A 54407-nucleotide genomic window follows, 5' to 3' on the forward strand; every position below is an offset into this window, starting at 1 on the left:
GCAATATCTTGGGGCTCATTGAATTTTTTGTAAATATCATTAATTTTCTGAATAGTTTCAGTAACTTCTTCAGCTTTCGTCTGTTTAGTCGATAGCCTGACTAAGACCTTAGCATACCGCAACGCAATGTCTTCTAATTTAGGGTATTGCTCATAAATAATTCTTGCCTTTTCAGCTAGATCTTCGCAGGTATCTTTATCTATTTCCTTAGCTGATAAGTCAAGAAACTTATCTAATTCTGCTATGCTCTGTTCAAAATTGTTTTTCTGTTCATCCATACTATGTCCCTCGCTTTAACAGTAAATATTGGTAGTTAAACTAATATATCTTTTCATAATTAGTTTCTATATATTTTATTATATCAAAAACTACATTTTTCTCCTAGTATATGTATGATGCTTTTTAAATATATACTCATACAAAAAAACCAGACTCAGTCTGGCTTTCAAAGTGTATTTATTTGTAGTAAATTCTAAAAACCTTTTTAGAGGATTTTCTCAGTTTTATCCACCATAAAGAGGGAGATTGTCATGATGATATCAATTACTAGAAGAATCAGTACCGCTGGAACCCAAGACTGGAACATGTTAAAACTGTAACCAAAGAGAGTTGGTCCAAAGGCCGCTAGAATGTAACCACCGGTCTGGGCAAGTCCAGATAATTGAGCCGTCTTTTCAGGAGAGCTGGTTTTGATGGAGAAGCAAACCATGAGATAAGGGAAAAGAGCGCTACAGGCAGTACCAATCAAGAGATGCGCTACTAACCAGTAAAGGAAACTCTTGCTCGGGTATAGGAGCATAGCAATTCCAAGCATTCCAGCGAGAGAGATGACTGTCAGCATGATTTGACGGTGACGATTGGACAAACGAGTTGTTAAACTTGGAATTGTCATCGAGAAGGGGATACTAATCAGTGAAAAGATAGAAGCCAGAAGACCAGCGTCCGTATGAGATAGTCCAGCACTGATGGCCATGGTTGGTAACCAGGTCATACTGGTATAAAAGAGTAGGGATTGGAGTCCACCGAATACAATAATAGCCCAAACTTTCTTGTCTTTTAGAATGTTCTCTTTCTTTTGTTTTTTCTCATGTCCTTCTAGAAAATGATTGTGACGATGATTGGGGAACCAGACAGCTAAAGTGAGTAGGCAGACAAAGGATAGGCAGAGGATTAAGCCTTTCCAAGATGTCGCCTGAGTAATGGGAACAGAGAGATAGGAAGCAAGAGCTGTTGCGATTCCCATGGAAGTCACATAAACCGTCGTCAGGAGACTAATCTTTTGTGGATAGTTGGCCTGAATGGCGCTAGGAAGAAGTACGTTAAAAATAGCGACACTTGCTCCGATGAGTAGGGTTCCCAGATAAAGCAATGGGAGATTGAAGATACGAATCACTGAACCTATGGTCAATACGATAAGGCTGTAGGTAAAAAGGTGCTCGAGTCCAATCTTTTGAGCTAAACGGGTCGCAAAAGAGGAAAAGAGGGCAAACATCAAAAGAGGGAGACTGGTCAAAACACCAAGTGAGCTGACCTCAACTCCTAAACCTTGAGCAATATCTCCTAAAATAGTCGGTAAGGCTGTAAAAGGAGCTCTTAAGACCGCTCCGATTAAGACAATTCCTAGAATAAAAAAGAGTGATCGTTTTTTCATGTGAACCTCAATAAACTGATTTTGATAACAGCTTATTTTAAGTTTTTTTCCAAGAGATGTCAAGATAGAGAGAATCCGTTACTTAGCTCAGCGAAATCATGGGAAAAAGAAGGATAGATTTACTAGTTTTTTTCTGGGATTCAAATAAAAATAGGAAAGTCTGGAAATTTGTGATAAAATAGTGGAAGAAAATCTATACATTGGAGAAAAACTGTGTCTGAAAATCGGAAATTTAGTGTCTTGATGTCAGTCTATATCAAAGAAAATCCTACCTTTCTAGAAGAAGCAGTAGAGAGCATCTTACATCAAACACTCAAACCTAGCGAAGTGGTAATCGTCGAAGATGGTCCGCTGACACCTGAACTCTATCAAGTTTTGGAAAAATTGGAAGCACAGTCAAGTATTCCAATCAAACGTTGCCCACTTGAGCAAAATCGTGGCTTAGGGTTAGCGCTTCAGTACGGCGTCTTACAGTGCCAGTATGACGTTATTGCTCGTATGGATACAGATGATATTGCTGTCGAAGACCGTTTCGAACAACAGTTTGTCTTGATGGAAAAGGAAAATTTGGACTTGCTGGGAGGTCATATCGCAGAATTTATTGACCAACCAGACGAGATTGTGTCTTACCGTCGTGTGCCGATTAAGCATGAGGATATCGTTGCCTACCAACGTATGAGAAGTGCCTTCAATCACATGACGGTTATGTTCAAAAAAGAGATGGTGTTAAAGGCAGGCAACTATGAAGATGGCCTTTATATGGAAGATGATCTGCTTTGGCTCAATATGATTAGCGCTGGTGCTCGGACTGGAAATGTGGACCAGATTCTTTGTAAGGTGCGCGTGGGAGCGGGGATGTTTGAACGCCGCGGTGGTCTTCGCTATCTCAAACTCTATCGCCAAGCACGTCAAAGAATGCACGCGCGTGGACAGATTTCTTATGGCGAATATCTAAAAAGTGTTTTAATTCAAGTTGTCGTTGCCCTATGTCCAGGCTTTGTACGACAGTTTATATTTTTAAAACTATTGAGAAAAAGCAAATAGCTCATCAGTTTTAAAAAAATGTCTTGTAATAACTAGAAAATGTGATTTTGTGTAGGAGGATACCATTCACATGAATAAAAAAATGACAGATTATGTAATTGATCTGGTTGAAGTGTTAAATAAACAACAAAAACAAGTCTTTTGGGGGATTTTTGATGCTGCCAGCATGATTTCCTCAATCATTGTTTCTTACATCTTGTTTTATGGATTGATCAATCCAGCTCCTGTGGACTATGTCATCTATACTAGCTTGACCTTCCTGTTCTATCAAATCATGATTGGATTCTGGGGGCTCAATGCTAGCATTAGTCGTTATAGCAAAATCACAGACTTTATGAAGATATTCATTGGAGTAAGTATCAGCAGTGTCTTGTCCTATCTCCTATGCTATGCCTTCTTGCCGCTTTTTTCTGTGCGTTTTATCGTTCTCTTTATCCTACTCAGCACCTTCTTGATCTTGTTCCCTCGTATTACTTGGCAGCTGATCTATTCTAGACGTAAAAAAGGTGATGGAGAAGGGGAACATCGTCGTACCTTCTTGATTGGTGCGGGAGACGGTGGAGCTCTCTTTATGAATAGCTACCAACACCCTACGAGTGACCTTGAGTTAGTGGGTATTTTGGACAATGATGAAAAGAAAAAAGGTCAAAAACTAGGAGGAATCCCAGTCTTAGGATCTTATGAACAGTTACCAGAACTTTCTAAACGTCATCAGATTGAAAAAGTTATCGTTGCGATTCCTTCCCTTGATCCGTCAGAATATGAGCGCATCTTGAAAATGTGTAACCAACTTGGCTTGAAGTGTTATAAGATGCCCAAGATTGAGTCGGTTGTGCAAGGGTTGCATCCTCAGGTAGGTGGTTTCCAAAAAATTGACATTACTGACCTTTTGGGACGTAAAGAAATTCAACTAGATGAATCACGCTTAGGCTCAGAAATTACTGGAAAAACCATCTTGGTGACAGGTGCGGGAGGTTCTATCGGTTCTGAAATTTGCCGTCAGGTTAGTCGCTTTAATCCAGAGCGCGTGGTTCTCTTGGGGCATGGGGAAAACTCCATTTATCTGATCTATCATGAATTGATTCGTAGCTTCCAAGGAATTGACTATGTTCCTGTGATTGCAGACATCCAAGACTATGATCGCTTGCTTCAAGTATTTGAGCAGTACCAACCAGCCATTGTTTACCACGCTGCTGCCCATAAGCACGTGCCGATGATGGAACGTAATCCAAAAGAAGCCTTTAAAAATAATATCCTCGGAACTTACAATGTTGCCAAGGCAGTTGACGCCGCTAAGGTACCGAAGATGGTTATGATTTCGACCGATAAGGCCGTTAATCCACCAAACGTAATGGGAGCTACCAAACGTGTGGCAGAGTTGATTGTTACAGGATTCAACCAACGTAGTCAGTCTACCTATTGTGCGGTTCGTTTTGGAAATGTTCTTGGTAGCCGTGGTAGTGTGATTCCAGTATTTGAGCGTCAGATTGCAGAGGGTGGTCCAGTGACTGTGACAGACTTCCGTATGACTCGTTACTTTATGACCATTCCAGAAGCTAGCCGTTTGGTGATCCATGCAGGAGCTTATGCTAAAGATGGAGAGGTCTTTATCCTTGATATGGGCAAACCAGTTAAGATTTATGATTTGGCCAAGAAAATGGTTCTTCTCAGCGGACGTACTGAAAATGAAATCCCGATTGTAGAAGTGGGGATTCGTCCAGGTGAGAAACTCTATGAGGAGTTGTTGGTATCTACTGAATTAGTTGATAATCAAGTCATGGATAAGATTTTTGTTGGTAAGGTTAATGTCATGCCACTTGAAGTTATCAATCAAAAGATTGAAGAATTCCGTGCCTTGCAAGGTTCAGAGTTGAAGCAAGCTATTATCGGTTTTGCTAACGAAACAACTCACATTCATTAAAAAAGTAAAAAGGTATGATTCCTAGCTTCATGTTAGAGGTGAGTGGAATTATACCTTTTCTTGATAACTGCTACTCCTTTACCAATTTTTGAACAAACTTGTCATTGTTGAACATTTATGGTAAACTAAATTTATACTATTTGAAAATCAAAGTAAATGAGGTCTGCATCGTTTGACTGTACTTAGATATGGTTTATAACGAACTTTCTAATTTGCTCTTTCATTTTCATTTCGTATGAATTAAAAAAATAGGGAGTAACTTATGATTAACGCATATAAGAATTTCTTTAAAGGTTATGTAGATTTTACAGGCCGTTCAACACGCTCAGAGTATTGGTGGATTTGGTTAACAAATATGATCCTCCTTGTCCCTTTTTACTCAGCATATTTTAAGGTGCTCGCAAATCCAAGAAATGAGGCTGCTCTAGTGGCCTTGGGTGGAATTGCTATTATCTACATGATTTTCGGGCTAGCCCTAATATTACCTATGTTAGCTTTGACAGTTCGTCGACTACGTGATGCTGGTTTCCACTGGGCTCTAATCTTTATCATTTTTATTCCCATGGTTGGACCTCTTGCTCTTTTAGTTTTGTTAGCTATGCCAACGAAACAAGTAGAAGTAGTGACCATCAATGAAACTGAAGAAGTTGTAGAAGTTTCACCATTCGAAGAATCAGACAAAAACTAAGAAGTTTAGGTTTTGCAAGTGAAACTGTTTTAGAGTTTTCTTTATATTGTTAAGCAAATATCTAACACTCCCATATCTAAAATAGATTTGGGAGTGTTTTAGAACAATGAGGCTGCTTTATAGTATACAGTTGTTAAAAGGAGAAATATCTTGTTTAGGGCTTATATAAATTTTTTAAAAGGTTATGTAGATTTTGTAGGACGCTCAACACGTCCAGAGTATTGGTGGGTTTGGCTGATGAATCATATCTTGTTCCTCCCCCTGTATATCCTTATCTTCAATAAAGAAATAAACCAAGGTCCTTCTCTGAACTTTACTTTAGTTATATTGGTTGTCAGTATTTATGCCATTTTGGCTCTACTCCTTTTGTTGCCTACTTTAGCGTTAAAGATTCGACGTTTGCGTGATGGAGGTTTCCACTGGGCCTTTATCTTCCTTCACTTTGTTCCAATGGTCGGACGTTTTGCTCTATTAGTTCTGCTAGCCATGCCAAGTAAGGAAGTAGAAATAGTAACAATCAATAGACCTAAAGAAGTTGAAAGCGAAGAAGTTTCCCCTTTTGAATAATTGGACGAGTACGGGGAATGTCATTCTCCTCATTAAAATCAGACAAAAAGCTCCCAAACCTAACTTTTAGGCTGGGAGTCTTTTGTTTAACGTTTTAATTGTAGATGCTGTAAAATGTCTGTTGGCTGGTGAGCAATCCAATCAGGATGATAGGTCATGAGCTCCTTTTCATCGCCAAATCCCCAAGTAACCGCTAATTTTTTAATGCCAGTTTCTTGGGCACCAATCATATCAAACTTGGTATCTCCGATAATAACGACTGTTTCGGGCGCTAGATGATGAGTTTCCAGAGCCTGACGAATGACATCAGCCTTGTGTAGGGCTTGAGGGCTTGAACCATAAATGCCATCAAAGAAGTGGTCAATCCCAAAATTGCTAGTCATGTCAACTGCGGTTGGTGTATTCTTCGTAGTAGTGATATAAAGAGGATAATGTTCAGCTAGTTCTACGAGTAAATCTTTGATATGTGGAAAGAGTTGGGCTTCGTAAACACCCTTTTCCTTATAATAAGAACGATAGAGCTGGATGGCCTGCTCTATCTGCTTAGCTGGTAAACAACTAGCAAAGCTGGTTTCTAGTGGAGGCCCCATAAAACCTCGAATGGTTTTGGCACCAGGACTAGAAACTCCAAGTTGGTCAAAGGTATAGGTGAAACCATTATGGATACCGATAGAACTATCAACTAGCGTTCCATCTAAGTCAAAAAAGATAGCAGATATAGATGACATTGATTCTCCTCAAAATGATGAAATTATTCGCCGAAGATTTCTTTTTGAAGGCGACGACCTGTAGGTGTGGCAGCGAGCCCCCCTTCAGCAGTTTCACGAAAGGCAGTTGGTAAGCTAGATCCTACTTGATACATGGCATCGATGACCTCATCAACTGGAATTTTCGATTCGATACCAGCTAAAGCCATGTCGGCCGCGATGAAGGCAAAGCTTGCTCCCATGGCATTCCGCTTGACACAAGGAACTTCAACCAAACCTGCAACTGGGTCGCAAATGAGACCGAGCATGTTTTTGATAACGAAGGCGATAGCCTGGCTCGCTTGATAAGGCGTTCCGCCTGCAGCTAGAGTTAGGGCAGCGGCACTCATGGCTGAAGCTGAACCGACTTCGGCCTGGCAGCCACCTTCGGCTCCCGAGATAGAAGCGTTGTTAGCAATTACGAGTCCAAAAGCACCTGCAGCGAATAAGAAGTCTAGTTGTTGTTCATGAGTTAGATTGAGTTTTTGAATAGCAGATGTGAGAACTGCGGGAAGACAACCTGCGCTACCTGCGGTCGGTGTCGCACAAACAAGACCCATCTTAGCATTGTGCTCATTAACGGCAATGGCGTTACGGGCGGCAGACAAGACAGTGAAGTCTGATAGGGTCTTTCCTTTTTTGATGTAGTGGTCAAGCTTGGCAGCATCTCCACCTGTCAAACCGCTACGAGATTTTTTTTCACTAAGACCAAGCTCAACGGAAGCTTTCATGACTTCAAGGTTGCGCTCCATGAGAAGGAGAACTTCTTCACGTTCACGACCGGTTAGCTCAAACTCAGTTCTAATCATGAGTTCAGCAACATTGCCTTGAAAATCAAGTTCGGCTTGTTGGACTAATTCTTTGATAGAGTAAAACATATTTTCTCCTATTGAAAGAAATTGACATTATGCAAATGAGGAATTTTACGAATCTCTTTGATAGATTCATCACAGTTGCGACTATCAACTTCGATAATCATAATGGCTTTTTCGCCAGCCTTTTCTCGGGTTACATTCATCTGAGCGATATTGATGTCAAAGCGAGAGAGGGCCTCTGTTACGTGAGCAATCATACCTGGAACATCCTGATGAACGATGATGATGGTAGGAGTGTTCATGTTGAGGGATACCGCAAAACCATTGAGCTCTGTCACTTGGATATTACCACCCCCGATTGAAATTCCTGTTACACTGATGGTCTTGTGCTCATTCTTAACCGTTATTTTCGTAGTGTTTGGGTGAGGGGCGTTACTGTCTTTCTGGATAGTCCAGACAATTTTGATGCCACGCTTGTGAGCAATTTCTAAACTATTTGGAATTTCTGGATCATCTGTGTCCATTCCCAGAATTCCAGCGACAAGGGCTAAATCGGTTCCATGCCCGCGATAGGTTTTTGCAAAAGAATTAAAAAGCTGGAACTCAACCTCGGTTGGAGTATCGTCAAAGATAGAAGAGACGATTTTACCGATACGAACAGCTCCTGCCGTGTGACTACTAGATGGACCAATCATGACTGGTCCAATGATATCAAAGACAGATTGAAAACGAAGTGATTGCATCTGTTTCCCCTTAAAAAGATTCTTACCTCTATTATATCAAAGATTAGATGCAAGCGCTCAATTCCATGATAAAATATCTAAAATCCCCATAAAGCCTCTAAAACAAGCCTTTTGTAACAAAAAGAGGCTATTTAAGTGAAATAAAACATAGTCTTGTAACATTTCTACATAAAACCGTCAAGAAACAGTAATAATAGTAGGGTATGATGGAAATATAAGAAAGAAGGAGAATCTTTTAATATGAAATCAACAACTAACAAAATTAAAACAGGACTTGTAGGAGTAGCAGCAGCGCTTGCTTTTCTTGCACCATCACTTGCTTTTGCACAAGAAACAACAACTTACACAGTAAAATCAGGTGACACTCTATCAGGAATCGCTGAAAAATACAATACAACTGTTGAAAAATTGGCAGAAAAAAATAAGATTAAAGATATTCATTTGATCTATGTAGACCAAGTATTGGTTATTGATGGTGAAGCACCAGCAACTTCAACTACTTCAGCTGCGACAGCAGAAGCTCCAGTAGCAGCACCTGCAGCTACTGAAACAACAACTTATGAAGCGCCAGCAGCAAGCGTAACTGTAGCAGAAGAAACTTCAGCATCAACTTCAACCGTCAGCGGATCTGAAGCAGAAGCTAAAGAATGGATCGCTCAAAAAGAATCAGGCGGTAGCTACACAGCTACAAACGGACGTTACATCGGACGTTACCAATTGACAGATTCATACTTGAACGGTGACTACTCAGCAGAAAACCAAGAACGTGTAGCAGATGCTTACGTTGCAGGACGTTACGGTTCATGGACAGCTGCTAAGAACTTCTGGCTTAACAACGGTTGGTACTAAGAACTAACTAGCAGAATAAGATGCAAAAGTCGAGGGATTTCCTCGGCTTTTTTATATTTCCTTTGCTTGATAACAGGTCTCTACTTCCTTTTTGAGGTGAGATAGCATGGAGGTTTCATCAGTTAACTCCAGAAGGGAGAAGCCCTTTTGAAGCAGATGATCATTACTAGTACAAATACCTATTCGAACATAGGCAATAGCCAAAATATCGTATCTTTTCTTTTTCTTAGCATCCTCTAGTAAGGTGTAGCAGATTTGTTGACAGGTATTTTTATCTTGATTGTACAAGTAAATGGTGGACAGATTGAGTAGGATTGCCATTCGTAATTCATATAAATGCCGATAGTTTTTATATTCTTCCAAGCGCTGCAAGATTTGTTCAGTGATCAGATGGAGGTGTTCAATGGGAAAGCTGAAAAGGATGGTGTTGAGGATTTTTAGGTCACTTTCATACCATGTATCTTGTTTTTCAATTTTTTCCCAAAGCTTTTTGACCGTTTGTTCCACTTGGATTGAAAGTTGTCCTGTTCCATGTTGACGGATATAAATGACAACTTCCAACATATCTCTGATTTCCTCTATAGGGAGATCGTGATGGACCTTGAGATAGTCTTGGCATGTTTCAAATAAATTGACTAGACTACTGGTACCAAAGATGGAACTTGTATTGAGATAGGTTTGCATGATTTCTGTTCGCTGGCTCGGTCTATAGAGATGGCAGATGTATTCAAACTCTTCAAAACTCATATTGATTTGACGGAGAAGAAACTCCATGTTTTCATATTTGGGAGTTGCCTTGCCACTTTCAAACTTGGAAAGGCTGGTTCTTGAAAGGACATTTCCACAGACCTCTTCTTGTGTCAATCCTTTTGACTCACGTATTTCTTTATATACTTTCCCGAAATCATAGCGCATGATTTTCTCCTTTTCGTGAAAAAAGTTAACAATAAATAGAATTCTATTAAACATATTGTATCATAAGAAATAGAAATTAAAGTGGATATCATGAGAAGAAAATAAGAAAGGTGATTTTATCTATAGTAGGTAGAATCTAAAAAATAAATTATGACTCATTTAAAATTTTATATCAAATCCGTTCTTTGTTCATTGGTATTTTTTATCCTTTTAATTCTTTTTATTAAAAATATATATTACCCTGTTTTAAAGATAACTATTGAAGTTATTCTGACATTTTCGATAGGTAGTCTTTGTTATTCTATTTTTTGTAAAACAAATCGTGCTGCTTTTCTGCCAATTTCGGTTGTTTTATTTTTGCTGACACTCTATTTACTGGGAGTATAGTATTTTAGCAGAAACTTTGTCAGTTTATATTTTTCTCTTGGAGAAATTATGACGATTGAAATTTTAGTGGCATTAAGTGGAGTAAATTTGCTATCAAGATTTTTCAAAAAAAAGAGAAGTCAATAGAGTTGTTAGTGGATTATTAAGACGAAAGGTAAAATTGGGATATTTAAAATGAAACATTTTTTTGCAGGATTTGGTGAAATAAACTTTATAAATTATCTATTGTATATATGTGTAGGACTAGTCCCTCTTTTTCATATCTATGTAATAGACTCTGAAATGAATTTTGTGAAAATAGTATTATCTATTTTGGGAGTCATATTTGTATGTATTTTAACTATTGCTCGAATTTATAGGAATTTTTTCTATAAAGAATAGTTTGGAATGAAAAAGTGTCTTATGCAAGAGGTTGCCAGATTTGTCAGCCTCTTCCTTGTCTTCTCCAACCAAGCATGTTATAATGAAAACTGCTCAAACGACCTTCAATCGTGAAGCACACACGACCTTCAATCGTGAATAAACGAATAGATGGGAGAACTACCATGAGTGATAACTCTAAAACACGTGTTGTCGTGGGGATGAGTGGTGGTGTTGATTCGTCGGTGACGGCTCTCTTGCTCAAGGAGCAGGGCTACGATGTGATCGGTATCTTCATGAAGAACTGGGACGACACAGATGAAAACGGCGTCTGTACGGCGACCGAAGACTACAAGGATGTGGCTGCGGTAGCAGACCAACTTGGCATTCCTTACTACTCTGTCAACTTTGAAAAAGAGTACTGGGACCGCGTTTTTGAGTATTTCCTAGCGGAATACAGAGCAGGACGCACGCCCAATCCAGACGTTATGTGTAACAAGGAAATCAAGTTTAAGGCCTTTTTGGACTATGCGATGACCTTGGGAGCAGACTATGTAGCGACTGGGCATTATGCCCGAGTGGCGCGTGATGAGGATGGCATCGTTCACATGCTTCGTGGCGTGGACAATGGCAAGGATCAGACTTATTTCCTCAGCCAACTTTCACAAGAACAACTCCAAAAGACTATGTTCCCTTTGGGACATTTGGAAAAACCTGAAGTTCGCAGACTAGCAGAAGAAGCAGGCCTTGCGACTGCTAAGAAGAAAGACTCGACAGGAATTTGCTTTATCGGAGAAAAGAACTTTAAAGAATTTCTCAGCAACTACCTACCAGCCCAGCCTGGTCGCATGATGACTGTGGATGGTCGCGATATGGGCGAGCATGCTGGTCTTATGTATTATACGATTGGTCAGCGTGGGGGACTCGGTATCGGTGGGCAACACGGTGGTGACAATGCACCTTGGTTTGTTGTTGGAAAGGATTTGAGCCAAAATATCCTCTATGTGGGCCAAGGATTCTACCATGATTCGCTCATGTCAACAAGCTTAGAGGCTAGTCAAGTCCACTTTACTCGTGATATGCCAGAGGAATTTACGCTAGAATGCACGGCTAAATTCCGCTACCGTCAGCCTGATTCTAAGGTGACCGTCCATGTCAAAGGAGACAAGGCAGAGGTCATCTTTGCAGAACCTCAGCGCGCCATTACACCAGGACAGGCAGTTGTCTTTTACGACGGTGAAGAGTGTCTCGGTGGTGGCTTGATTGACAATGCCTACCGTGATGGCAAGGTTTGTCAGTACATTTAGATTGACAAATTTTCTCAATTTGCTACAATAATAAAAGCAATAGAAATGATGGTCAAAGCTCATGGATGTTGCAGGCTTTTTTGTCCTGCACTTCTTACGAGTTTTGACTGTTTTTGTGTCGTTTAAGGGAAAGGACAAAAATGACTCAACAAGACTTTCGGACAAAAGTGGGTAGTACGGTTTTTGGTGTTCGGGCGACAGCTTTGATTCTCCAAAATCGCAAACTTCTAGTTACTAAAGACAAGGACAAGTATTACACCATCGGCGGTGCTATTCAAGTCAATGAAAGCACGGAAGAAGCGGTAGTCCGCGAAGTGAGGGAAGAATTGGGCGTCAAAGCTCAAGCTGGGCAGCTAGCTTTCGTGGTTGAAAATCGTTTTAAAGAAGACGGCGTTTATTATCACAACATCGAGTTCCATTATTTAGTGGACTTGCTGGAAGATGCACCGTTAACCATGCAAGAAGATGAGAAAACGCAACCCTGTGAGTGGATTGACTTGGATAAACTTGAGGATTTCCAGCTAGTTCCAGCCTTTTTGAAAACAGCCCTGCCAAATTGGGACGGACAATTACGGCACATCCATCTTAACGAATAGGAGAGAAAATGATGGTTAAGCTTATTGCCCATGTACTTGTTCATAGTGGTGGTGATTATTTACTCATTCAGCGTTCGGAAATTAAAAGAGGACAACCCAACGTTTATCCGACTTACTGGGATATTCCTGGTGGTGGGGTTGAAAAGGGTGAACTTCCGCGAGATGGAGCTCTTAGAGAATGTATTGAAGAAGCGGGAGTTAGGCTAGACAGCAGTTCGCTCAAACTTCTTCACGAAGATAGTCAACTGGATACCTCTAAGGATACTGTCTTTACTCGCTTAGTTTATAAAGCAGAGTGGGTTGGGGAGAAGCCAATTATCAGATTAGATCCTGAAGAGCATACACACTTTAAATGGGTTACCATGGATCAAGCTCTAGAGGAGGAGAAGTTAGTTCCTTATTTGCGAGAAATTTTTGAAAGGTTAAGAAATGACTTATAATTTTACGGAAGAATACGATATTATTGTAATCGGTGCTGGGCATGCCGGGGTGGAAGCTTCCCTAGCTGCTAGCCGTATGGGTTGCAAGGTCTTGCTTGCGACTATTAACATTGAAATGTTGGCTTTCATGCCATGTAATCCCTCTATCGGTGGCTCTGCCAAGGGGATTGTCGTGCGCGAAGTGGATGCCCTCGGTGGAGAAATGGCTAAGACCATTGACAAGACTTACATCCAGATGAAGATGCTTAACACTGGGAAAGGTCCAGCAGTTCGAGCTCTTCGTGCGCAGGCTGACAAGGAGCTTTACTCTAAGGAAATGCGCAAAACGGTTGAAAATCAAGAAAATCTCACCCTTCGTCAGACAATGATTGATGAGATTCTGGTAGAAGATGGCAAGGTAGTTGGTGTGCGTACTGCGACTCATCAAGAGTATGCTGCAAAGGCTGTTATTGTAACTACAGGAACGGCTCTCCGTGGGGAAATCATCATCGGAGACCTTAAGTACTCGTCAGGTCCTAACCACAGCCTGGCTTCTATTAACCTTGCTGATAATCTCAAGGAACTGGGACTTGAAATCGGTCGTTTCAAGACAGGAACGCCTCCACGTGTCAAGGCTTCTTCTATCAACTATGATGTGACAGAGATCCAGCCAGGAGATGAAACACCAAATCACTTCTCTTACACTTCACGTGATGAAGATTATGTCAAAGACCAAGTACCGTGCTGGTTGACCTATACCAATGGTACCAGCCATGAGATTATTCAGAATAACCTCCACCGCGCGCCTATGTTTACAGGCGTGGTCAAGGGAGTGGGACCTCGCTATTGTCCGTCGATTGAGGACAAGATTGTGCGTTTTGCGGACAAGGAACGCCACCAACTCTTCCTTGAGCCAGAAGGGCGCAATACAGAAGAAGTATATGTTCAAGGTCTCTCAACCAGCCTTCCTGAGGATGTACAACGTGACTTGGTACATTCCATCAAAGGTTTGGAAAATGCAGAGATGATGCGAACTGGTTATGCTATCGAGTACGACATGGTCTTGCCTCATCAATTGCGTGCGACTCTGGAAACCAAGAAAATCTCAGGACTTTTCACAGCTGGTCAGACCAATGGTACATCTGGATATGAGGAGGCTGCTGGTCAAGGGATTATCGCGGGTATCAATGCGGCTCTGAAAATCCAAGGCAAGCCTGAGTTGATTCTGAAACGAAGCGACGGTTATATCGGAGTGATGATTGACGACTTGGTAACAAAGGGTACCATTGAACCCTACCGTCTCTTGACCAGTCGTGCTGAGTACCGTCTCATCCTCCGTCATGACAATGCCGATATGCGTTTGACGGAGATGGGACGCGAGATTGGACTTGTAGATGATGAACGTTGGGCTCGTTTTGAAATCAAGAAAAATCAATTTGAAAATGAAATGAAGCGTTTAGACAGCATCAAACTCAAGCCAGTCAAGGAAACAAATGCTAAGGTTGAAGCAATGGGATTCAAACCATTGACAGATGCAGTCACTGCCAAGGAGTTCCTCCGTCGTCCAGAAGTCTCTTACCAAGATGTGGTTGCCTTCATCGGACCTGCCGCTGAGGAGTTAGATGACAAGATTATTGAATTGATTGAAACAGAAATCAAGTACGAAGGCTACATCTCAAAAGCCATGGATCAGGTTGCCAAGATGAAACGCATGGAAGAAAAACGCATTCCAGCTAACATCGACTGGGATGATATTGATTCTATCGCGACAGAAGCTCGCCAGAAGTTCAAGCTCATTAATCCAGAAACCATCGGCCAAGCCAGCCGTATTTCGGGAGTAAACCCAGCAGATATCTCCATTTTGATGGTGTATCTAGAAGGTAAAAATCGAAGCATCTCAAAAAATTTAGAAAAGAAAGCTGACTAAAAACAAAATGCTGAATTCTCTTTTAGGGAATTCAGTTTTTTTGATAGATTGCTTCTATTTTTTCGAATAAAGAGAAAAGGAGAAGAGATGATAACAGTAGAAGAAAAAAATTTTTTAGACGCCTATAAAAAGGTGTCTTATCACCGTTTTTATGAGATTGAACGCTTCGCTAATCTCTGTAAAAAGCTGAACAAATGCCCTCAGCAGGCTGACAAGAACTAGACTTTTTGATATACTAGAACAAATCAAAAACTAGGAGAGAATGAATGAACGTATATGGCAGATTAGACGATGAACCAACTCCAACTTGGACTGGAAATCAAGAAAATTCAGCTGGAGGAGAGGAGCGAGAAGAGTTTGAAACACGACAATCTGCTCGCTTACCATTGTTTAAAATCCTAATTTGGAGCACTTTAGCGGTACTTGTATCTGTAGTTCTTCCTTTTATGCTAGGATTGACCAATCCAGAGCAGGCTCAGGATTTCTATATTGGATGGGCTATGCACCAAGGAGGAGAAATCTACACAGACTATTTTGGAACGAGTGGTCTCCTCTATTATTTCCTACAGTATCTAGCTAAAGGTAGCCTTTTATTTGCGGCCTTTAATTGGCTTGCTTTGGTGGGCGCTGGAATTTTTCTTTTCCGTTCAACCTATGACTTGACGAAAGAGGATGAGCAGTCGCGACAAGTATTGACGATTTTTTACCTTCTTGCGGGAGGTCTTAGCTTTGGTGGTGGCTATGCCACAATTCTTGCCCTTCCATTTTTATTCTACGCCCTAAACTTCGTCACAACCTATTTGGCAGAATCTAATCATGATAAAGGTTTCTTGCGTATCGGGATGAGTTTGGCGCTTGCCTTCTTCTTGGCGCCTCTAGTCACAGTTCTATATACTCTTGTCTTGTTTTTAGCCTTACTAGCCTTTAATATCGGACGCGGTTACTGGGCTCGCGGCTTTTATCAATTTCTTGCGATTTGTCTAGGATTTTCACTCTTCTTTTATCCAATCGGTTACTACACAGTTTATAAAGGGAGCTTCGGGAGTGCTATTAGTCAAATTCTCTATCCAATTGATAGTTTGAATTTTATGTCCAACCCAGGTCTGCTAGATAATCTCCTCTTTTATGGATTATTAGCAATCGGTCTCGGAGGATTGACCCTTGTGTTTGCAGGCTTTTTCCAGTCTAAACCAAGCAAGCAATACGTCCTATCTATATTTGCTGCGCTTGCTCTTGTACTATCACTAGGCTTGGAAATTTTCTCTACTGAACCGATCCATGGAAGTCGTCTAGCTGAGTTGCTTCCTTTCATGTCCATTTTGTTATTGACTCGAATTCGTGCCAATAATGCAGAGGGAGTGAGTCGTAGTAGAAGATATAGCGAAGCCCCTTCGGTATGGGCAATCTTCCTCAAAGGAAATGTTTACCTGCCTATCTTGGCCCTTGCTTACCTATTCTTGGCCCCTCTAGTAGCGCGCTATGTCCTTCACTCGGAACAATATCAAGAACGCGCTCGTATCGAAACTATTGTCAAGGGGCAAACGCAAGCAACAGACAGCATTTATGTATGGGACAATTCGGCTAGTGCTTATCAGGCCAGCGAACGATTAGCAGCTAGTCAGTTACTAACACCGAAATTACATACAGTTTTATCTGAAAATCATACCAAACTGGTAAATGATCTACGTGATAACCAGCCTAAAGTGATTGTGGTCAATACAAAAACAGCCCTCTGGACGGAAGTAGAACAGCTTCTAGCAGAAAGATATCAACCAGTTCAAAGTGAATTCAAAGACTTTAAACTTTACAAATTAAAATAAAACAATCAATATCTTGTGTAATTTTAAAAAAATTTTATTTTTTAACACAAGATATTGATTTTTCTTTTTAGAGTGGTATAATACTTTTTAGAAAGAACATTTTAGAAAAGAGCATGCATATGATTGCACTAGAAGAAAAAATTACAATTTTGCCAACTCTCTTCGTCGAGAAACGAGATGGGAGACGTGTTGTATTTGATGTGGACAAGATTGACAAGGCTCTCCACAAGGCGGCAGACAAGGTTATGGATGTGACACCCTTAGTCGAAAAGCGCCTTAATGCTCTGACTGAGCGTATTGTCAAAGAAATTCATAGTCGCTTTCCACAGGGAGTTAAGATTTACGAAATCCAAAACATCGTAGAGCACGAATTGTTGGAAGCTAAAGAATATGCTCTGGCTGAGGAGTATATCACCTATCGGACTCAAAGGGATTTTGAGCGCTCAAAAGCAACAGATATCAACTTCAGTATCCATAAACTTCTCAACAAAGACCAGGCAGTTGTCAATGAGAATGCTAATAAAGATAGTGATGTTTTTAATACCCAGCGTGATTTGACAGCGGGGATTGTTGGGAAATCAATCGGTCTTCAAATGCTTCCTAAGCATGTGGCTAATGCCCACCAAAAAGGGGATATCCACTATCACGATTTGGATTACAGCCCCTACACGCCTATGACCAACTGCTGTCTGATTGATTTCAAGGGCATGTTGGAAAATGGTTTTAAGATTGGGAATGCTGAGGTAGAGAGTCCTAAGTCTATTCAGACTGCGACTGCTCAGATATCGCAAATCATCGCCAACGTTGCATCAAGTCAGTATGGAGGCTGTTCAGCAGACCGTATCGATGAAGTCTTGGCTCCTTATGCAGAAAAAAATTACCAAAAACACCTCAAAGATGCAGAGGAATGGGTACTACCTGACAAGCGTGAGGAGTACGCCTGGAAGAAAACCCAAAAAGATATCTATGATGCCATGCAATCTCTAGAGTATGAAATCAATACTCTCTTCACTTCAAATGGGCAAACACCCTTTACTTCTCTTGGTTTCGGATTAGGAACCAGTCGTTTTGAACGTGAAATTCAAAAGGCTATCTTGAACATTCGAATCAAGGGGTTGGGATCAGAACACCGTACAGCTATCTTCCCTAAATTGATCTTCACTCTTAAAAGAGGACTTAACTTGGAGGAAGGTTCACCTAACTACGACATCAAGCAGTTGGCGCTCGAATGCGCAACTAAACGCATGTACCCAGATGTCTTGTCTTACGATAAGATTATCGAATTGACAGGTTCCTTCAAGGTTCCGATGGGATGTCGTTCATTCCTTCAAGGATGGAAGGATGAAAATGGAGTTGAAGTTAACTCTGGCCGTATGAATCTAGGGGTCGTGACGGTAAATCTGCCTCGTATTGCCCTCGAGTCTGAAGGCGACCTGAACAAGTTCTGGGAAATCTTCAACGAGCGCATGAATATTGCTGAAGATGCTCTAGTTTATCGTGTGGAAAGAACCAAGGAAGCCACTCCAGCTAATGCACCAATTCTTTATCAATACGGTGCCTTCGGACGTCGTCTTGGGAAGGAAGAAAGTGTTGACGTTCTCTTTAAGAACCGTCGTGCTACTGTTTCGCTTGGCTACATTGGACTTTATGAAGTAGCGACAGTCTTCTTTGGTAACAATTGGGAAACCAATCCAGAAGCTAAAGAATTCACCCTTGATATCATTCGAGACATGAAACATCGAGTAGAAGAGTGGTCAGACCAATATGGCTATCACTTCTCTATTTATTCAACACCATCTGAAAGTCTGACAGACCGCTTCTGTCGTTTGGATACAGAGAAGTTTGGCTCTATTCCAGACATTACTGATAAAGAATACTACACAAATTCCTTCCATTATGATGTGCGTAAAAATCCAACTCCTTTTGAAAAACTAGATTTTGAAAAGGTTTATCCAGAAACGGGTGCATCAGGTGGCTTCATCCACTACTGTGAGTATCCAGTTCTTCAACAAAATCCAAAGGCCTTGGAAGCTGTTTGGGATTATGCTTATGACCGTGTAGGTTATCTCGGAACCAATACTCCAATTGACCGCTGTTACAAGTGTGATTTTGAAGGAGATTTTGAGCCGACAGAGAGAGGATTTGCTTGTCCTAACTGTGGAAATAACGATCCTAAAACAGTAGATGTTGTTAAACGGACCTGTGGTTATCTTGGTAATCCACAAGCGCGTCCGATGGTTAATGGACGCCACAAGGAAATTGCTGCGCGTGTCAAACACATGAACGGTTCTACCATCAAAACAGCAGGACATGAAGTAAGAAGTTAGAAAGAAATAGAATGGGAAAATATCAATTAGACGATAAGGGCAAGGCCTTGGTTCAACGGTTCCACGAGAAACATTCAAAAGGTGGAAGCAGCAAAAAAGACCGAGTGGCTAGCCTTAGAGAGCAGTTTTTAAATAAGAATAAGAAAAAGTGAGAGTCCGCTCTCGCTTTTCTCTTAGTTGGAGGTAAAGATGATACTACGCAGACCGACATTGGCAGATAAAGAAGCTGTATTAAACATGATGGCAGAGTTTGAACAGACTCAATCAGCCCACGATGGAGGATTTTGGGATATTGAGAATTTCTCTTACGAGGACTGGCTAGAAACTGGCCGAAATAAAGAAATGGGAATAGGATTGCTGGAAAATCGCGTTCCATCAATTCAGTTCGTTTTGTTTGATGAATCAGGCCGTGCTTTAGGTTTTTTGAATCTACGGCTGAGACTAAATGAGGGCTTGCTGAATCATGCTGGCCATATTGGCTATTCTATCCGCCCTTCCGAAAGAGGCAAGGGCTACGCCAAGGAAGCTCTCCATCAAGGTCTAAAAATTGCTAAAGAAAAGAATATCAAACGAGCGCTTGTGACTTGTAGCACAGAAAATCCTGCCAGCCGAGCTGTTATCTTAGCTAATGGAGGGCAGTTAGAGGATGTTCGAAATGGAACGGAGCGCTATTGGATAGAGTTGGAGTAGAAAGCATGACATGGAATACACCAAAACCAGGCGAGTGGAAGAGTGAGGAGCTTAGTCAAGGGCGTATCATTGACTATAAGGCTTTTAACTTTGTGGATGGAGAAGGGGTGCGCAATTCTCTCTATGTAGCCGGCTGCATGTTTCACTGTGAGGGCTGTTACAATGTAGCGACCTGGTCCTTTAATGCAGGAATTCCTTATACGCCAGAGTTGGAAGAACAGATTATGGCAGACTTAGCACAGCCCTATGTTCAAGGATTGACCTTGCTAGGAGGAGAGCCATTCCTCAATACAGGTATTCTTTTGCCCCTTGTAAAACGCATTCGAAAGGAATTGCCAGAAAAAGACATCTGGTCTTGGACAGGCTACACTTGGGAAGAAATGATGTTGGAAACTCCTGACAAACTCGAACTTTTATCCCTGATTGATATCCTGGTAGATGGTCGCTATGATAAAAGCAAGCGTAATCTCATGCTTCAGTTCCGTGGCTCTTCCAACCAACGGATTATCGATGTGCAAAAGTCTCTCCAAAGTGGAAAAGTAGTCATTTGGGACAAGCTTAACGATGGAAAAGAAAGCTATGAACAGGTGAAGAGAGAATGAAGAAAAAAGACTTAATAGAACAACTGGTCTCAGAGATAGAAACGGGAAAAGTAAAAACACTGGGTATCTACGGCCATGGAGCTTCAGGAAAATCAACTTTTGCTCAAGAATTGTACCAAGAACTTGATTCCCAAAAGGTAAATTTACTAGAGACAGATCCCTACATTACTTCGGGACGACACTTAGTGGTACCTAAAGAGACACCAGACCAAAAGGTGACAGCATGTTTACCGGTAGCACATGAGCTGGCAAGTTTACAAAGAGATATTCTTGCTCTGCAGGCGGGTATGGATGTCTTGACAATAGAAGAAGCTTGGAAGGCTAGTGAGATCTTATCTGGAGAAAAACCAATTCTGATAGTCGAAGGGATGTCTGTGGGTTTTTTACCCAAGGAACTTTTTGACAAAACCATTTGTTTCTACACAGATGAGGAGACCGAATTAAAGAGGCGACTAGCTCGAGATACGACTGTGAGAAATCGTGATGCATCCTTTATATTGGCTAGTCAGCAGATGAGACGAGAGCAGTATCTACAATACTATAAAGAAACCGAGACAAGAGCTGATATCTTGGTAGATCAATCAGATGATAAATTTCAAATTAAAACTAACATTATATAGAAGAAAAGACAGATAATCTAGCACTTAAATATGAAAATTTATTAAAATGGAATAAGAAAACAGTTTCATCTAAAAAATTTAAAAAAACCTGTCAAATCCCTTGCAATCGCAGGGGCTTTGTGTTATTCTATTATGGTGCTGTAAATTACAGCTTTAGCTTTGATGCAAGAGGTTGCGACACGCTCGGTTGCATTGCCACGCAACGCGCGTCGGTTTTCTTGTGGAGCTAGCCTATTATCTTAAATAGACGAAAAGGAGAAAAAGATGGCAAACAAAAAAATCCGTATCCGTTTGAAAGCTTACGAACACCGTACGCTTGACACAGCGGCTGCAAAAATCGTAGAATCAGCTACTCGTACAGGTGCACAAGTTGCGGGTCCAATCCCACTTCCAACTGAGCGTAGCCTCTACACAATCATTCGTGCGACTCACAAATACAAAGACTCTCGCGAACAATTTGAAATGCGTACACACAAACGTTTGATCGATATCGTTAACCCAACTCAAAAAACAGTTGACGCTTTGATGAAATTGGATCTTCCAAGTGGTGTAAACGTAGAAATCAAACTTTAATTTAAAGCTTGATAACTTGAGCATAAAAAACGCTCGTTAAAAACTTTTTGAATAAAAAATATAGAAAAGGAACTATTTTCTCATGACAAAAGGAATCTTAGGGAAAAAAGTGGGAATGACTCAAATCTTCACTGAAGCTGGCGAATTGATCCCTGTAACAGTTATTGAAGCAACTCCAAACGTTGTTCTTCAAGTTAAAACTGTTGAAACAGACGGATACAACGCTATCCAAGTTGGTTTCGATGACAAACGCGAAGTATTGAGCAACAAACCTGCTAAAGGACATGTAGCAAAAGCTAACACGGCTCCTAAGCGCTTCATTCGTGAATTCAAAAACGTTGAAGGCTTGGAAGTTGGTGCTGAAATCACAGTTGAAACTTTCGCAGCTGGAGATGTTGTTGACGTAACTGGTACTTCTAAAGGTAAAGGTTTCCAAGGTGTTATCAAACGCCACGGACAATCACGTGGACCTATGGCTCACGGTTCTCGTTACCACCGTCGTCCAGGTTCTATGGGACCTGTTGCACCTAACCGCGTATTCAAAGGTAAAAACCTTGCAGGACGTATGGGTGGCGACCGTGTAACAATTCAAAACCTTGAAGTTGTACAAGTTGTTCCAGAAAAGAACGTTATCCTTATCAAAGGTAACGTACCAGGTGCTAAGAAATCTCTTATCACTATCAAATCAGCAGTTAAAGCTGGTAAATAATAAGGAAAGGGGAATACAGTCAAAATGGCAAATGTAACATTATTCGACCAAACTGGTAAACAAGCGGGCGAAGTTGTTCTTAACGATGCAATCTTTGGTATCGAACCAAACCAATCTGTTGTGTTTGATGTCATCATCAGCCAACGTGCTAGCCTTCGTCAAGGAACTCACGCTATTAAAAACCGTTCAGCCGTTTCAGGTGGCGGACGCAAACCATGGCGTCAAAAAGGAACTGGACGTGCTCGTCAAGGTTCTATCCGCTCTCCACAATGGCGTGGTGGTGGAATCGTCTTCGGACCAACTCCACGTAGCTATGCGTACAAACTTCCTCAAAAAGTTCGTCGCCTTGCACTAAAATCTGTTTACTCAGAAAAAGTTGCTGAAAACAAATTTGTAGCCGTTGATTCTCTTGAATTTACAGCTCCAAAAACTGCTGAATTTGCAAAAGTTCTTGCAGCTTTGAGCATCGATTCTAAAGTCCTTGTTATTCTTGAAGAAGGAAACGAATTCGCAGCTCTTTCAGCTCGTAACCTTCCAAACGTGAAAGTTGCGACTGCTACAACTGCAAGTGTTCTTGACATCGCAAATAGTGACAAACTTCTTGTTACTCAAGCAGCTATCTCTAAAATCGAGGAGGTTCTTGCATAATGAATTTGTATGATGTTATCAAAAAACCTGTTATCACTGAAAACTCAATGGCTCAACTTGAAGCAGGCAAATATGTATTTGAAGTTGACACTCGTGCGCACAAACTTTTGATCAAGCAAGCTGTTGAAGCTGCTTTCGAAGGTGTTAAAGTTGCAAATGTTAACACAATCAACGTAAAACCTAAAGCTAAACGTGTTGGACGTTACACTGGTTTTACTAACAAAACTAAAAAAGCTATCATCACACTTACAGCTGATTCAAAAGCAATCGAGTTGTTTGCTGCTGAAGCTGAATAATCTAAGGAGGAAATATCGTGGGAATTCGTGTTTATAAACCAACAACAAACGGTCGCCGTAATATGACTTCTTTGGATTTCGCTGAAATCACAACAAGCACACCTGAAAAAACTTTGCTTGTTGCTTTGAAGAACAAGGCTGGTCGTAACAACAACGGTCGTATCACAGTTCGTCACCAAGGTGGTGGACACAAACGTTTCTACCGTTTGGTTGACTTTAAACGTAACAAAGATAACGTTGAAGCAGTTGTTAAAACTATCGAGTACGATCCAAACCGTTCTGCAAACATCGCTCTTGTACACTACACTGACGGTGTGAAAGCATACATCATCGCTCCAAAAGGTCTTGAAGTTGGTCAACGTATCGTTTCAGGTCCTGAAGCAGATATCAAAGTAGGTAACGCTCTTCCACTTGCTAACATCCCAGTTGGTACTTTGGTCCACAACATTGAGTTGAAACCAGGCCGTGGTGGTGAATTGGTTCGTGCTGCTGGAGCTTCTGCTCAAGTATTGGGACAAGAAGGTAAATACGTTCTTGTTCGTCTTCAATCAGGCGAAGTTCGTATGATTCTTGGAACTTGTCGTGCTACAGTTGGTGTTGTCGGAAACGAACAACATGGACTTGTAAACCTTGGTAAAGCAGGACGTAGCCGTTGGAAAGGTATCCGCCCAACAGTTCGTGGTTCTGTAATGAACCCTAACGATCACCCACACGGTGGTGGTGAAGGTAAAGCACCAGTTGGTCGTAAAGCCCCATCTACTCCATGGGGCAAACCTGCTCTTGGTCTTAAAACTCGTAACAAGAAAGCGAAATCTGACAAACTTATCGTTCGTCGTCGCAACGAGAAATAATTTAAAACTAGTCGCTTAAGCAACTAGGAAATTCCGCCAGCTCGGTAGCGCTCCTTGTGAGCGCAAGCCGCTGTGGTACAAAATTTAAAGGAGAAAATATAAAAATGGGACGCAGTCTTAAAAAAGGACCTTTCGTCGATGAGCATTTGATGAAAAAAGTTGAAGCTCAAGCTAACGACGAAAAGAAAAAAGTTATCAAAACTTGGTCACGTCGTTCAACGATCTTCCCAAGTTTCATTGGTTACACTATCGCAGTTTATGATGGACGTAAACACGTACCTGTTTACATCCAAGAAGACATGGTAGGTCACAAACTTGGTGAATTTGCACCAACTCGTACTTACAAAGGTCACGCCGCAGACGACAAGAAGACACGTAGAAAATAAGGAGAACATAAATGGCAGAAATTACTTCAGCTAAAGCAATGGCTCGCACAGTACGTGTTTCACCTCGTAAATCACGTCTTGTTCTTGACAACATCCGTGGTAAAAGCGTAGCCGATGCAATCGCAATTTTGACATTCACTCCAAACAAAGCTGCTGAAATCATCTTGAAAGTTTTGAACTCAGCTGTAGCTAACGCTGAAAACAACTTTGGTTTGGATAAAGCTAACTTGGTAGTATCTGAAGCATTCGCAAACGAAGGACCAACTATGAAACGTTTCCGTCCACGTGCGAAAGGTTCAGCTTCACCAATCAACAAACGTACAGCTCACATCACTGTAGCTGTTGCAGAAAAATAAGGAGGTAAAATCGTGGGTCAAAAAGTACATCCAATTGGTATGCGTGTCGGCATCATCCGTGATTGGGATGCCAAATGGTATGCTGAAAAAGAATACGCGGATTACCTTCATGAAGATCTTGCAATCCGTAAATTCGTTCAAAAAGAACTTGCTGACGCAGCTGTTTCAACTATTGAAATTGAACGCGCAGTAAACAAAGTTAACGTTTCACTTCACACTGCTAAACCAGGTATGGTTATCGGTAAAGGTGGTGCTAACGTTGATGCACTCCGTGCTAAACTTAACAAATTGACTGGAAAACAAGTACACATCAACATCATCGAAATCAAACAACCTGATTTGGATGCTCACCTTGTTGGTGAAGGAATTGCTCGTCAATTGGAGCAACGTGTTGCTTTCCGTCGTGCACAAAAACAAGCAATCCAACGTGCTATGCGTGCTGGAGCTAAAGGAATCAAAACTCAAGTATCAGGTCGTTTGAACGGTGCAGATATCGCCCGTGCTGAAGGATACTCTGAAGGAACTGTTCCACTTCACACACTTCGTGCAGATATCGATTACGCTTGGGAAGAAGCAGACACTACATACGGTAAACTTGGTGTTAAAGTATGGATCTACCGTGGTGAAGTTCTTCCAGCTCGTAAAAACACTAAAGGAGGTAAATAACCAATGTTAGTACCTAAACGTGTTAAACACCGTCGTGAATTCCGTGGTAAAATGCGCGGTGAAGCTAAAGGTGGAAAAGAAGTAGCATTCGGTGAATACGGTCTTCAAGCTACAACTAGCCATTGGATCACTAACCGCCAAATCGAAGCTGCTCGTATCGCCATGACTCGTTACATGAAACGTGGTGGTAAAGTTTGGATTAAAATCTTCCCACACAAATCATACACAGCTAAAGCTATCGGGGTTCGTATGGGATCTGGTAAAGGGGCGCCTGAAGGTTGGGTAGCACCAGTTAAACGTGGTAAAGTAATGTTTGAAGTTGCTGGTGTATCTGAAGAGATCGCTCGCGAAGCGCTTCGTCTTGCAAGCCACAAATTGCCAGTTAAATGTAAATTCGTAAAACGTGAAGCAGAATAAGGAGAAGGCATGAAACTTAATGAAGTAAAAGAATTTGTTAAAGAACTTCGTGGTCTTTCTCAAGAAGAACTCGCGAAGCGCGAAAACGAATTGAAAAAAGAATTGTTTGAACTTCGTTTCCAAGCTGCTACTGGTCAATTAGAACAAACAGCTCGCTTGAAAGAAGTTAAAAAACAAATCGCTCGTATCAAAACAGTTCAATCTGAAGCGAAATAATAGACTAGGGAAGGAGAAATTTCAATGGAACGCAATAATCGTAAAGTTCTTGTTGGACGTGTTGTATCTGACAAAATGGACAAGACAATCACAGTTGTAGTTGAAACAAAACGTAACCACCCAGTCTATGGTAAACGTATTAACTACTCTAAAAAATACAAAGCACATGATGAAAACAATGTTGCCAAAGAAGGCGATATCGTACGTATCATGGAAACTCGTCCGCTTTCAGCTACAAAACGTTTCCGTCTTGTAGAAGTCGTTGAAGAAGCGGTTATCATCTAATCAAACCTGAAAGGAGAAAACTGAAATGATTCAAACTGAAACTCGTTTGAAAGTCGCAGACAACAGCGGTGCACGCGAAATCTTGACTATCAAAGTTCTTGGTGGTTCTAAACGTAAATTTGCGAACATCGGTGATGTTATTGTGGCATCTGTAAAACAAGCTACTCCTGGTGGTGCGGTTAAAAAAGGTGACGTTGTTAAAGCAGTTATCGTTCGTACTAAATCAGGTGCTCGTCGTGCTGATGGTTCATACATCAAATTTGACGAAAATGCAGCAGTTATCATCCGTGAAGATAAAACTCCTCGCGGAACACGTATCTTTGGCCCAGTTGCACGTGAATTGCGTGAAGGTGGCTTCATGAAGATCGTGTCACTTGCTCCAGAAGTACTTTAATTTTCACAGAGCAAAAACAAACAAACACAGTCCCCTGGCTAAGCCAGGGTGCCCATTGGGCGTAAGAATAAAAGGAGAAAAAAATGTTTGTAAAAAAAGGCGACAAAGTTCGCGTAATCGCTGGTAAAGATAAGGGAACAGAAGCTGTTGTCCTTACTGCCCTTCCAAAAGTAAACAAAGTTATCGTTGAAGGTGTTAACATCGTTAAGAAACACCAACGTCCAACTAACGAACTTCCTCAAGGTGGTATCATCGAGAAGGAAGCAGCTATCCACGTATCAAACGTTCAAGTTTTGGACAAAAACGGTGTAGCTGGTCGTGTTGGTTACAAATTTGTAGACGGTAAAAAAGTTCGCTACAACAAAAAATCAGGCGAAGTGCTTGATTAATCACGAAGGAAAGGAGAAGTATAATGGCAAATCGTTTAAAAGAAAAATATCTTAATGAAGTAGTTCCTGCTTTGACAGAACAATTCAACTACTCATCAGTGATGGCTGTGCCTAAAGTAGATAAGATCGTTTTGAACATGGGTGTTGGTGAAGCTGTATCAAACGCTAAAAGCCTTGAAAAAGCTGCTGAAGAATTGGCGCTTATCTCAGGTCAAAAACCACTTATCACTAAAGCTAAAAAATCAATCGCCGGCTTCCGTCTTCGTGAAGGTGTTGCGATCGGTGCAAAAGTTACCCTTCGTGGTGAACGTATGTACGAATTCTTGGACAAATTGGTTTCAGTTTCACTTCCACGTGTACGTGACTTCCACGGTGTTCCTACAAAATCATTTGATGGACGCGGAAACTACACACTTGGTGTGAAAGAACAATTGATCTTCCCAGAAATCAACTTTGATGACGTTGACAAAACTCGTGGTCTTGACATCGTTATCGTAACTACTGCTAACACTGACGAAGAGTCACGTGCATTGCTTACAGGCCTTGGAATGCCTTTTGCAAAATAATATAGGAGGTATAACTAATGGCTAAAAAATCTATGATTGCTAAGAACAAACGCCCAGCGAAGTTCTCTACTCAAGCATACACTCGCTGTGAACGTTGTGGACGTCCACACTCAGTTTACCGCAAGTTTAAACTTTGCCGTGTTTGCTTCCGTGAATTGGCATATAAAGGTCAAATCCCTGGTGTAACAAAAGCATCTTGGTAATATCATGATACAAAGAGCGTAACAACCATAGCAAAAATAGGAGATTTGGTGCAGGAGCGATGCTCCAAGACAAATCTATCTTTTTTGCCCAGGTTGTAGCTCGTGTTCAAATGAGAGTTATCTTGTTTGAATGTGTCAATACTATCTGAGCCCAGCTCAATCATTAACTAGCAAGTGCAACTTGCAAACTACTAGTAAGAGGAGAAAAATAAAATGGTTATGACTGACCCAATCGCAGACTTCCTAACTCGTATTCGTAACGCTAACCAAGCAAAACACGAAGTACTTGAAGTACCTGCATCAAACATCAAAAAAGGGATTGCAGAAATCCTTAAACGCGAAGGTTTTGTTAAGAACGTAGAAATCATCGAAGATGACAAACAAGGCATCATCCGTGTATTCCTTAAATACGGACCAAACGGTGAAAAAGTTATCACAAACTTGAAACGTGTTTCTAAACCAGGACTTCGTGTCTACAAAAAACGTGAAGACCTTCCAAAAGTACTTAACGGTCTTGGAATTGCTATCCTTTCAACTTCTGAAGGTTTGCTTACTGATAAAGAAGCACGCCAAAAGAACGTTGGTGGAGAAGTTATCGCTTACGTTTGGTAATATTTAGCTCCCAATTTCTTTGTGACTCTTCGTTATCGTCTCTAGCCTAACCCAAAGTTATGCCTGCGAGACGATGCTTAGATTCACTTTGAAATTGAAACCTAAATGTTCCTTTAAATCGAGAAATCGATTTAACCCCGTGAAAACTGGCCGTTCTGGCCTGACAATTTAACAGGAGAATAAAAACATGTCACGTATTGGTAATAAAGTTATCGTGTTGCCTGCTGGTGTTGAAATCACTAACAATGACAACGTTGTAACTGTAAAAGGACCTAAAGGAGAACTTACTCGTGAGTTCTCAAAAGATATTGAAATTCGTGTGGAAGGTACTGAAGTAACTCTTCACCGTCCAAACGATTCAAAAGAAATGAAAACTATCCACGGAACTACTCGTGCTCTTTTGAACAACATGGTTATTGGTGTATCAGAAGGATTCAAGAAACAACTTGAAATGCGTGGGGTTGGTTACCGTGCACAACTTCAAGGATCAAAACTTGTTTTGGCTGTTGGTAAATCACATCCAGACGAAGTTGAAGCTCCAGAAGGAATTACTTTTGAACTTCCAAACCCAACAACAATCGTTGTTAGCGGAATTTCAAAAGAAGTAGTTGGTCAAACAGCTGCTTACGTACGTAGCCTTCGTTCACCAGAACCTTACAAAGGTAAAGGTATCCGTTACGTTGGCGAATATGTTCGTCTTAAAGAAGGTAAAACAGGTAAATAATATTGAGTGGTTGATTTTCAGCCACCAATATCATTTCCAACTTTGTGCATAGCACACGATTTAAAACTAAAGAGGTGAAAACTGTGATTTCTAAACCAGATAAAAACAAACTCCGCCAAAAACGCCACCGTCGCGTTCGCGGAAAACTCTCTGGAACTGCTGATCGCCCACGTTTGAACGTATTCCGTTCTAATACAGGCATCTACGCTCAAGTTATTGATGACGTAGCGGGTGTAACGCTCGCAAGTGCTTCAACTCTTGACAAAGAAGTTTCAAAAGGAACAAAAACTGAACAAGCCGTTGCTGTCGGTAAACTCGTTGCAGAACGTGCAAACGCTAAAGGTATTTCAGAAGTGGTGTTCGACCGCGGTGGATATCTATATCACGGACGTGTGAAAGCTTTGGCTGATGCAGCTCGTGAAAACGGATTGAAATTCTAATAGGAGGACACTAGAAAATGGCATTTAAAGACAATGCAGTTGAATTAGAAGAACGCGTAGTTGCTGTTAACCGTGTTACTAAAGTTGTTAAAGGTGGACGTCGTCTTCGTTTTGCAGCTCTTGTAGTCGTTGGTGACCACAACGGTCGCGTAGGATTTGGTACTGGTAAAGCTCAAGAAGTTCCAGAAGCAATCCGCAAAGCAGTAGAAGATGCTAAGAAAAACTTGATCGAAGTTCCTATGGTTGGAACAACAATCCCACACGAAGTTATTTCAGAATTCGGTGGAGCTAAAGTATTGTTGAAACCAGCTGTAGAAGGTTCTGGAGTTGCCGCTGGTGGTGCTGTTCGTGCCGTTATCGAGTTGGCAGGTGTAGCTGATGTTACATCTAAATCTCTTGGCTCAAATACTCCAATCAACATTGTTCGCGCAACTGTTGAAGGGTTGAAACAATTGAAACGCGCTGAAGAAGTTGCTGCCCTTCGTGGTATTTCAGTTTCTGATTTGGCATAAGAAAGGGGATAAAATGGCTCAAATTAAAATTACTTTGACTAAGTCTCCAATCGGACGCATTCCATCACAACGTAAAACTGTTGTAGCACTTGGACTTGGCAAATTGAACAGCTCTGTTATTAAAGAAGATAACCCAGCAGTACGTGGTATGATCACTGCAGTATCTCACTTGGTAACAGTTGAAGAAGTAAACTAATTAAATTTTAGGGGATGTGCAGTATACCATCCCCTAAAACTAGATATAGTCATCTTTGATGACAAACGTATAGGCGAGTTGATAGGAGAGACAACCTTTTCTCTCTTATCGGCGCTAGCATTTTACAAAAGAGGAGAAAATATATAATGAAACTTCATGAATTGAAACCTGCAGAAGGTTCTCGTAAAACTCGTAACCGTGTTGGTCGTGGTACTTCATCAGGTAACGGTAAAACATCTGGTCGTGGTCAAAAAGGTCAAAAAGCTCGTAGCGGTGGCGGAGTACGTCTTGGTTTTGAAGGTGGACAAACTCCATTGTTCCGTCGTCTTCCAAAACGTGGATTCACTAACATCAACGCTAAAGAATACGCAATTGTTAACCTTGACCAATTGAACGTCTTTGAAGATGGTGCAGAAGTAACTCCAGTTGTTCTTATCGAATCAGGAATTGTTAAAGCTGAAAAATCAGGTATCAAAATTCTTGGTAACGGTGAGTTGACTAAGAAATTGTCTGTAAAAGCAGCTAAATTCTCTAAATCAGCTGAAGAAGCTATCACTGCTAAAGGTGGTTCAGTAGAAGTCATCTAAGAGAGGTGACCTATGTTTTTTAAATTATTGAGAGAAGCCTTCAAAGTCAAGCAAGTTCGATCAAAAATTCTTTTTACAATTTTTATCGTCTTTGTCTTCCGTATCGGGACTAGCATTACGGTTCCATGGGTGAATGCCAATAGCTTGAATGCTTTGAGTGGTCTATCTTTTCTAAATATGTTAAGTTTGGTGTCTGGTAATGCCATGAAAAACTTTTCAGTTTTTGCACTTGGTGTTAGTCCATACATTACTGCTTCTATCGTTGTCCAACTCTTACAAATGGATTTATTACCGAAGTTTGTAGAGTGGGGCAAACAAGGGGAAGTTGGTCGTAGAAAGTTGAATCAGGCAACGCGATATATTGCCCTTGTTCTTGCATTCGTGCAATCTATCGGAATTACTGCTGGTTTTAATGCTTTATCTGGAGCCAAACTTTTGACTGTTCCTTTAACACCACAAGTTTTCCTTGTGATTGGAGCAATACTAACAGCGGGTAGTATGATTGTAACTTGGTTGGGAGAGCAAATTACTGATAAGGGTTATGGAAATGGTGTTTCCATGATTATCTTTGCGGGGATTGTTGCTTCAATTCCTGATATGATCAAGGGTATCTATGTTGACTACTTTGTCAATGTACCAAGCAGTCGCTTGACTTCATCCCTCATTTTTGTTGCTATCTTAATTGTAGCAGTCTTATTGATTGTTTACTTTACAACTTATGTTCAACAAGCTGAATATAAGATACCAATTCAGTATACTAAGGTAGCACAAGGAGCACCGTCAAGTTCCTATCTTCCATTGAAGATTAACCCTGCAGGAGTTATTCCAGTTATCTTTGCTAGCTCAATTACAGCAGCACCAGCGGCAATTTTACAATTTGTAAGTGCATCTGGTCTTGATTGGGCCTGGGTACGTAGTGCTCAGGAGTTGCTATCTACAACAGCCCCTACAGGTATCGCTTTGTACGCTCTGTTGATTATCCTCTTTACATTCTTCTATACATTTGTACAGATTAATCCAGAGAAGGCAGCAGAAAATTTGCAAAAGAGCGGTGCTTATATCCACGGTGTCCGTCCTGGTAAAGGGACAGAAGAGTATATGTCAAAACTTCTTCGTCGTCTCGCAACAGTCGGTTCCCTCTTCCTAGGTGTTATTTCTATTTTACCTATTGTAGCTAAGGATTTATTCGGTCTTTCAGAAGTCGTTGCTTTTGGGGGAACAAGTCTTTTGATCATTATCTCAACAGGTATTGAAGGAATTAAACAGTTGGAAGGTTATTTATTGAAACGTAAGTATGTTGGTTTCATGAATACAACAGAATAATTGTAATAGAAAAGAAAATTCACTATTGCTCAGAGAGTGGAGTTTAAAAATCAAAGACCTTGTCAGATTTTTATCTCCTCTCTTCTATTTTGTTTTTAAATAGGAGTTGAAATGAATTTTTGCTTCTATTTAAAAACAAAAAAGGAGTTTGAATCATGAATCTTTTGATTATGGGCTTACCTGGTGCAGGTAAGGGTACACAGGCAGCAAAAATTGTTGAACAATTTCATGTTGCTCATATCTCAACAGGTGATATGTTCCGTGCAGCAATGGCTAACCAAACTGAAATGGGTGTCTTAGCTAAGTCTTATATCGACAAAGGCGAGTTGGTTCCAGATGAAGTTACAAACGGAATCGTAAAAGAGCGTCTTTCACAAGATGACATTAAAGAAACGGGTTTCTTGTTGGACGGATACCCACGTACAATTGAGCAAGCTCATGCCTTGGATAAAACTTTAGCTGAATTAGGGATTGAGCTTGAAGGTGTTATTAACATCGAAGTAAATCCAGATTGTCTTTTGGAGCGTTTGAGTGGTCGTATCATTCACCGTGAAACTGGCGAAACTTTCCATAAAGTTTTCAACCCACCAGTTGACTACAAAGAAGAAGACTATTACCAACGTGAAGATGACAAACCTGAAACAGTAAAACGTCGTTTGGATGTTAATATTGCCCAAGGTGAACCAATTATTGCCCACTATCGTGCAAAAGGTTTGGTACATGATATCGAAGGTAACCAAGATATCAATGATGTCTTTGCAGATATCGAAAAAGTATTGACAAAATTGAAATAAAAGCGTTTTTCATGCTTGCAAAATGTCTCTACAAATGTTATACTGAGTTAGTCTGACTTATAATTGTTGTCTCTGTGTCTAGAGGCATCAAATCGAAATTTATGGAGGTACTTTTGCGTGGCAAAAGACGATGTGATTGAAGTTGAAGGTAAAGTAGTTGATACTATGCCGAATGCAATGTTTACGGTTGAACTTGAAAATGGACATCAGATTTTAGCAACAGTTTCTGGTAAAATTCGTAAAAACTATATTCGTATTTTAGCGGGAGATCGTGTTACTGTCGAAATGAGTCCATATGACTTGACACGTGGACGTATCACTTACCGCTTTAAATAATCGAAAAACTTGGAGGGATAAGAAATGAAAGTAAGACCATCGGTCAAACCAATTTGCGAATACTGTAAAGTAATTCGTCGTAATGGTCGTGTTATGGTAATTTGCCCAGCAAATCCAAAACACAAACAACGTCAAGGATAAGATAGAAAGGAGAAAACATGGCTCGTATTGCTGGAGTTGACATTCCAAATGACAAACGCGTAGTAATTTCATTGACTTATGTGTACGGTATCGGACTTCCAACATCTAAGAAAATCTTGGCAGCTGCTGGAATTTCAGAAGATGTACGTGTTCGCGATCTTACACCAGATCAAGAAGATGCTATCCGTCGTGAAGTGGATGCAATTAAAGTTGAAGGTGACCTTCGTCGTGAAGTTAACTTGAACATCAAACGTTTGATGGAAATCGGTTCATACCGTGGTATCCGTCACCGTCGTGGACTTCCTGTCCGTGGACAAAACACTAAAAACAACGCTCGCACTCGTAAAGGTAAAGCTGTTGCGATTGCTGGTAAGAAAAAATAATATAGGAGGTAAAAGTCTTGGCTAAACCAACACGTAAACGTCGTGTGAAAAAGAATATCGAATCTGGTATTGCTCATATTCACGCTACATTTAATAACACTATTGTTATGATTACTGATGTGCATGGTAATGCAATTGCTTGGTCATCAGCTGGTGCTCTTGGTTTCAAAGGTTCTCGTAAATCTACACCATTTGCTGCTCAAATGGCTTCTGAAGCTGCTGCTAAATCTGCACAAGAACACGGTCTTAAGTCAGTTGAAGTTACTGTTAAAGGTCCAGGTTCTGGTCGTGAGTCAGCTATTCGTGCTCTTGCTGCCGCTGGTCTTGAAGTAACAGCAATTCGTGATGTGACTCCAGTGCCACACAATGGTGCTCGTCCTCCAAAACGTCGCCGTGTATAATCATAACCTTACACTGCTTTTCGTTTAAGAGGGAGTAACTAAATGATCGAGTTTGAAAAACCAAATATAACAAAAATTGATGAAAATAAAGATTATGGCAAGTTTGTAATCGAACCGCTTGAACGTGGTTACGGTACAACACTTGGTAACTCTCTTCGTCGTGTACTTCTAGCTTCTCTTCCGGGGGCGGCTGTAACATCTATCAATATCGAAGGTGTATTGCATGAATTTGATACAGTTCCGGGTGTTCGCGAAGACGTGATGCAAATCATTCTGAACATCAAAGGTATTGCAGTAAAATCTTACGTTAAAGACGAAAAGATCATTGAACTAGATGTGCAAGGTCCTGCTGAAATTACAGCTGGAGATATCTTGACAGATAGCGACATTGAAATTGTAAATCCAGATCATTATCTCTTTACAATCGGTGAAGGTTCTTCTCTAAAAGCGACAATGACTGTTAACAGTGGTCGTGGATATGTACCTGCTGATGAAAACAAAAAAGATAATGCACCAGTTGGAACACTTGCTGTAGATTCTATTTATACACCAGTTACAAAAGTCAACTATCAAGTTGAACCTGCTCGTGTAGGTAGCAATGATGGTTTCGACAAATTAACCCTTGAAATCTTGACTAATGGAACAATTATTCCAGAAGATGCTTTAGGGCTTTCAGCACGTATCTTGACAGAGCACCTTGATTTGTTTACAAATCTTACAGAGATTGCTAAGTCAGCAGAAGTGATGAAAGAAGCTGATACTGAATCGGACGACCGTATCTTGGAACGTACGATTGAGGAACTTGACTTATCTGTGCGTTCATACAACTGTTTAAAACGTGCCGGTATCAATACTGTGCATGATTTGACAGAAAAATCTGAAGCAGAGATGATGAAAGTAAGAAATCTTGGACGCAAGAGTTTGGAAGAAGTGAAAGTCAAACTCATTGATTTGGGTCTTGGATTAAAAGATAAATAAAGGAGGAATAAATGGCTTACCGTAAACTAGGACGCACTAGCTCACAACGTAAAGCAATGCTTCGCGATTTGACAACTGACCTTTTGATCAACGAATCAATCGTGACAACTGAAGCTCGTGCTAAAGAAATCCGTAAAACTGTTGAAAAAATGATTACTCTAGGTAAACGTGGTGATTTGCATGCACGTCGTCAAGCAGCTGCTTTCGTACGTAATGAAATCGCATCTGAAAACTATGATGAAGCAACTGATAAGTACACTTCTACTACAGCACTTCAAAAATTGTTCTCAGAAATCGCACCTCGTTATGCTGAGCGTAACGGTGGATACACTCGTATCCTTAAAACTGAACCACGTCGTGGTGATGCAGCGCCAATGGCGATCATCGAATTAGTATAAAATCATCAATTTTGTTGAGTGTTATGATGATGGAGTCTTGTGCTCTTAGTCTAGCTCTGGTCTACCGCTAGGACTTATGTCCTAGCGGGAACACTCATCATAAGATGATAAGGTAGACGCTTGTTTACGAAATTGTTTTTTACTTAAGAACAATTTCGTAAGCAGGCGTTTTTGAGTATTTTATTAAGAAATATGCTATACTATTGAAAAAGAAAATCGAAAATGTTCATTTTTTCAAAAATATTCTATAAAGAGGTTATGAGCCAATATATTATCAGTTTTAAGTTCTAAACTAGCGACTTGGTAAAAAATACTAGCCTGGTACAAGATCAACTAAGAGATTTTTTTAGGATTTCAACTTGGATAATTGTTCACTATTAAGTGATTTAGTTACTCTATCCTCCTTTTTCATTTTATTTTTGTCCAAAATGGATATCGTTTTGTGTTAGAAACGGAGTTTAATCATGAAAGCTATTATTACTGTTGTTGGTAAAGATAAATCTGGAATTGTTGCAAGTGTTGCGACAAAAATTGCTGAATTAGGCTTAAATATTGATGATATCTCACAAACAGTCTTAGACGAATTCTTTACTATGATGGCTGTGGTATCTAGTGATGAAAAACAAGATTTTACTCATCTTAGAAACGAATTTGAAGTTTTTGGTCAGACTTTGAATGTCAAAATCAATATTCAAAGTGCTGCTATTTTTGATGCTATGTACAATATCTAGGAGGTATTTATGGATATTAGACAAGTTACCGAAACAATCGCAATGATTGAGGAGCAAAACTTTGACATTAGAACCATTACCATGGGGATTTCCCTTTTGGACTGTATCGATCCAGATATCAATCGTGCTGCAGAAAAAATATATGAAAAAATTACTACAAAAGCAGCTAATTTAGTTGCTGTTGGGGATGAAATTGCGGCTGAGTTAGGAATTCCTATTGTGAATAAACGTGTGTCAGTAACTCCAATTTCCTTGATTGGTGCTGCTACCGATGCGACGGATTATGTAGTCTTAGCTAAAGCACTGGATAAAGCTGCGAAAGAAATTGGTGTTGACTTCATTGGTGGTTTTTCAGCCTTGGTACAAAAGGGTTATCAAAAAGGTGATGAAATCCTCATCAACTCTATTCCTCGTGCCTTAGCAGAAACAGATAAGGTTTGTTCATCAGTAAATATCGGTTCTACCAAATCGGGTATCAATATGACCGCAGTAGCGGATATGGGACGCATTATCAAGGAAACAGCTTCTTTATCTGATATGGGGGCGGCTAAATTGGTTGTATTTGCCAACGCGGTAGAGGACAATCCGTTTATGGCAGGCGCTTTTCATGGTGTAGGTGAAGCAGATGTCATCATCAATGTAGGTGTTTCAGGACCGGGTGTTGTCAAACGTGCCTTGGAAAAGGTTCGAGGTCAGAGCTTTGATGTTGTTGCTGAAACTGTTAAAAAAACAGCTTTCAAGATTACCCGTATTGGTCAATTGGTTGGTCAAATGGCTAGTGAGCGCCTCGGAGTTGATTTTGGGATTGTCGATTTGAGTTTAGCTCCAACTCCAGCAGTGGGTGATTCTGTAGCTCGTGTTCTTGAAGAAATGGGGCTAGAGACGGTTGGGACTCATGGAACGACTGCTGCCTTGGCTCTCTTGAACGATCAAGTTAAAAAAGGCGGAGTTATGGCTTGCAACCAAGTTGGTGGTTTGTCAGGTGCTTTTATCCCAGTTTCTGAGGACGAGGGGATGATTGCTGCAGTGCAAAACGGCTCCCTTAATTTGGAAAAATTAGAAGCTATGACAGCTATCTGTTCAGTTGGTTTGGATATGATTGCCATTCCTGAGGATACACCTGCAGAAACGATTGCGGCAATGATTGCGGATGAAGCTGCTATCGGAGTCATCAACATGAAAACAACTGCTGTACGTATTATTCCAAAAGGAAAAGAAGGCGATATGATTGAATTTGGTGGCCTTTTAGGAACAGCTCCAGTCATGAAGGTCAACGGTGCATCATCTGTTGATTTTATTGCACGTGGAGGACAAATCCCGGCTCCAATCCATAGTTTTAAAAATTAAAAAGAAGTGGAATCTGTTTAAGTTGGATTTAAGGATAGACCTGTATACTACTATTATTAAATAAAGACCTCCTAACTTTATTTAATTAAAATCCTAACTTTTTCATAATAATCTCCTACAAAAGTCACTCCAAAGGGTGACTTTTGTTTTATCTCAAGAGAACGTAGCATGTTCAAATTTGCAAATTTGTTCAAAAATAAGATGATTTAAAGGATAAAACTAGTTTTTTCATTCTGTAAAATGGGCTAAAACCTTGCTATGATTGGCTTTTTGAAAAATTATGGTATAATAGTAGTAGTTTTAATAGATGGAGTTGAATTTTGAAAAAACGCTTTCGTGTAAAAAAAGAGAAAGATTTTAGTGCAATATTTAAAAAAGGTGAGAGTTTTGCTAATCGTAAATTTGTTATTTATCGATTAGAAAATAATGAACAGCATTTTCGAGTTGGCCTATCTGTCAGTAAAAAATTAGGAAACGCTGTCACGAGGAATCAGATCAAGAGAAGAATTCGACATATTCTGATTGAACATAAAAATCAGCTGGTTGAAAATGTAGATTTTGTTGTGATTGCTCGAAAAGGTGTTGAGATCTTAGACTACGCGGAAATGGAAAAAAATCTACTTCACGTATTAAAGTTATCAAAGATTTACCAGGAAGGAAATGGGAGTGAAAAAGAAATTACAGTTGACTAGCTTAATGGTGCTTGCTTTATTTGTGATGAGCGCCTGCACGGCTAGTGGTACGACGAGTGAGATTACAGCTGAATCAACAGGTTTTTGGAGTAAATTTGTTTATTTTTTTGCTGAAACTATTCGCTTTTTATCATTTGATACAAGTATTGGTCTGGGGATTATTTTATTTACCCTTTTAATCAGAACCATTCTTTTACCAGTCTTTCAGATACAAATGGTGGCATCTAGAAAGATGCAAGAAGTACAACCACTTGTTAAGGAGTTGCGAGAACGTTATCCGGGACGGGATATGGAGAGCCGTACCAAGCTGGATCAAGAAATGCGTCAGTTGTTCAAGCAACATGGTGTGAAGCAGTCAGCTTCTCTTTGGCCAATCTTAATCCAAATGCCAGTCTTGTTGGCCTTGTTCCAAGCTTTGAGTAGGGTAGAATTTCTAAAAACGGGTCATTTCTTATGGATTAACCTTGGTGGTGTTGATACGACTTTTGTTTTGCCTATTCTGGCAGCTATCTTTACTTTCCTTAGCACCTGGTTATCCAATAAGGCCATGGTTGAGAAAAATGGTGCTATGACAGGAATGATGTATGCAATGCCAGTCATGATTTTCTTCTTTGCCATGTATTCACCAAGTGGGGTTGCCTTATACTGGGCGGTATCCAATGCTTATCAGGTGCTCCAAACTTATCTGCTCAACAATCCATTTAAGATTATTGCAGAGCGTGAGGCGGGAGTACAGGCTAAGAAGGATTTAGAAATCAAGAAGAGAAAAGCTCTCAAGAAAGCACAGAAAAAGAAAAAGTAAGGAGGAATCTTGTAATGGTATTATTTACAGGTTCAACTGTTGAGGAAGCAATCCAAACGGGATTGAAGGAATTGGGGATTCCTAGAATGAAGGCGCATATCAAGGTTGTCTCAAGGGAGAAAAAAGGTTTCTTTGGCCTTTTTGGGAAGAAACCAGCGCAAGTTGATATCGAAGCAATTAGTGAGACAACTGTTGTGAAGGCAAATCAGCAAGCAGTTAAGGGAGTTCCAAAGGAAGTTAATGCTAAGAACGAACCCGTTAAGACTGTTAGTGAAGCAACAGTAGACTTAGGCCATGTTGTTGAAGCAATCAAAAAAATCGAGGAAGAAGGACAAGGAATCTCTGAAGAAGTCAAGGCCGAAATTCTTAAAAATGAGAAAGAAGCTAGTACAATTTTAGAGGAGACTGGTCATATTGCCATTCTAAAAGATTTGCTGCCAGAAGAATCTAAAGAGCAGGAAGAAGTCGAGCAGAATGATGATTTAGAAAATCTAGGTTTGAAGATTGAACCGACCTATGATATTGACCAGGTGGTCGAAGAAGTAACCAACTATGTTCAAGGTATTATTGATGATATGGATGTTGAGGGAGCAATCTCAAGCACTTCAAATCGCCGTTCTATCAATATGCAAATTGATACTAATGAACCAGGTCGTATTATCGGTTACCACGGGAAGGTCTTGAAATCTCTTCAGCTCTTAGCACAAAATTATCTTTATAACCGCTATTCAAGAACCTTCTATATTACCATCAATGTTAATGACTATGTAGAGCACCGTGCAGAAGTCTTGCAAAGCTATGCACAGAAGTTAGCTACACGTGTCCTAGAAGAGGGGCGAAGCCAGGTGACTGATCCAATGTCTAGTAGCGAACGTAAAATTATCCATCGTATCATCTCACGTATGGAAGGTGTTACTAGTTATTCAGAAGGTGATGAGCCAAATCGTTACGTTGTCGTGGATACAGAATAGTCAAAGCAAAATCAGGGTATCCCTGATTTTTTGCTAGCCAAGGGAGATTGAGCCTATGTTGAATACAATGAGAGACTACCTTGCATACTCTGGTTTACAGTATCAAAAACCAGAGAAGGCAGGACAAGATGCTGAGAAAATGCTATATTTGAGGAGTAAGGGACAGGAAGCTAGAAAGGCTTTTACAGAACTGGCTAAAGCTTTTCAAGCAAGGCATCCAGAATGGATACTGCAAAGATCGAGTCAGTGGATGAATCAAGCCCAACGTTTGCGACCCCATTTCTGGGCCTATTTGCAGCGTGAGGGAAGAGTGACAGAACCTATGTTGGCCCTTCGTTTGTATGGAAGCCCTTCTGATTTTGGAATTTCACTAGAAGTGAGTTTTATTGAACGTAAGAAGGATGAGCGAACTTTAGATAAACAGGCCAAGGCCCTAGAAGTTCCAGTGGTAGAAGGGATTTATTATTTATCATACTCAGAGGGAGAAAGTCAAAAGATGGAGGCTACTGAGGAAAATCGCCAAATTTTAAGAGAAAAACGATTCCATCAGGAAGTCCGAAAGGTTTTAGTTAAGGTAGATGTTCCAGTGACAGACGGACAAATTCTAGACAAATTTTTAGATGAACTAGACAAAACTTTTGATAAATTATTACCTTACTATCAAGCAACTAGAAATTAGTATAGTCGATTGATTCATTTTATAGTAAATTGTTTTATTGCTATTATAGATATTTTTTCATATAATAGTAAAATAAGATGCGTGATAGACCTATCACCTCAAAGAGAAAGGAAATTCTATGTCAAATCTATCTGTTAATGCGATTCGTTTTCTAGGTATTGACGCTATCAATAAAGCGAACTCAGGTCACCCAGGGGTGGTTATGGGAGCTGCACCGATGGCATACAGTCTATTCACTAAAGAACTTCGTATCAATCCAGCCCAACCAAACTGGATTAACCGCGACCGTTTCATTCTTTCAGCTGGTCACGGATCAATGCTTCTTTATGCCCTTCTTCACCTTTCAGGATTTGAAGATGTGAGTATGGATGAAGTGAAGAACTTCCGTCAATGGGGCTCTAAAACTCCAGGTCACCCAGAATTCGGTCATACAGCAGGGGTTGATGCAACAACAGGCCCTCTAGGACAAGGGATTGCGACTGCGACAGGTTTTGCACAAGCAGAACGTTTCCTTGCAGCTAAGTACAATCGTGAAGGTTATAACATCTTTGACCACTACACTTACGTTATCTGTGGAGATGGTGACTTGATGGAAGGTGTCTCAAGTGAAGCTGCTTCTTATGCAGGCTTGCAAAAGCTTGACAAGTTGGTTGTTCTTTATGATTCAAATGATATCAACTTGGATGGTGAGACAAAAGATTCTTTCACAGAAAGTGTCCGTGATCGTTACAATGCTTATGGTTGGCATACAGCCTTGGTAGAAGATGGAACAGACTTAGAAGCTATTCATGCTGCTATTGAAGAAGCTAAGGCTTCAGGAAAACCATCTTTGATCGAAGTGAAAACTGTTATTGGTTATGGTTCTCCAAATAAACAAGGGACTAATGCCGTACACGGTGCCCCTCTTGGCGCGGATGAAACTGCGGCAACTCGCCAGGCACTTGGTTGGAACTATGAACCATTTGAAATCCCAGCAGAAGTTTATGCTGATTTCAAAGAAAATGTTGCAGACCGTGGCGCATCAGCCTATGAAGCATGGACAAAACTAGTCGCAGATTATAAAGAAGCTCACCCAGAACTGGCTGCAGAAGTGGAAGCAATCATCGAAGGACGTGATCCAGTTGAGGTGACTCCAGAAGACTTCCCAGCTTTAGAAAATGGCTTCTCTCAAGCGACGCGTAACTCAAGCCAAGATGCCTTGAATGTTGTGGCAGCTAAGTTGCCAACCTTCCTTGGTGGATCAGCAGACCTCGCTCATTCAAATATGACTTACATCAAAACTGACGGACTTCAAGATGATGCAAATCGCTTGAATCGCAACATCCAGTTTGGTGTTCGTGAATTTGCTATGGGTACTGTCTTGAATGGAATGGCTCTTCACGGTGGACTTCGTGTTTATGGTGGAACATTCTTCGTATTCTCAGACTATCTTAAGGCGGCGGTTCGATTGTCAGCTCTACAAGGTCTTCCTGTAACTTATGTCTTCACCCACGATTCAATCGCAGTTGGTGAAGATGGCCCAACTCATGAACCGATTGAGCACCTGGCAGGTCTTCGTGCGATTCCAAACCTTAATGTTTTCCGCCCAGCAGATGCGCGTGAAACTCAAGCAGCTTGGTATCAAGCAGTGAAGAGCGAGAAAACACCAACTGTTCTTGTCTTGACTCGTCAAAACTTGACTGTTGAAGAAGGAACAGACTTTGCTAAAGTTGCAAAAGGAGCTTATGTTGTATATGAAAATGCAGCAGACTTTGATACAATTTTGATTGCGACTGGTTCAGAGGTTAATCTGGCTGTTGCAGCTGCTAAAGAATTGGCAAGTCAAGGTGGAAAAGTTCGCGTAGTCAGCATGCCATCTACAGATGTATTTGATGCACAAGATGCCGCATACAAAGAAGAAATCCTACCAAATGCAGTTCGTCGCCGTGTAGCAGTTGAAATGGGAGCAACTCAAAACTGGTATAAATACGTTGGTCTTGATGGAGCAGTTCTTGGTATTGATACCTTTGGAGCATCTGCACCAGCACCAAAAGTTTTAGCAGAGTATGGATTTACAGTTGAAAATCTTGTAGAACTTGTGAATAACTTGAAATAATCTAGAGGCATATTGCTAAAAAATCGAGGTTGGGAATTTTTGTCCCAGCCTCTTTCTTGATATAAAAGCATGGCCTAATCTTGTAAAAACACTTAAAATTTGTTATAGTAGTTTTATCTGAATTACAAAGGAGTAAAAATAATGGGTGGGAATTTAACATTTTTGATTATGCTTGTCTTGATGTTGGGCTTGATGTTCTTCATGCAACGTTCTCAAAAGAAACAAGCGGAAAAACGTATGGAGAGCCTCAATAAGCTTCAAAAAGGCTACGAAGTAATCACTATCGGTGGTCTCTACGGTACAGTCGACGAAGTTGATACTGAAAACAAAACGATTGTACTTGATGTAGACGGAGTATACTTGACTTTCGAATTAGGTGCAATTAGAACAGTTTTGCCAGTCAAAGAAGCTGTCACACCTGAAGGTGCAGTTATCGAAGAAGGCAGTGCTATTGAAGAATAAAACGGGGTGGAATGCATTCCCGTTTTTCTATAAATGAGAGGAACAATGATGAAAAAAGTTGTCTTTGTCTGTCTTGGTAATATTTGCCGTAGCCCTATGGCGGAATTTGTAATGAAATCTCTGACCGATAAATATGAGATTCAAAGTCGTGCGACTTCTTCCTGGGAACACGGTAATCCAATCCACAAAGGAACGCAAGGAATCTTTCGAAGTCATGGCGTTCCTTATGATACTTCAAAAACTTCCCAACAAATTTCTAAAAAAGATTTTGAGTATTTTGACTATATCATTGGGATGGATGAGTCTAATCTCGCTGATTTGCGTGAGATGTGTCCACAGGATCAACAATACAAGATACAGCCTTTTGCATCTGAAAGTGTTCCAGATCCCTGGTATACAGGTGATTTTGAAGAAACTTATGACCGAGTTTTAGCTGGTTGCCAGGCTTGGTTAAGTCGCTTAGAAAATGAGAGTGAACATGGAAAATTTAAAAAAACTCTATGAAAAATATAGTGTCTATTTAACACGTCCCCGTTTAGAAATTGCGACAGTTATCGTCATTGTTGTCTGTGCAGGTCTTGTATTTCTGACCAATCTTCCAAAACAGGGCGTTCTTAAGCTTGATAACGATGCTATTATTTATGACGGGAGCCTAGTTCGTGGTAAGATGAATGGTCAGGGCACTGTTACCTTCTCGAACGGTGATACCTATACTGGAGAATTTAGCAATGGCGCCTTCAATGGTAAAGGTACCTACCAAGCTAAAGCAGGTTGGGTATATGAGGGAGACTTTGTAAATGGCCAAGCTGAAGGAAAAGGAAAACTGACTACCGAACAAGAAGTAGTCTATGAAGGGGACTTCAAACAAGGTTTATTTCAACAAGCACAATAACCTCCTCCTAGAAGGAGGTATTCTTCCAGAATATCAGAAAGCGCTTACATGGAAATAAAAACGGCTTACAAGACTGTTTTACAACTAAGTTTGTGAAAAATAAAACTTTTATGGAATAATTCACAAACTTTAAGTGAAAAAGTACATGTGTGGGTATATTTGAAATTGTTTTCACAAACAAATAAAAAAAGTTTGTGAAATGTCTATGAAACTGTTTACAAACGTTTAAAAAAGAGTTATAATAAGCTTGTGAAAAAATTAACAAAGGACTTACAATCCTTGAAAGCTATGGAGGAAAATATGGCTGATAAAAAAACTGTAACACCAGAAGAAAAGAAACTCGCTGCTGAAAAGCATGTCGATGGTTTGGTGCAAAAAGCTTTAGTTGCCCTTGAAGAAATGCGTAAACTTGACCAAGATCAAGTCGATTATATCGTAGCAAAAGCTTCAGTTGCTGCACTTGATGCTCACGGAGAATTGGCTTTACATGCCTTTGAAGAAACAGGACGTGGAGTATTTGAAGATAAAGCAACTAAAAACCTATTTGCTTGTGAGCACGTGGTAAATAACATGCGCCACACTAAAACAGTTGGTGTTATCGAAGAAGATGATGTAACAGGATTGACTCTTATCGCTGAACCAGTTGGTGTTGTTTGTGGTATCACTCCAACAACAAACCCTACTTCAACAGCAATCTTTAAAGCGTTGATTTCATTGAAGACTCGTAATCCTATTGTCTTTGCATTCCACCCATCAGCTCAAGAATCATCAGCTCACGCAGCTCAAATCGTTCGTGATGCAGCGATTAAAGCAGGTGCTCCTGAAAACTGTGTACAGTGGATTACTGAACCGTCTATGGAAGCAACTAGTGCATTGATGAACCACGAAGGTATTGCAACAATCCTTGCAACAGGTGGTAATGCCATGGTTAAAGCGGCATACTCATGTGGTAAACCAGCTCTTGGGGTAGGTGCCGGAAACGTTCCAGCTTATGTTGAAAAATCAGCTAACATCCGCCAAGCTGCTCACGATATCGTAATGTCTAAATCATTTGACAATGGTATGGTCTGTGCATCTGAACAAGCGGTTATCATTGATAAAGAAATTTACGATGAATTTGTAGCAGAGTTCAAATCTTACCATACTTACTTTGTAAACAAAAAAGAAAAAGCACTTCTTGAAGAGTTCTGCTTCGGCGTGAAAGCAAATAGCAAAAACTGTGCTGGTGCAAAATTGAACGCTGACATCGTTGGTAAACCAGCAACTTGGATTGCAGAACAAGCAGGATTTACTGTTCCAGAAGGAACAAACATTCTTGCTGCAGAATGTAAAGAAGTTGGTGAAAACGAGCCATTGACTCGTGAAAAATTGTCACCAGTTATCGCAGTTTTGAAATCTGAAAGCCGTGAAGATGGTATTGCTAAAGCTCGTCAAATGGTTGAATTTAACGGTCTTGGACACTCAGCTGCCATCCATACTGCTGATGAAGAATTGACTAAAGAATTTGGTAAAGCTGTTAAAGCTATTCGTGTTATCTGTAACTCACCTTCTACTTTCGGTGGTATCGGGGACGTTTACAATGCCTTCTTGCCATCATTGACACTCGGATGTGGTTCTTACGGACGTAACTCAGTTGGGGATAACGTTAGCGCCATTAACCTCTTGAATATCAAAAAAGTCGGAAGACGGAGAAATAACATGCAATGGATGAAACTTCCTTCAAAAACATACTTTGAACGTGATTCAATTCAATACCTTCAAAAATGTCGTGACGTTGAGCGTGTCATGATCGTTACTGACCACGCTATGGTAGAGCTTGGCTTCCTTGATCGTATCATCGAACAACTTGACCTTCGTCGCAATAAGGTTGTTTACCAAATCTTTGCAGATGTAGAACCAGATCCAGATATCACTACAGTTGAACGTGGTACTGAGATTATGCGCTCTTTCAAACCAGATACAATCATCGCTCTTGGTGGTGGTTCACCAATGGATGCTGCTAAAGTAATGTGGCTCTTCTATGAGCAACCAGAAGTGGACTTCCGTGACCTTGTACAAAAATTCATGGATATCCGTAAACGTGCCTTCAAATTCCCATTGCTTGGTAAGAAGACTAAATTCATCGCTATCCCAACTACATCTGGTACAGGATCTGAAGTAACTCCATTTGCCGTTATCTCTGATAAAGCAAACAACCGTAAATACCCAATCGCTGACTACTCATTGACACCAACTGTGGCAATCGTTGACCCTGCTTTGGTATTGACAGTTCCTGGATTTGTTGCTGCTGACACTGGTATGGACGTATTGACTCACGCGACTGAAGCTTACGTATCACAAATGGCTAGCGACTACACTGACGGTCTTGCTCTTCAAGCGATCAAACTTGTATTCGAAAACCTCGAAAGCTCAGTTAAGAATGCAGACTTCCACTCACGTGAGAAAATGCATAATGCTTCAACAATCGCTGGTATGGCCTTTGCGAATGCCTTCCTAGGTATTTCTCACTCAATGGCCCATAAGATTGGTGCGCAATTCCACACAATCCATGGTCGTACAAATGCAATCTTGCTTCCATACGTTATCCGTTACAATGGTACTCGCCCAGCTAAGACAGCTACATGGCCTAAGTACAACTACTACCGTGCAGACGAGAAATATCAAGATATCGCTCGTATGCTTGGACTTCCAGCTTCTACACCAGAAGAAGGGGTTGAATCTTACGCAAAAGCTGTTTACGAACTCGGTGAGCGCGTAGGTATCCAAATGAACTTCAAAGCACAAGGTGTTGACGAAAAAGAATGGAAAGAACACTCACGTGAATTGGCCTTCCTTGCTTATGAAGATCAATGTTCACCTGCAAACCCACGCCTTCCAATGGTTGACCATATGCAAGAAATCATCGAAGATGCTTACTATGGTTACAAAGAAAGACCAGGACGCCGTAAATAATTGTTATCAGCCTAGAGGCAGGAATTTCCTGTCTCTTTTTTGTGAAACTGGAGTATTGAGAATAGTTTTAAGTTTTCTATTTTCGTTTTTTATCAAATACTTTATCATCAAATTGTTCAGCTAGTATAGTTGCTGAGTGATAAAGTTCCTTTGCTTTATTTTTATCATTTTCAAAATAAAGATAGCACTTAGCTTCAAATACTGAAATTCCAGGTTTATAGACTTGCAACATTGTTACTTATAAAATTTCATTCATCTTTTTTACTAGAGATATCATATGCTTATAGTCATTATGAACAACATAAACACCCGCTATGGCACAAAGAACTGATAGTAGCTCTACATTATACATTTCATCACTAACTAATTGCTGTTTCAACAACTTAATCCGGAAATCATCTAATGCTCTCTTCTATAAATCAAGTCTTGACATTGCATAGCAAAATAATCAATTAATAGTAAATCATTGAATGTGTAAACTTGCTTTAGTGTTACTTGCTTAAAATAATCATCAAAAATATCTTCAGCGAAACTACCTGTCCCTGTTCTTATCAAGTCTAATATTCTTTCAATCAAGTCTAGACTCAGCAACTCTTCCTCAGGAAGAGCTAGTTCTTTATTTTCAAGAAAAGTATCTATCGGAACTTCTAATCGCTTAGATAAATATTGTAACTTAGTAATTGTTGGCAAGGATTGCCCAAGCTCAGTACGCATCAGCTGTTTGATTATTAAGTCAGCTTCTGTCCACAGACCTCTTCTCTCATCAATTTGTGACGTTCACGTTCCTGTCTTACTCTATGACCAATTTCAGTTTTAATATCTGTTGTCATTCTTACCTCTTAACCACAATCCATAAATTAACATACTTTTAATTCTTCGGCTAAAAATTAACAATAATTCTTTTTCAAATCCGTCATATTATTTTCTAAAACTTGGATGTCTTGGCTGACTTTGAGAATGACAATGCTGCCTTGAATACTGGAGATGACTTGACGGGCCTGCAACTGCGCCCGCTCTTCTGACCAGTCAGCATGCAGGTCTTGCAAGAGGCTGGCTAACTTCTCTGTCCATTGGGTCATAAAATCATTGAGAGGACAGCGGAAGTTCTCATCTTCTGTGGACAATTCCACAATCAGATTACCAATTGGGCAACCATAAAAGACCGTCTGACTTTCATGAAATTGACAAACCCAGTCAATCATATCCGAAAACTTGTCACTATCAGACTTGTCTGCTTCAAAAATATCTTCAAAAAGCTCTTTTCGCCAATTTGCTAAAATATCTTGAATGACCGTCAAACCAATTTCCTTCTTAGATTTGAAATAATAATAAAGCTGTCCCTTGCCAACATCAGCTGCCTCCATGATGTCACTGATGGAGGTGGCCACATAACCCTTCTGATAAATCAATTCCTCAGCACTTTGTAAAATACGCTCTTTAACGCTCATCTGCTCACCTCTCTTTTTCCCTATTATAGCAGATTCAGAGTCTGAGACCAAACAATTGAAACCACCACCTTTTGCCACTGTTTTATCATTAAAATTTTTGTTCTGAGCAAATTGATTTACAAATTCAATTTTAGATGTTATTATAATTGTACCGAACGGTCAGTATATAACTAAAACTACCATTTGGAAAATCATCAAACTAACAGTCTAAATTCCTATTGGCTGTTAATCAAATCATATTAGGAGGAACCTCATGTTCAATCAGAAAAATGTCGCATTTGTTATCACAGACCCACAAGTTGAATTCCTAAAACATACTGGTAAAGGATTCGGAGCAACTAAAGACGTTCTTGAAAAAGTTAATACTATTGAAAATCTGACAAAGCTTTTCGCTCTTGCTAAAGAGCGTGGCTACAAGCGTTTTATCTCACCGCACTACTTCTATCCACACGATCACAAGTGGCAATTTAAAGCTGCTGGTGAAACGATGATGATTGAAAACGAAATGTTTTGGCGTGATAGCCAGTATTCAGCAATTCCAGAAGGCTCTGGAGCAGATATGATTGAAGAGATTAAACCATTTTTGGATGAAGATACTATTGTTGTCAACGGACATAAAATTTTTGGCCCAGAAAGCAACGATCTTAACCTTCAACTCCGCAAAAATGGTATCGACACCGTCATCTTGGCTGGTATGAATGCTAATCTCTGCGTGGATTCACACATGCGTGAACTCATAGAATTAGGCTACAATGTCATTGTTGTTAACGATGCTGTCGGTGCTCCAGGTGAAGAAGCCTACCAAGCTGCCCTGACAAACTATGGCTACATTGCCAACCAAGTTTTGACAACTGAGGAAGTTATCGCTCAACTTTAGAAAAAGGAAAGTTGTAAATGACTATGTAGACAAAGAAAGACAGCGGTATAGGCTTTCAAAGGAGAAAGGGAAATAAGCGAGATATAGACAAAAAACAATGCCCATACTTGCAATTCAACTTAAATAGTTATATAATAGGTTTGTTGAAAGGTGATTTGTAGTGATTCAAGTTACTCTTTTCACAATAAAATTTTCATGATTTTCATAAGGAGGAAATCACTAATGGTAGTTAAAGTTGGTATTAACGGTTTCGGACGTATCGGTCGTCTTGCTTTCCGCCGTATCCAAAACGTAGAAGGTGTTGAAGTTACTCGCATCAACGACCTTACAGATCCAGTTATGCTTGCACACTTGTTGAAATATGACACAACTCAAGGTCGTTTCGACGGAACTGTGGAAGTTAAAGAAGGTGGATTTGAAGTTAACGGTAAATTCGTTAAAGTTTCTGCTGAACGTGATCCAGAACAAATTGACTGGGCTAACGACGGTGTAGAAATCGTTCTTGAAGCAACTGGTTTCTTTGCTACTAAAGCAGCTGCTGAAAAACACTTGCACCCAGGTGGAGCTAAAAAAGTTGTTATCACTGCTCCTGGTGGATCAGATGTTAAAACAGTTGTATTTAACACTAACCACGACGTTCTTGACGGTACTGAAACAGTTATCTCAGGTGCTTCATGTACTACAAACTGCTTGGCTCCAATGGCTAAAGCTCTTCAAGATAACTTCGGTGTTGTTGAAGGATTGATGACTACTATCCACGCTTACACTGGTGACCAAATGATTCTTGACGGACCACACCGTAAAGGTGACCTCCGTCGTGCTCGCGCTGGTGCTGCTAACATCGTACCTAACTCAACTGGTGCTGCTAAAGCTATCGGTCTTGTAATCCCAGAATTGAACGGTAAACTTGACGGAGCTGCACAACGTGTTCCAACTCCAACTGGATCAGTTACTGAATTGGTAGCTGTTCTTGAAAAGAACGTTACTGTTGATGAAGTGAATGCAGCTATGAAAGCAGTAGCCAATGAATCATACGGTTACACAGAAGATCCAATCGTATCTTCAGATGTTGTAGGTATGTCTTACGGATCATTGTTTGACGCAACTCAAACTAAAGTTCTTGACGTTGACGGTAAACAATTGGTTAAAGTTGTTTCATGGTACGACAACGAAATGTCATACACTGCACAACTTGTACGTACTCTTGAATACTTCGCTAAAATCGCTAAATAATTCTTGAGTTGATAAAAGCAAGGCCAATCGGTCTTGCTTTTTTTGTATCTATAAGAAGAAATGGATGAAAGTGTCATCCATTTTGGTTTAATTCTCTTTCAAATGTGTCTGATAGCGCAGTAAAGCTTAATTTGTTTAAAGTCAGAGGATGGACAAAGGAAAGTTTAAATGCATGAAGCATTAGTCTTTTAGTTTTTGAATGTGGATTGTAGAGAGGGTCTCCAAGGATTGGATGACCGTGGTGAGATAGATGAACTCGAATCTGATGAGTACGTCCTGTTTTTAATCGACAACGAAGAAGACTGGTCTTGTTTTGAAATTGTTTCAATCGAGTTACATGAGTTTCAGCATATTGACCATTTTTTTGATCTACCACCCGTTTTCTAGGATCGTGACGATCGCGACCGATTTTGTCTCGAAAGACAAGCTCTTTAGTTCTTATTTTTCCCTCAACCAGAGCCCAGTATTCGCGGGAGATTTCTTTTTTCTCCAATAATCGATTGAGGATGGGCAGTATAAATGGATTTTTAGCAAAGAGGATGAGACCGCTCGTTTCCTTATCTAGCCGATGGACAACATAGCAAGTCTGGGCTACATAGGCGCTAACATGATTGAGAAGAGCAATCTCATCTGGTTGATTGCCGTGAGTTTTCATTCCTTCAGGTTTGTTGACGATGATTAAATGTTGGTCCTGATAAACTTCTTGGACAAGATTAGGATTCCCCCAAACAATTTCTTTTGTAGGGTAGTCTTCCTCATCGAAAATCAGTTGACATTCATCTCCGGCTTTGACAGTTTGATGCCAATGGACTTCTTCTTGATTGATGAGAATGTGCTTTTTAATTCTCAAGAAATGCCGTATTTTTCTCGGAATGAGTAGTTGCTCCTCCAAGAAGATTTTGACAGTCATTTCAGGAAGAGAATCAGGTATAACAAAGGTAAATTTCATACAGATATTGTAACAAAAAATAGATTATTTGGATAGAGAAACTAGCTAAATTCTTGTCTTCCTATGGGGAAGATGATAAAATAAACGCATGAAATTAGATACATTATTTGAAAAATTTCTTTCTTTATTTAAAAAAGAAGAATCTGAAATGGAAGAAATAGAAATCGATGAAGTTAATAATGAAGAAAATACCTCGACTAATTTAAGACGGTCAAGAGGTGGGCGAAAGAAAGTTGGGCAAGTCGGACCTATTCGAAAATTTTGGCGTCGCTATCATCTGACAAAAATCTTTCTAATTCTCGGACTAAGTGCAAGCTTGTTTGTTGGTGTCTATCTATTTGCCTTGGCTAAATCGACAAATGTTACAGACTTGCAGAATGCTTTGAAAACACGAACGGTGATTTTTGACAGAGAAGAGAATGAGGCTGGTGCATTGTCAGGCCAAAAAGGGACCTATGTTGAGCTCTCGGAAATTAGTGAAGACTTGCAGAATGCTGTTATTGCGACAGAAGATAGAAGCTTCTATAAAAATAGTGGAATTAACTATAGTCGTTTTTTCCTAGCTATCCTAACAGCTGGTCGCTCGGGTGGTGGTTCTACAATTACCCAACAGTTAGCGAAAAATGCTTATCTTTCACAAGACCAAACTGTTCAGAGAAAGGCTAAAGAATTCTTCCTTGCTTTAGAATTAACCAAAAAATACAGTAAAAAAGAAATTCTAACCATGTATTTGAACAATGCCTACTTCGGTAATGGAGTTTGGGGTGTTGAGGATGCTAGTAAAAAGTACTTTGGAGTTTCGGCATCGGAATTAACTCTTGATGAAGCCGCCACTTTAGCAGGTGTGCTTAAAGGCCCAGAATTGTACAATCCTCTGAATTCCATTGAGCATTCAACTAATCGAAGAGATACTGTCTTACAAAATATGGTGGCTGCCGGCTACCTTGATAAAAATAAGGAAGCAGAAGTAGCAAGTGTTGATATGGCTTCTCAATTGAAAGATAGTTATGAAGGGAAAATATCAGACTACCGTTATCCTTCCTATTTTGATGCAGTTGTTAATGAAGCTATTGAAAAGTATAATCTAACAGAGGAAGAAATCGTTAATAACGGTTATCGAATTTATACGGAGCTAGATCAAAATTACCAAGCAAATATGCAGGTTATCTACCAAAATACTTCGCTCTTTCCGACAGCTGAAGATGGGACACATGCAGAGTCTGGTAGTGTCGCTTTGGAGCCAAAAACAGGTGGAGTTCGAGGAGTTGTTGGTCGAGTGGCAGGGGATGATAAGACAGGTTTCAGAAATTTTAACTATGCAACCCAATCCAAAAGAAGTCCAGGGTCTACTATTAAACCTTTGATAGTGTATACACCAGCGGTTGAAGCGGGTTGGTCTCTTAATAAGGAGTTGGATAATCATACCATGCAATATGGTGATTATAAAGTAGACAACTACGCAGGAATCAAGACATCACGAGAAGTACCCATGTATCAAGCTTTGGCTAAATCTCTAAATTTACCTGCAGTAGCTACTGTTAAAGAACTTGGAATTGATAAAGCCTTTGAAGCGGGTGAAAAGTTTGGTCTCGACATGAGCGATGTAGATCGTGTGCTTGGAGTAGCTTTAGGTGGTGGCGTAGAAACGAACCCTCTTCAAATGGCCCAAGCCTACGCAGTGTTTGCAAATGAAGGACTCATGCCGGATGCTCACTTTATCACCCGTATTGAAAATGCTAGTGGTCAAGTGATTGCTACTCATAAAAATACTCAAAAACGAGTGGTTGACAAATCGGTAGCTGATAAAATGACCAGTATGATGTTAGGTACTTTTACAAATGGTACAGGGGTCAGTTCATCTCCAGATAATTATGTCATGGCAGGAAAAACAGGAACAACAGAGGCAGCCTTTAACCCAGAATATACCAGTGATCAATGGGTGATTGGCTATACCCCTGATTTAGTGATTAGTCACTGGCTTGGTTTCCCTACTACTGATGAAAATCATTATCTAGCAGGTTCGACTTCGAATGGTGCTGCTCACATTTTTAGAAGTATGGCGGAAACAATCCTACCATATACGCCAGGAAGCACTTTTACAGTTGAAAATGCTTATAAAATGAATGGTATTGCACCAGAAAATACACCTAAACAAACTACAAGTGACACTAGTACGCAGTCGGATGATATATTAGCAGATATTCGTGGACGAGCACAAAATCTGGTCGATGAAGCAGGAAAAGCTATTTCAGATGCTAAGATTAAAGAAAAAGCTCAGACAGTTTGGGATACCATTGTAGATCTGTTTCGCTAATACGTTTATAAGCTAAAAGACAAGGATTCAAATCTTTGTCTTTTTTTACCCTCACTTGTCAATATTCATACTTCCTGATACACCTTGGACATGAAAAAACACAAGATAGGAACGATGGCCCCTCTTTCTCCCTTTCTCTGCTATACTACAAGCAGAGAAAGGGGGAAAGCAAATGCTTGAAAAGTATTA

68 protein-coding genes and 2 pseudogenes are annotated in these 54407 nt (G+C 40.3%); 60 read left to right on the forward strand and 10 right to left on the reverse strand.

What is annotated here, in order from left to right; translation table 11 throughout:
- Both ADM33_RS09595 and ADM33_RS09600 read right to left on the reverse strand, forming a co-directional pair.
- A pseudogene (locus ADM33_RS09595) lies at positions 1-278 on the reverse strand (hypothetical protein); the annotation flags it as partial.
- Between the two features lie 206 nt (positions 279-484).
- Positions 485-1651: a CynX/NimT family MFS transporter gene (locus ADM33_RS09600; protein WP_049504835.1), complete on the reverse strand. Its 1167-nt coding sequence runs from the start codon at positions 1649-1651 to the stop codon at positions 485-487.
- Between the two features lie 213 nt (positions 1652-1864).
- On the opposite strand from ADM33_RS09600, the gene ADM33_RS09605 reads away from it, so the two are divergent.
- The 4 genes from ADM33_RS09605 (at position 1865) to ADM33_RS09620 (ending at position 5871) form a co-directional block, all read left to right on the forward strand.
- Positions 1865-2695: a glycosyltransferase gene (locus ADM33_RS09605; protein WP_049504836.1), complete on the forward strand. Its 831-nt coding sequence runs from the start codon at positions 1865-1867 to the stop codon at positions 2693-2695.
- A 70-nt stretch (positions 2696-2765) separates the two neighbouring features.
- Positions 2766-4616: a nucleoside-diphosphate sugar epimerase/dehydratase gene (locus ADM33_RS09610; protein WP_049504838.1), complete on the forward strand. Its 1851-nt coding sequence runs from the start codon at positions 2766-2768 to the stop codon at positions 4614-4616.
- 262 nt (positions 4617-4878) lie between these two features.
- A complete protein-coding gene (locus ADM33_RS09615) occupies positions 4879-5304 on the forward strand; it encodes a DUF805 domain-containing protein (protein WP_049504840.1) in 426 nt (141 codons plus the stop codon).
- Between the two features lie 150 nt (positions 5305-5454).
- Positions 5455-5871, forward strand: coding sequence for a DUF805 domain-containing protein (locus ADM33_RS09620; protein WP_049504842.1), 417 nt, complete (start codon positions 5455-5457; stop codon positions 5869-5871).
- An 86-nt stretch (positions 5872-5957) separates the two neighbouring features.
- On the opposite strand, the gene ADM33_RS09625 is transcribed toward ADM33_RS09620, so the two are convergent.
- The 3 genes from ADM33_RS09625 to sdaAB are packed head-to-tail and all read right to left on the reverse strand — an operon-like array spanning position 5958 to position 8175.
- Positions 5958-6599, reverse strand: a complete 642-nt coding sequence (locus ADM33_RS09625) for an HAD hydrolase-like protein (protein ID WP_049504844.1) — start codon at positions 6597-6599, stop codon at positions 5958-5960.
- Positions 6600-6622: 23 nt separating this feature from the next.
- Positions 6623-7495: an L-serine ammonia-lyase, iron-sulfur-dependent, subunit alpha gene (gene sdaAA, locus ADM33_RS09630; RefSeq protein ID WP_049504846.1), complete on the reverse strand. Its 873-nt coding sequence runs from the start codon at positions 7493-7495 to the stop codon at positions 6623-6625.
- Positions 7496-7503: 8 nt separating this feature from the next.
- Positions 7504-8175, reverse strand: a complete 672-nt coding sequence (gene sdaAB / locus ADM33_RS09635) for an L-serine ammonia-lyase, iron-sulfur-dependent subunit beta (RefSeq protein ID WP_049504848.1) — start codon at positions 8173-8175, stop codon at positions 7504-7506.
- Between the two features lie 240 nt (positions 8176-8415).
- Here sdaAB and ADM33_RS09640 point away from each other — a divergent pair, with 240 nt between their 5' ends.
- The gene (locus tag ADM33_RS09640) at positions 8416-9024 is read left to right on the forward strand and encodes a LysM peptidoglycan-binding domain-containing protein (RefSeq protein ID WP_049504850.1); all 609 of its coding nucleotides are present in this window, start codon (positions 8416-8418) and stop codon (positions 9022-9024) included.
- Positions 9025-9075: 51 nt separating this feature from the next.
- Here ADM33_RS09640 and ADM33_RS09645 read toward each other — a convergent pair whose 3' ends face one another.
- The gene (locus ADM33_RS09645; RefSeq protein WP_049504852.1) at positions 9076-9939 is read right to left on the reverse strand and encodes a helix-turn-helix domain-containing protein; all 864 of its coding nucleotides are present in this window, start codon (positions 9937-9939) and stop codon (positions 9076-9078) included.
- A 561-nt stretch (positions 9940-10500) separates the two neighbouring features.
- Here ADM33_RS09645 and ADM33_RS11790 point away from each other — a divergent pair.
- From ADM33_RS11790 to adhE, 52 genes are all read left to right on the forward strand, one after another.
- A complete protein-coding gene (locus ADM33_RS11790; RefSeq protein WP_080982727.1) occupies positions 10501-10707 on the forward strand; it encodes a hypothetical protein in 207 nt (68 codons plus the stop codon).
- Between the two features lie 164 nt (positions 10708-10871).
- The gene (mnmA, locus tag ADM33_RS09650; protein ID WP_049504854.1) at positions 10872-11993 is read left to right on the forward strand and encodes a tRNA 2-thiouridine(34) synthase MnmA; all 1122 of its coding nucleotides are present in this window, start codon (positions 10872-10874) and stop codon (positions 11991-11993) included.
- Between the two features lie 140 nt (positions 11994-12133).
- Positions 12134-12589 carry an NUDIX hydrolase gene (locus ADM33_RS09655; RefSeq protein WP_049504856.1) on the forward strand — a complete coding sequence of 152 codons (456 nt, stop codon included), beginning with the start codon at positions 12134-12136 and terminating at the stop codon, positions 12587-12589.
- 8 nt (positions 12590-12597) lie between these two features.
- Entirely contained in the window at positions 12598-13029 is a 432-nt protein-coding gene (locus ADM33_RS09660; protein WP_049504858.1) for an NUDIX hydrolase, read from the forward strand.
- Positions 13019-14935 (forward strand): tRNA uridine-5-carboxymethylaminomethyl(34) synthesis enzyme MnmG, encoded by a 1917-nt coding sequence (gene mnmG, locus ADM33_RS09665; RefSeq protein WP_016466468.1) that lies wholly within the window; start codon positions 13019-13021, stop codon positions 14933-14935. Before ADM33_RS09660 ends, mnmG begins: the two co-directional genes overlap by 11 nt.
- Before the next feature lie 87 nt (positions 14936-15022).
- On the forward strand, positions 15023-15157 hold the full coding sequence (locus tag ADM33_RS11805; protein ID WP_275138986.1) for a hypothetical protein: 135 nt from the start codon (positions 15023-15025) through the stop codon (positions 15155-15157).
- 44 nt (positions 15158-15201) lie between these two features.
- Positions 15202-16755, forward strand: a complete 1554-nt coding sequence (locus ADM33_RS09670) for a hypothetical protein (RefSeq protein ID WP_049504861.1) — start codon at positions 15202-15204, stop codon at positions 16753-16755.
- A 119-nt stretch (positions 16756-16874) separates the two neighbouring features.
- Complete coding sequence (gene nrdD, locus ADM33_RS09675; protein ID WP_049504864.1) at positions 16875-19082, forward strand: anaerobic ribonucleoside-triphosphate reductase; 2208 nt, start codon at positions 16875-16877, stop codon at positions 19080-19082.
- Between the two features lie 11 nt (positions 19083-19093).
- Positions 19094-19234: a hypothetical protein gene (locus ADM33_RS11610; RefSeq protein WP_006149022.1), complete on the forward strand. Its 141-nt coding sequence runs from the start codon at positions 19094-19096 to the stop codon at positions 19232-19234.
- 37 nt (positions 19235-19271) lie between these two features.
- Positions 19272-19772: a GNAT family N-acetyltransferase gene (locus ADM33_RS09685; RefSeq protein ID WP_049504867.1), complete on the forward strand. Its 501-nt coding sequence runs from the start codon at positions 19272-19274 to the stop codon at positions 19770-19772.
- Between the two features lie 5 nt (positions 19773-19777).
- Positions 19778-20374 carry an anaerobic ribonucleoside-triphosphate reductase activating protein gene (gene nrdG / locus ADM33_RS09690; RefSeq protein WP_045613165.1) on the forward strand — a complete coding sequence of 199 codons (597 nt, stop codon included), beginning with the start codon at positions 19778-19780 and terminating at the stop codon, positions 20372-20374.
- Positions 20371-20994: a uridine kinase family protein gene (locus ADM33_RS09695; RefSeq protein ID WP_049504869.1), complete on the forward strand. Its 624-nt coding sequence runs from the start codon at positions 20371-20373 to the stop codon at positions 20992-20994. Before nrdG ends, ADM33_RS09695 begins: the two co-directional genes overlap by 4 nt.
- A 264-nt stretch (positions 20995-21258) precedes the next feature.
- Positions 21259-21567, forward strand: a complete 309-nt coding sequence (gene rpsJ, locus ADM33_RS09700) for a 30S ribosomal protein S10 (RefSeq protein ID WP_001284513.1) — start codon at positions 21259-21261, stop codon at positions 21565-21567.
- 82 nt (positions 21568-21649) lie between these two features.
- Entirely contained in the window at positions 21650-22276 is a 627-nt protein-coding gene (rplC, locus tag ADM33_RS09705; protein ID WP_000160197.1) for a 50S ribosomal protein L3, read from the forward strand.
- A 24-nt stretch (positions 22277-22300) separates the two neighbouring features.
- Complete coding sequence (gene rplD, locus ADM33_RS09710; protein WP_049504871.1) at positions 22301-22924, forward strand: 50S ribosomal protein L4; 624 nt, start codon at positions 22301-22303, stop codon at positions 22922-22924.
- Positions 22924-23220: a 50S ribosomal protein L23 gene (locus ADM33_RS09715; protein WP_001055345.1), complete on the forward strand. Its 297-nt coding sequence runs from the start codon at positions 22924-22926 to the stop codon at positions 23218-23220. Before rplD ends, ADM33_RS09715 begins: the two co-directional genes overlap by 1 nt.
- A 17-nt stretch (positions 23221-23237) precedes the next feature.
- Positions 23238-24071, forward strand: coding sequence for a 50S ribosomal protein L2 (rplB, locus tag ADM33_RS09720; protein ID WP_000512914.1), 834 nt, complete (start codon positions 23238-23240; stop codon positions 24069-24071).
- Between the two features lie 104 nt (positions 24072-24175).
- The gene (rpsS, locus tag ADM33_RS09725) at positions 24176-24457 is read left to right on the forward strand and encodes a 30S ribosomal protein S19 (RefSeq protein ID WP_000533766.1); all 282 of its coding nucleotides are present in this window, start codon (positions 24176-24178) and stop codon (positions 24455-24457) included.
- 11 nt (positions 24458-24468) lie between these two features.
- On the forward strand, positions 24469-24813 hold the full coding sequence (gene rplV / locus ADM33_RS09730) for a 50S ribosomal protein L22 (RefSeq protein WP_000818137.1): 345 nt from the start codon (positions 24469-24471) through the stop codon (positions 24811-24813).
- A 12-nt stretch (positions 24814-24825) separates the two neighbouring features.
- Positions 24826-25479, forward strand: coding sequence for a 30S ribosomal protein S3 (gene rpsC / locus ADM33_RS09735; protein WP_000529936.1), 654 nt, complete (start codon positions 24826-24828; stop codon positions 25477-25479).
- Positions 25480-25482: 3 nt separating this feature from the next.
- On the forward strand, positions 25483-25896 hold the full coding sequence (gene rplP, locus ADM33_RS09740; protein ID WP_000960948.1) for a 50S ribosomal protein L16: 414 nt from the start codon (positions 25483-25485) through the stop codon (positions 25894-25896).
- A gap of 9 nt (positions 25897-25905) precedes the next feature.
- A complete protein-coding gene (gene rpmC, locus ADM33_RS09745) occupies positions 25906-26112 on the forward strand; it encodes a 50S ribosomal protein L29 (RefSeq protein ID WP_000772918.1) in 207 nt (68 codons plus the stop codon).
- Positions 26113-26136: 24 nt separating this feature from the next.
- Positions 26137-26397 (forward strand): 30S ribosomal protein S17, encoded by a 261-nt coding sequence (gene rpsQ, locus ADM33_RS09750; RefSeq protein WP_000440801.1) that lies wholly within the window; start codon positions 26137-26139, stop codon positions 26395-26397.
- 25 nt (positions 26398-26422) lie between these two features.
- Complete coding sequence (rplN, locus tag ADM33_RS09755; RefSeq protein ID WP_000616548.1) at positions 26423-26791, forward strand: 50S ribosomal protein L14; 369 nt, start codon at positions 26423-26425, stop codon at positions 26789-26791.
- 83 nt (positions 26792-26874) lie between these two features.
- Positions 26875-27180, forward strand: a complete 306-nt coding sequence (gene rplX, locus ADM33_RS09760) for a 50S ribosomal protein L24 (protein WP_000497691.1) — start codon at positions 26875-26877, stop codon at positions 27178-27180.
- Between the two features lie 23 nt (positions 27181-27203).
- Entirely contained in the window at positions 27204-27746 is a 543-nt protein-coding gene (gene rplE, locus ADM33_RS09765; RefSeq protein ID WP_000013542.1) for a 50S ribosomal protein L5, read from the forward strand.
- 17 nt (positions 27747-27763) lie between these two features.
- Positions 27764-27949 (forward strand): type Z 30S ribosomal protein S14, encoded by a 186-nt coding sequence (locus tag ADM33_RS09770; protein WP_001085699.1) that lies wholly within the window; start codon positions 27764-27766, stop codon positions 27947-27949.
- A gap of 213 nt (positions 27950-28162) precedes the next feature.
- Entirely contained in the window at positions 28163-28561 is a 399-nt protein-coding gene (gene rpsH / locus ADM33_RS09775; RefSeq protein ID WP_000245504.1) for a 30S ribosomal protein S8, read from the forward strand.
- A 187-nt stretch (positions 28562-28748) separates the two neighbouring features.
- Positions 28749-29285, forward strand: coding sequence for a 50S ribosomal protein L6 (gene rplF, locus ADM33_RS09780; RefSeq protein ID WP_000086625.1), 537 nt, complete (start codon positions 28749-28751; stop codon positions 29283-29285).
- An 83-nt stretch (positions 29286-29368) separates the two neighbouring features.
- On the forward strand, positions 29369-29725 hold the full coding sequence (rplR, locus tag ADM33_RS09785; RefSeq protein WP_000624044.1) for a 50S ribosomal protein L18: 357 nt from the start codon (positions 29369-29371) through the stop codon (positions 29723-29725).
- A gap of 17 nt (positions 29726-29742) precedes the next feature.
- Positions 29743-30237 carry a 30S ribosomal protein S5 gene (gene rpsE, locus ADM33_RS09790; RefSeq protein ID WP_000874203.1) on the forward strand — a complete coding sequence of 165 codons (495 nt, stop codon included), beginning with the start codon at positions 29743-29745 and terminating at the stop codon, positions 30235-30237.
- A gap of 13 nt (positions 30238-30250) precedes the next feature.
- The gene (gene rpmD / locus ADM33_RS09795; RefSeq protein WP_000057243.1) at positions 30251-30433 is read left to right on the forward strand and encodes a 50S ribosomal protein L30; all 183 of its coding nucleotides are present in this window, start codon (positions 30251-30253) and stop codon (positions 30431-30433) included.
- Positions 30434-30579: 146 nt separating this feature from the next.
- Positions 30580-31020, forward strand: a complete 441-nt coding sequence (gene rplO / locus ADM33_RS09800) for a 50S ribosomal protein L15 (protein ID WP_000766079.1) — start codon at positions 30580-30582, stop codon at positions 31018-31020.
- A gap of 12 nt (positions 31021-31032) precedes the next feature.
- Complete coding sequence (gene secY, locus ADM33_RS09805) at positions 31033-32343, forward strand: preprotein translocase subunit SecY (RefSeq protein WP_000465391.1); 1311 nt, start codon at positions 31033-31035, stop codon at positions 32341-32343.
- 155 nt (positions 32344-32498) lie between these two features.
- Positions 32499-33137 carry an adenylate kinase gene (locus ADM33_RS09810; RefSeq protein ID WP_001050432.1) on the forward strand — a complete coding sequence of 213 codons (639 nt, stop codon included), beginning with the start codon at positions 32499-32501 and terminating at the stop codon, positions 33135-33137.
- A 117-nt stretch (positions 33138-33254) separates the two neighbouring features.
- Entirely contained in the window at positions 33255-33473 is a 219-nt protein-coding gene (gene infA, locus ADM33_RS09815; RefSeq protein ID WP_001029883.1) for a translation initiation factor IF-1, read from the forward strand.
- Positions 33474-33497: 24 nt separating this feature from the next.
- Positions 33498-33614, forward strand: coding sequence for a 50S ribosomal protein L36 (rpmJ, locus tag ADM33_RS09820; RefSeq protein WP_001808836.1), 117 nt, complete (start codon positions 33498-33500; stop codon positions 33612-33614).
- A gap of 17 nt (positions 33615-33631) precedes the next feature.
- A complete protein-coding gene (gene rpsM, locus ADM33_RS09825; protein WP_000090783.1) occupies positions 33632-33997 on the forward strand; it encodes a 30S ribosomal protein S13 in 366 nt (121 codons plus the stop codon).
- Between the two features lie 17 nt (positions 33998-34014).
- The gene (gene rpsK / locus ADM33_RS09830) at positions 34015-34398 is read left to right on the forward strand and encodes a 30S ribosomal protein S11 (RefSeq protein ID WP_001118385.1); all 384 of its coding nucleotides are present in this window, start codon (positions 34015-34017) and stop codon (positions 34396-34398) included.
- 42 nt (positions 34399-34440) lie between these two features.
- Positions 34441-35376, forward strand: a complete 936-nt coding sequence (locus ADM33_RS09835) for a DNA-directed RNA polymerase subunit alpha (RefSeq protein ID WP_000568996.1) — start codon at positions 34441-34443, stop codon at positions 35374-35376.
- An 11-nt stretch (positions 35377-35387) separates the two neighbouring features.
- Positions 35388-35774 (forward strand): 50S ribosomal protein L17, encoded by a 387-nt coding sequence (gene rplQ / locus ADM33_RS09840; protein ID WP_000331493.1) that lies wholly within the window; start codon positions 35388-35390, stop codon positions 35772-35774.
- Between the two features lie 464 nt (positions 35775-36238).
- Positions 36239-36505: an ACT domain-containing protein gene (locus tag ADM33_RS09845; RefSeq protein ID WP_049504879.1), complete on the forward strand. Its 267-nt coding sequence runs from the start codon at positions 36239-36241 to the stop codon at positions 36503-36505.
- A gap of 9 nt (positions 36506-36514) precedes the next feature.
- Positions 36515-37852: a PFL family protein gene (locus tag ADM33_RS09850; protein ID WP_049504880.1), complete on the forward strand. Its 1338-nt coding sequence runs from the start codon at positions 36515-36517 to the stop codon at positions 37850-37852.
- A 320-nt stretch (positions 37853-38172) separates the two neighbouring features.
- Positions 38173-38544, forward strand: a complete 372-nt coding sequence (gene rnpA / locus ADM33_RS09855) for a ribonuclease P protein component (protein WP_045762469.1) — start codon at positions 38173-38175, stop codon at positions 38542-38544.
- Positions 38519-39346: a YidC/Oxa1 family membrane protein insertase gene (locus ADM33_RS09860; protein WP_000728106.1), complete on the forward strand. Its 828-nt coding sequence runs from the start codon at positions 38519-38521 to the stop codon at positions 39344-39346. Before rnpA ends, ADM33_RS09860 begins: the two co-directional genes overlap by 26 nt.
- A 14-nt stretch (positions 39347-39360) precedes the next feature.
- Positions 39361-40317, forward strand: a complete 957-nt coding sequence (gene jag / locus ADM33_RS09865; protein WP_049504883.1) for an RNA-binding cell elongation regulator Jag/EloR — start codon at positions 39361-39363, stop codon at positions 40315-40317.
- A gap of 55 nt (positions 40318-40372) precedes the next feature.
- The gene (locus ADM33_RS09870) at positions 40373-40996 is read left to right on the forward strand and encodes a hypothetical protein (protein WP_049504886.1); all 624 of its coding nucleotides are present in this window, start codon (positions 40373-40375) and stop codon (positions 40994-40996) included.
- 118 nt (positions 40997-41114) lie between these two features.
- A complete protein-coding gene (tkt, locus tag ADM33_RS09875; RefSeq protein ID WP_049504888.1) occupies positions 41115-43091 on the forward strand; it encodes a transketolase in 1977 nt (658 codons plus the stop codon).
- Between the two features lie 141 nt (positions 43092-43232).
- Positions 43233-43553 (forward strand): preprotein translocase subunit YajC, encoded by a 321-nt coding sequence (gene yajC / locus ADM33_RS09880; protein WP_049504890.1) that lies wholly within the window; start codon positions 43233-43235, stop codon positions 43551-43553.
- 48 nt (positions 43554-43601) lie between these two features.
- Complete coding sequence (locus tag ADM33_RS09885; protein ID WP_049504898.1) at positions 43602-44057, forward strand: low molecular weight protein-tyrosine-phosphatase; 456 nt, start codon at positions 43602-43604, stop codon at positions 44055-44057.
- A complete protein-coding gene (locus ADM33_RS09890; protein ID WP_049504892.1) occupies positions 44032-44445 on the forward strand; it encodes an MORN repeat-containing protein in 414 nt (137 codons plus the stop codon). Before ADM33_RS09885 ends, ADM33_RS09890 begins: the two co-directional genes overlap by 26 nt.
- A 300-nt stretch (positions 44446-44745) precedes the next feature.
- On the forward strand, positions 44746-47397 hold the full coding sequence (adhE, locus tag ADM33_RS09895; RefSeq protein ID WP_049504899.1) for a bifunctional acetaldehyde-CoA/alcohol dehydrogenase: 2652 nt from the start codon (positions 44746-44748) through the stop codon (positions 47395-47397).
- A 76-nt stretch (positions 47398-47473) separates the two neighbouring features.
- Here the strand turns inward: adhE and ADM33_RS11935 are convergent.
- The 3 genes and pseudogenes from ADM33_RS11935 to ADM33_RS09910 form a co-directional block, all read right to left on the reverse strand.
- Positions 47474-47749, reverse strand: a pseudogene (locus ADM33_RS11935) (hypothetical protein).
- 47 nt (positions 47750-47796) lie between these two features.
- Positions 47797-48111, reverse strand: a complete 315-nt coding sequence (locus ADM33_RS09905) for a hypothetical protein (RefSeq protein WP_002880183.1) — start codon at positions 48109-48111, stop codon at positions 47797-47799.
- A 173-nt stretch (positions 48112-48284) separates the two neighbouring features.
- Positions 48285-48845, reverse strand: a complete 561-nt coding sequence (locus ADM33_RS09910; protein ID WP_000111607.1) for a TetR/AcrR family transcriptional regulator — start codon at positions 48843-48845, stop codon at positions 48285-48287.
- Between the two features lie 253 nt (positions 48846-49098).
- On the opposite strand from ADM33_RS09910, the gene ADM33_RS09915 reads away from it, so the two are divergent.
- Positions 49099-49722, forward strand: a complete 624-nt coding sequence (locus tag ADM33_RS09915) for a cysteine hydrolase (protein WP_000483066.1) — start codon at positions 49099-49101, stop codon at positions 49720-49722.
- A gap of 222 nt (positions 49723-49944) precedes the next feature.
- On the forward strand, positions 49945-50955 hold the full coding sequence (gap, locus tag ADM33_RS09920; RefSeq protein WP_049504894.1) for a type I glyceraldehyde-3-phosphate dehydrogenase: 1011 nt from the start codon (positions 49945-49947) through the stop codon (positions 50953-50955).
- A 73-nt stretch (positions 50956-51028) separates the two neighbouring features.
- Here gap and ADM33_RS09925 read toward each other — a convergent pair whose 3' ends face one another.
- A complete protein-coding gene (locus tag ADM33_RS09925) occupies positions 51029-51904 on the reverse strand; it encodes an RluA family pseudouridine synthase (protein ID WP_152906842.1) in 876 nt (291 codons plus the stop codon).
- Between the two features lie 88 nt (positions 51905-51992).
- Between ADM33_RS09925 and pbp2a the strand changes: the two genes are divergently transcribed.
- A complete protein-coding gene (gene pbp2a / locus ADM33_RS09930; RefSeq protein ID WP_049504896.1) occupies positions 51993-54218 on the forward strand; it encodes a penicillin-binding protein PBP2A in 2226 nt (741 codons plus the stop codon).
- Positions 54219-54407 lie beyond the last annotated feature (189 nt).

The sequence above is a fragment of the Streptococcus oralis genome (genome assembly GCF_001075875.1).
In the GTDB taxonomy this organism is placed as follows: domain Bacteria; phylum Bacillota; class Bacilli; order Lactobacillales; family Streptococcaceae; genus Streptococcus; species Streptococcus oralis_I.

Coding starts and splice junctions, on each gene's coding strand:
- rpsH (WP_000245504.1), top strand. CDS start 28,163: ATGGTTATGACTGACCCAATCGCAGACTTCCTAACTCGTATTCGTAAC.
- sdaAB (WP_049504848.1), bottom strand. CDS start 8,175: ATGCAATCACTTCGTTTTCAATCTGTCTTTGATATCATTGGACCAGTC.
- ADM33_RS09685 (WP_049504867.1), top strand. CDS start 19,272: ATGATACTACGCAGACCGACATTGGCAGATAAAGAAGCTGTATTAAAC.
- ADM33_RS09915 (WP_000483066.1), top strand. CDS start 49,099: ATGTTCAATCAGAAAAATGTCGCATTTGTTATCACAGACCCACAAGTT.
- ADM33_RS09625 (WP_049504844.1), bottom strand. CDS start 6,599: ATGTCATCTATATCTGCTATCTTTTTTGACTTAGATGGAACGCTAGTT.
- ADM33_RS09715 (WP_001055345.1), top strand. CDS start 22,924: ATGAATTTGTATGATGTTATCAAAAAACCTGTTATCACTGAAAACTCA.
- ADM33_RS09770 (WP_001085699.1), top strand. CDS start 27,764: ATGGCTAAAAAATCTATGATTGCTAAGAACAAACGCCCAGCGAAGTTC.
- ADM33_RS11610 (WP_006149022.1), top strand. CDS start 19,094: ATGGGAAAATATCAATTAGACGATAAGGGCAAGGCCTTGGTTCAACGG.
- gap (WP_049504894.1), top strand. CDS start 49,945: ATGGTAGTTAAAGTTGGTATTAACGGTTTCGGACGTATCGGTCGTCTT.
- ADM33_RS09695 (WP_049504869.1), top strand. CDS start 20,371: ATGAAGAAAAAAGACTTAATAGAACAACTGGTCTCAGAGATAGAAACG.
- ADM33_RS09835 (WP_000568996.1), top strand. CDS start 34,441: ATGATCGAGTTTGAAAAACCAAATATAACAAAAATTGATGAAAATAAA.
- rpmC (WP_000772918.1), top strand. CDS start 25,906: ATGAAACTTAATGAAGTAAAAGAATTTGTTAAAGAACTTCGTGGTCTT.
- rpsQ (WP_000440801.1), top strand. CDS start 26,137: ATGGAACGCAATAATCGTAAAGTTCTTGTTGGACGTGTTGTATCTGAC.
- ADM33_RS09645 (WP_049504852.1), bottom strand. CDS start 9,939: ATGCGCTATGATTTCGGGAAAGTATATAAAGAAATACGTGAGTCAAAA.
- pbp2a (WP_049504896.1), top strand. CDS start 51,993: ATGAAATTAGATACATTATTTGAAAAATTTCTTTCTTTATTTAAAAAA.
- ADM33_RS09610 (WP_049504838.1), top strand. CDS start 2,766: ATGAATAAAAAAATGACAGATTATGTAATTGATCTGGTTGAAGTGTTA.
- ADM33_RS09670 (WP_049504861.1), top strand. CDS start 15,202: ATGAACGTATATGGCAGATTAGACGATGAACCAACTCCAACTTGGACT.
- ADM33_RS09885 (WP_049504898.1), top strand. CDS start 43,602: ATGAAAAAAGTTGTCTTTGTCTGTCTTGGTAATATTTGCCGTAGCCCT.
- rpmD (WP_000057243.1), top strand. CDS start 30,251: ATGGCTCAAATTAAAATTACTTTGACTAAGTCTCCAATCGGACGCATT.
- nrdG (WP_045613165.1), top strand. CDS start 19,778: ATGACATGGAATACACCAAAACCAGGCGAGTGGAAGAGTGAGGAGCTT.
- tkt (WP_049504888.1), top strand. CDS start 41,115: ATGTCAAATCTATCTGTTAATGCGATTCGTTTTCTAGGTATTGACGCT.
- rpsJ (WP_001284513.1), top strand. CDS start 21,259: ATGGCAAACAAAAAAATCCGTATCCGTTTGAAAGCTTACGAACACCGT.
- ADM33_RS09850 (WP_049504880.1), top strand. CDS start 36,515: ATGGATATTAGACAAGTTACCGAAACAATCGCAATGATTGAGGAGCAA.
- secY (WP_000465391.1), top strand. CDS start 31,033: ATGTTTTTTAAATTATTGAGAGAAGCCTTCAAAGTCAAGCAAGTTCGA.
- ADM33_RS09615 (WP_049504840.1), top strand. CDS start 4,879: ATGATTAACGCATATAAGAATTTCTTTAAAGGTTATGTAGATTTTACA.
- ADM33_RS09640 (WP_049504850.1), top strand. CDS start 8,416: ATGAAATCAACAACTAACAAAATTAAAACAGGACTTGTAGGAGTAGCA.
- ADM33_RS09925 (WP_152906842.1), bottom strand. CDS start 51,904: ATGAAATTTACCTTTGTTATACCTGATTCTCTTCCTGAAATGACTGTC.
- ADM33_RS09910 (WP_000111607.1), bottom strand. CDS start 48,845: ATGAGCGTTAAAGAGCGTATTTTACAAAGTGCTGAGGAATTGATTTAT.
- rplF (WP_000086625.1), top strand. CDS start 28,749: ATGTCACGTATTGGTAATAAAGTTATCGTGTTGCCTGCTGGTGTTGAA.
- nrdD (WP_049504864.1), top strand. CDS start 16,875: ATGATTGCACTAGAAGAAAAAATTACAATTTTGCCAACTCTCTTCGTC.
- rplP (WP_000960948.1), top strand. CDS start 25,483: ATGTTAGTACCTAAACGTGTTAAACACCGTCGTGAATTCCGTGGTAAA.
- ADM33_RS09890 (WP_049504892.1), top strand. CDS start 44,032: ATGGAAAATTTAAAAAAACTCTATGAAAAATATAGTGTCTATTTAACA.
- rpsS (WP_000533766.1), top strand. CDS start 24,176: ATGGGACGCAGTCTTAAAAAAGGACCTTTCGTCGATGAGCATTTGATG.
- rplD (WP_049504871.1), top strand. CDS start 22,301: ATGGCAAATGTAACATTATTCGACCAAACTGGTAAACAAGCGGGCGAA.
- rplO (WP_000766079.1), top strand. CDS start 30,580: ATGAAACTTCATGAATTGAAACCTGCAGAAGGTTCTCGTAAAACTCGT.
- sdaAA (WP_049504846.1), bottom strand. CDS start 7,495: ATGTTTTACTCTATCAAAGAATTAGTCCAACAAGCCGAACTTGATTTT.
- rpsM (WP_000090783.1), top strand. CDS start 33,632: ATGGCTCGTATTGCTGGAGTTGACATTCCAAATGACAAACGCGTAGTA.
- mnmG (WP_016466468.1), top strand. CDS start 13,019: ATGACTTATAATTTTACGGAAGAATACGATATTATTGTAATCGGTGCT.
- ADM33_RS09660 (WP_049504858.1), top strand. CDS start 12,598: ATGATGGTTAAGCTTATTGCCCATGTACTTGTTCATAGTGGTGGTGAT.
- ADM33_RS09655 (WP_049504856.1), top strand. CDS start 12,134: ATGACTCAACAAGACTTTCGGACAAAAGTGGGTAGTACGGTTTTTGGT.
- ADM33_RS09870 (WP_049504886.1), top strand. CDS start 40,373: ATGTTGAATACAATGAGAGACTACCTTGCATACTCTGGTTTACAGTAT.
- ADM33_RS09600 (WP_049504835.1), bottom strand. CDS start 1,651: ATGAAAAAACGATCACTCTTTTTTATTCTAGGAATTGTCTTAATCGGA.
- jag (WP_049504883.1), top strand. CDS start 39,361: ATGGTATTATTTACAGGTTCAACTGTTGAGGAAGCAATCCAAACGGGA.
- ADM33_RS11805 (WP_275138986.1), top strand. CDS start 15,023: ATGATAACAGTAGAAGAAAAAAATTTTTTAGACGCCTATAAAAAGGTG.
- ADM33_RS09845 (WP_049504879.1), top strand. CDS start 36,239: ATGAAAGCTATTATTACTGTTGTTGGTAAAGATAAATCTGGAATTGTT.
- ADM33_RS09905 (WP_002880183.1), bottom strand. CDS start 48,111: ATGCGTACTGAGCTTGGGCAATCCTTGCCAACAATTACTAAGTTACAA.
- mnmA (WP_049504854.1), top strand. CDS start 10,872: ATGAGTGATAACTCTAAAACACGTGTTGTCGTGGGGATGAGTGGTGGT.
- ADM33_RS09810 (WP_001050432.1), top strand. CDS start 32,499: ATGAATCTTTTGATTATGGGCTTACCTGGTGCAGGTAAGGGTACACAG.
- rplQ (WP_000331493.1), top strand. CDS start 35,388: ATGGCTTACCGTAAACTAGGACGCACTAGCTCACAACGTAAAGCAATG.
- rpmJ (WP_001808836.1), top strand. CDS start 33,498: ATGAAAGTAAGACCATCGGTCAAACCAATTTGCGAATACTGTAAAGTA.
- rpsE (WP_000874203.1), top strand. CDS start 29,743: ATGGCATTTAAAGACAATGCAGTTGAATTAGAAGAACGCGTAGTTGCT.
- rplV (WP_000818137.1), top strand. CDS start 24,469: ATGGCAGAAATTACTTCAGCTAAAGCAATGGCTCGCACAGTACGTGTT.
- yajC (WP_049504890.1), top strand. CDS start 43,233: ATGGGTGGGAATTTAACATTTTTGATTATGCTTGTCTTGATGTTGGGC.
- rplE (WP_000013542.1), top strand. CDS start 27,204: ATGGCAAATCGTTTAAAAGAAAAATATCTTAATGAAGTAGTTCCTGCT.
- rplN (WP_000616548.1), top strand. CDS start 26,423: ATGATTCAAACTGAAACTCGTTTGAAAGTCGCAGACAACAGCGGTGCA.
- rplX (WP_000497691.1), top strand. CDS start 26,875: ATGTTTGTAAAAAAAGGCGACAAAGTTCGCGTAATCGCTGGTAAAGAT.
- ADM33_RS11790 (WP_080982727.1), top strand. CDS start 10,501: ATGAAACATTTTTTTGCAGGATTTGGTGAAATAAACTTTATAAATTAT.
- adhE (WP_049504899.1), top strand. CDS start 44,746: ATGGCTGATAAAAAAACTGTAACACCAGAAGAAAAGAAACTCGCTGCT.
- rplC (WP_000160197.1), top strand. CDS start 21,650: ATGACAAAAGGAATCTTAGGGAAAAAAGTGGGAATGACTCAAATCTTC.